Source organism: Candidatus Thalassolituus haligoni (assembly GCF_041222825.1).
Classification (GTDB): Bacteria; Pseudomonadota; Gammaproteobacteria; order Pseudomonadales; family Oceanobacteraceae; genus Oceanobacter; species Oceanobacter antarcticus.
The window spans coordinates 3,119,782-3,177,452 of sequence record NZ_CP139482.1 but is presented as its reverse complement, the minus strand read 5'-3'; the positions used below and the strand labels follow the sequence as shown (position 1 = coordinate 3,177,452).

At 48.6% G+C, this 57,671-nt stretch carries 51 protein-coding genes, 1 tRNA gene and 1 pseudogene (2 of these 53 only partly in view); 44 read left to right on the top strand and 9 right to left on the bottom strand.

Annotated elements, in window-relative coordinates; translation table 11 throughout:
- Window positions 1-182: the 5' portion of a ketopantoate reductase family protein gene (locus SOJ49_RS14185; RefSeq protein WP_369855149.1), read on the bottom strand. 769 nt of this gene lie to the left of the window's left edge; only the first 182 of its 951 coding nucleotides appear in the window; its start codon is at window positions 180-182; the stop codon falls past the left edge of the window.
- Window positions 183-491: 309 nt separating this feature from the next.
- Here SOJ49_RS14185 and SOJ49_RS14180 point away from each other — a divergent pair, with 309 nt between their 5' ends.
- The 4 genes from SOJ49_RS14180 to SOJ49_RS14165 all read left to right on the top strand — a co-directional run bounded on the left by SOJ49_RS14180 (window position 492) and on the right by SOJ49_RS14165 (window position 5,230).
- Complete coding sequence (locus SOJ49_RS14180) at window positions 492-977, top strand: YajQ family cyclic di-GMP-binding protein (protein ID WP_369855148.1); 486 nt, start codon at window positions 492-494, stop codon at window positions 975-977.
- Window positions 977-2,386, top strand: a complete 1,410-nt coding sequence (locus tag SOJ49_RS14175) for an MFS transporter (RefSeq protein WP_369855147.1) — start codon at window positions 977-979, stop codon at window positions 2,384-2,386. The genes SOJ49_RS14180 and SOJ49_RS14175 overlap by 1 nt, the downstream gene beginning before the upstream one ends.
- 196 nt (window positions 2,387-2,582) lie before the next feature.
- The gene (locus SOJ49_RS14170) at window positions 2,583-3,230 is read left to right on the top strand and encodes a transglutaminase-like cysteine peptidase (RefSeq protein ID WP_369855146.1); all 648 of its coding nucleotides are present in this window, start codon (window positions 2,583-2,585) and stop codon (window positions 3,228-3,230) included.
- Window positions 3,231-3,241: 11 nt separating this feature from the next.
- Window positions 3,242-5,230, top strand: a complete 1,989-nt coding sequence (locus SOJ49_RS14165) for an EAL domain-containing protein (protein WP_369855145.1) — start codon at window positions 3,242-3,244, stop codon at window positions 5,228-5,230.
- 148 nt (window positions 5,231-5,378) lie between these two features.
- On the opposite strand, the gene SOJ49_RS14160 is transcribed toward SOJ49_RS14165, so the two are convergent.
- The 4 genes from SOJ49_RS14160 to SOJ49_RS14145 form a co-directional block, all read right to left on the bottom strand.
- Complete coding sequence (locus SOJ49_RS14160; RefSeq protein ID WP_369855144.1) at window positions 5,379-6,038, bottom strand: metallophosphoesterase; 660 nt, start codon at window positions 6,036-6,038, stop codon at window positions 5,379-5,381.
- 2 nt (window positions 6,039-6,040) lie between these two features.
- On the bottom strand, window positions 6,041-7,414 hold the full coding sequence (locus SOJ49_RS14155; RefSeq protein ID WP_369855143.1) for an O-antigen ligase family protein: 1,374 nt from the start codon (window positions 7,412-7,414) through the stop codon (window positions 6,041-6,043).
- Between the two features lie 87 nt (window positions 7,415-7,501).
- On the bottom strand, window positions 7,502-8,134 hold the full coding sequence (locus SOJ49_RS14150; RefSeq protein WP_369855142.1) for a hypothetical protein: 633 nt from the start codon (window positions 8,132-8,134) through the stop codon (window positions 7,502-7,504).
- A gap of 219 nt (window positions 8,135-8,353) precedes the next feature.
- Window positions 8,354-8,992 carry a hypothetical protein gene (locus SOJ49_RS14145; protein ID WP_369855141.1) on the bottom strand — a complete coding sequence of 213 codons (639 nt, stop codon included), beginning with the start codon at window positions 8,990-8,992 and terminating at the stop codon, window positions 8,354-8,356.
- A gap of 588 nt (window positions 8,993-9,580) precedes the next feature.
- Between SOJ49_RS14145 and SOJ49_RS14140 the strand changes: the two genes are divergently transcribed.
- The 12 genes from SOJ49_RS14140 to SOJ49_RS14085 all read left to right on the top strand — a co-directional run bounded on the left by SOJ49_RS14140 (window position 9,581) and on the right by SOJ49_RS14085 (window position 21,459).
- Window positions 9,581-11,365 carry an SLC13 family permease gene (locus SOJ49_RS14140; RefSeq protein WP_369855140.1) on the top strand — a complete coding sequence of 595 codons (1,785 nt, stop codon included), beginning with the start codon at window positions 9,581-9,583 and terminating at the stop codon, window positions 11,363-11,365.
- Between the two features lie 88 nt (window positions 11,366-11,453).
- Window positions 11,454-12,026: an adenylyl-sulfate kinase gene (gene cysC / locus SOJ49_RS14135; RefSeq protein WP_369858074.1), complete on the top strand. Its 573-nt coding sequence runs from the start codon at window positions 11,454-11,456 to the stop codon at window positions 12,024-12,026.
- The gene (gene cysQ, locus SOJ49_RS14130) at window positions 12,010-12,831 is read left to right on the top strand and encodes a 3'(2'),5'-bisphosphate nucleotidase CysQ (protein ID WP_369855139.1); all 822 of its coding nucleotides are present in this window, start codon (window positions 12,010-12,012) and stop codon (window positions 12,829-12,831) included. The genes cysC and cysQ overlap by 17 nt, the downstream gene beginning before the upstream one ends.
- A gap of 35 nt (window positions 12,832-12,866) precedes the next feature.
- A complete protein-coding gene (gene cysD, locus SOJ49_RS14125; RefSeq protein WP_369855138.1) occupies window positions 12,867-13,781 on the top strand; it encodes a sulfate adenylyltransferase subunit CysD in 915 nt (304 codons plus the stop codon).
- A gap of 363 nt (window positions 13,782-14,144) precedes the next feature.
- On the top strand, window positions 14,145-15,548 hold the full coding sequence (gene cysN, locus SOJ49_RS14120; RefSeq protein ID WP_369855137.1) for a sulfate adenylyltransferase subunit CysN: 1,404 nt from the start codon (window positions 14,145-14,147) through the stop codon (window positions 15,546-15,548).
- Between the two features lie 27 nt (window positions 15,549-15,575).
- Window positions 15,576-16,169, top strand: coding sequence for an acyltransferase (locus SOJ49_RS14115; protein ID WP_369855136.1), 594 nt, complete (start codon window positions 15,576-15,578; stop codon window positions 16,167-16,169).
- A 209-nt stretch (window positions 16,170-16,378) separates the two neighbouring features.
- Window positions 16,379-17,260 carry a sulfotransferase domain-containing protein gene (locus SOJ49_RS14110; RefSeq protein ID WP_369855135.1) on the top strand — a complete coding sequence of 294 codons (882 nt, stop codon included), beginning with the start codon at window positions 16,379-16,381 and terminating at the stop codon, window positions 17,258-17,260.
- Window positions 17,261-17,285: 25 nt separating this feature from the next.
- Complete coding sequence (locus SOJ49_RS14105; RefSeq protein WP_369855134.1) at window positions 17,286-18,524, top strand: hypothetical protein; 1,239 nt, start codon at window positions 17,286-17,288, stop codon at window positions 18,522-18,524.
- 9 nt (window positions 18,525-18,533) lie between these two features.
- Window positions 18,534-18,956 carry a DapH/DapD/GlmU-related protein gene (locus tag SOJ49_RS14100; protein ID WP_369855133.1) on the top strand — a complete coding sequence of 141 codons (423 nt, stop codon included), beginning with the start codon at window positions 18,534-18,536 and terminating at the stop codon, window positions 18,954-18,956.
- A gap of 3 nt (window positions 18,957-18,959) precedes the next feature.
- Window positions 18,960-19,841 (top strand): sulfotransferase domain-containing protein, encoded by an 882-nt coding sequence (locus SOJ49_RS14095; RefSeq protein WP_369855132.1) that lies wholly within the window; start codon window positions 18,960-18,962, stop codon window positions 19,839-19,841.
- On the top strand, window positions 19,838-20,737 hold the full coding sequence (locus SOJ49_RS14090) for a glycosyltransferase (RefSeq protein WP_369855131.1): 900 nt from the start codon (window positions 19,838-19,840) through the stop codon (window positions 20,735-20,737). Before SOJ49_RS14095 ends, SOJ49_RS14090 begins: the two co-directional genes overlap by 4 nt.
- Complete coding sequence (locus SOJ49_RS14085) at window positions 20,728-21,459, top strand: WecB/TagA/CpsF family glycosyltransferase (RefSeq protein WP_369855130.1); 732 nt, start codon at window positions 20,728-20,730, stop codon at window positions 21,457-21,459. Before SOJ49_RS14090 ends, SOJ49_RS14085 begins: the two co-directional genes overlap by 10 nt.
- A 186-nt stretch (window positions 21,460-21,645) precedes the next feature.
- Here SOJ49_RS14085 and rfbB read toward each other — a convergent pair whose 3' ends face one another.
- Window positions 21,646-22,704 carry a dTDP-glucose 4,6-dehydratase gene (gene rfbB, locus SOJ49_RS14080; RefSeq protein WP_369855129.1) on the bottom strand — a complete coding sequence of 353 codons (1,059 nt, stop codon included), beginning with the start codon at window positions 22,702-22,704 and terminating at the stop codon, window positions 21,646-21,648.
- A 186-nt stretch (window positions 22,705-22,890) separates the two neighbouring features.
- Between rfbB and rfbA the strand changes: the two genes are divergently transcribed.
- The 13 genes and pseudogenes from rfbA to SOJ49_RS14015 all read left to right on the top strand — a co-directional run bounded on the left by rfbA (window position 22,891) and on the right by SOJ49_RS14015 (window position 38,855).
- Window positions 22,891-23,775, top strand: coding sequence for a glucose-1-phosphate thymidylyltransferase RfbA (rfbA, locus tag SOJ49_RS14075; protein ID WP_369855128.1), 885 nt, complete (start codon window positions 22,891-22,893; stop codon window positions 23,773-23,775).
- A complete protein-coding gene (gene rfbC / locus SOJ49_RS14070) occupies window positions 23,775-24,335 on the top strand; it encodes a dTDP-4-dehydrorhamnose 3,5-epimerase (protein ID WP_369855127.1) in 561 nt (186 codons plus the stop codon). Before rfbA ends, rfbC begins: the two co-directional genes overlap by 1 nt.
- A gap of 44 nt (window positions 24,336-24,379) precedes the next feature.
- Window positions 24,380-25,216 carry a dTDP-4-dehydrorhamnose reductase gene (gene rfbD / locus SOJ49_RS14065; RefSeq protein WP_369855126.1) on the top strand — a complete coding sequence of 279 codons (837 nt, stop codon included), beginning with the start codon at window positions 24,380-24,382 and terminating at the stop codon, window positions 25,214-25,216.
- A gap of 207 nt (window positions 25,217-25,423) precedes the next feature.
- A pseudogene (locus tag SOJ49_RS14060) lies at window positions 25,424-26,862 on the top strand (mannose-1-phosphate guanylyltransferase/mannose-6-phosphate isomerase).
- A gap of 96 nt (window positions 26,863-26,958) precedes the next feature.
- Window positions 26,959-28,230, top strand: coding sequence for an oligosaccharide flippase family protein (locus SOJ49_RS14055; RefSeq protein WP_369855125.1), 1,272 nt, complete (start codon window positions 26,959-26,961; stop codon window positions 28,228-28,230).
- Window positions 28,231-28,598: 368 nt separating this feature from the next.
- Entirely contained in the window at window positions 28,599-28,844 is a 246-nt protein-coding gene (locus SOJ49_RS14050) for a hypothetical protein (RefSeq protein ID WP_369855124.1), read from the top strand.
- 65 nt (window positions 28,845-28,909) lie between these two features.
- Window positions 28,910-30,079: a nucleotide sugar dehydrogenase gene (locus SOJ49_RS14045; protein WP_369855123.1), complete on the top strand. Its 1,170-nt coding sequence runs from the start codon at window positions 28,910-28,912 to the stop codon at window positions 30,077-30,079.
- Between the two features lie 233 nt (window positions 30,080-30,312).
- Entirely contained in the window at window positions 30,313-31,767 is a 1,455-nt protein-coding gene (locus SOJ49_RS14040) for an MBL fold metallo-hydrolase RNA specificity domain-containing protein (RefSeq protein WP_369855122.1), read from the top strand.
- Between the two features lie 299 nt (window positions 31,768-32,066).
- Window positions 32,067-33,470: an undecaprenyl-phosphate glucose phosphotransferase gene (locus SOJ49_RS14035; protein WP_369855121.1), complete on the top strand. Its 1,404-nt coding sequence runs from the start codon at window positions 32,067-32,069 to the stop codon at window positions 33,468-33,470.
- A 678-nt stretch (window positions 33,471-34,148) separates the two neighbouring features.
- Complete coding sequence (locus tag SOJ49_RS14030) at window positions 34,149-35,339, top strand: outer membrane beta-barrel protein (protein WP_369855120.1); 1,191 nt, start codon at window positions 34,149-34,151, stop codon at window positions 35,337-35,339.
- Between the two features lie 82 nt (window positions 35,340-35,421).
- Window positions 35,422-35,973 carry a polysaccharide biosynthesis/export family protein gene (locus SOJ49_RS14025; protein WP_369855119.1) on the top strand — a complete coding sequence of 184 codons (552 nt, stop codon included), beginning with the start codon at window positions 35,422-35,424 and terminating at the stop codon, window positions 35,971-35,973.
- A 7-nt stretch (window positions 35,974-35,980) separates the two neighbouring features.
- A complete protein-coding gene (locus SOJ49_RS14020; RefSeq protein WP_369855118.1) occupies window positions 35,981-38,203 on the top strand; it encodes a GumC family protein in 2,223 nt (740 codons plus the stop codon).
- Window positions 38,166-38,855 carry a hypothetical protein gene (locus SOJ49_RS14015; protein ID WP_369855117.1) on the top strand — a complete coding sequence of 230 codons (690 nt, stop codon included), beginning with the start codon at window positions 38,166-38,168 and terminating at the stop codon, window positions 38,853-38,855. The genes SOJ49_RS14020 and SOJ49_RS14015 overlap by 38 nt, the downstream gene beginning before the upstream one ends.
- Window positions 38,856-38,995: 140 nt before the next feature.
- Here SOJ49_RS14015 and fabA read toward each other — a convergent pair whose 3' ends face one another.
- Window positions 38,996-39,511 carry a 3-hydroxyacyl-[acyl-carrier-protein] dehydratase FabA gene (gene fabA, locus SOJ49_RS14010; RefSeq protein WP_369855116.1) on the bottom strand — a complete coding sequence of 172 codons (516 nt, stop codon included), beginning with the start codon at window positions 39,509-39,511 and terminating at the stop codon, window positions 38,996-38,998.
- A gap of 265 nt (window positions 39,512-39,776) precedes the next feature.
- Window positions 39,777-40,895 (bottom strand): beta-ketoacyl-ACP synthase III, encoded by a 1,119-nt coding sequence (locus tag SOJ49_RS14005; protein WP_369855115.1) that lies wholly within the window; start codon window positions 40,893-40,895, stop codon window positions 39,777-39,779.
- A 175-nt stretch (window positions 40,896-41,070) separates the two neighbouring features.
- Here SOJ49_RS14005 and SOJ49_RS14000 point away from each other — a divergent pair, with 175 nt between their 5' ends.
- Complete coding sequence (locus tag SOJ49_RS14000; RefSeq protein WP_369855114.1) at window positions 41,071-41,412, top strand: hypothetical protein; 342 nt, start codon at window positions 41,071-41,073, stop codon at window positions 41,410-41,412.
- 72 nt (window positions 41,413-41,484) lie between these two features.
- Here SOJ49_RS14000 and SOJ49_RS13995 read toward each other — a convergent pair whose 3' ends face one another.
- Window positions 41,485-41,802, bottom strand: coding sequence for a YhbY family RNA-binding protein (locus tag SOJ49_RS13995; protein ID WP_369855113.1), 318 nt, complete (start codon window positions 41,800-41,802; stop codon window positions 41,485-41,487).
- 95 nt (window positions 41,803-41,897) lie between these two features.
- On the opposite strand from SOJ49_RS13995, the gene rlmE reads away from it, so the two are divergent.
- From rlmE to SOJ49_RS13925, 14 genes are all read left to right on the top strand, one after another.
- Complete coding sequence (rlmE, locus tag SOJ49_RS13990) at window positions 41,898-42,518, top strand: 23S rRNA (uridine(2552)-2'-O)-methyltransferase RlmE (protein ID WP_369855112.1); 621 nt, start codon at window positions 41,898-41,900, stop codon at window positions 42,516-42,518.
- 67 nt (window positions 42,519-42,585) lie between these two features.
- A complete protein-coding gene (gene ftsH / locus SOJ49_RS13985; protein ID WP_369855111.1) occupies window positions 42,586-44,511 on the top strand; it encodes an ATP-dependent zinc metalloprotease FtsH in 1,926 nt (641 codons plus the stop codon).
- A 258-nt stretch (window positions 44,512-44,769) separates the two neighbouring features.
- Window positions 44,770-45,558, top strand: coding sequence for a dihydropteroate synthase (folP, locus tag SOJ49_RS13980; RefSeq protein WP_369858073.1), 789 nt, complete (start codon window positions 44,770-44,772; stop codon window positions 45,556-45,558).
- Window positions 45,551-46,888, top strand: a complete 1,338-nt coding sequence (gene glmM, locus SOJ49_RS13975) for a phosphoglucosamine mutase (RefSeq protein WP_369855110.1) — start codon at window positions 45,551-45,553, stop codon at window positions 46,886-46,888. The genes folP and glmM overlap by 8 nt, the downstream gene beginning before the upstream one ends.
- A gap of 127 nt (window positions 46,889-47,015) precedes the next feature.
- A complete protein-coding gene (tpiA, locus tag SOJ49_RS13970) occupies window positions 47,016-47,756 on the top strand; it encodes a triose-phosphate isomerase (protein WP_369855109.1) in 741 nt (246 codons plus the stop codon).
- A 6-nt stretch (window positions 47,757-47,762) separates the two neighbouring features.
- Window positions 47,763-48,152 (top strand): preprotein translocase subunit SecG, encoded by a 390-nt coding sequence (secG, locus tag SOJ49_RS13965; protein WP_369855108.1) that lies wholly within the window; start codon window positions 47,763-47,765, stop codon window positions 48,150-48,152.
- A 22-nt stretch (window positions 48,153-48,174) separates the two neighbouring features.
- Window positions 48,175-48,260 (top strand) — tRNA-Leu (locus tag SOJ49_RS13960).
- A 260-nt stretch (window positions 48,261-48,520) separates the two neighbouring features.
- Entirely contained in the window at window positions 48,521-48,982 is a 462-nt protein-coding gene (gene rimP / locus SOJ49_RS13955; RefSeq protein WP_369858072.1) for a ribosome maturation factor RimP, read from the top strand.
- A gap of 22 nt (window positions 48,983-49,004) precedes the next feature.
- Complete coding sequence (nusA, locus tag SOJ49_RS13950; RefSeq protein ID WP_369855107.1) at window positions 49,005-50,501, top strand: transcription termination factor NusA; 1,497 nt, start codon at window positions 49,005-49,007, stop codon at window positions 50,499-50,501.
- A gap of 27 nt (window positions 50,502-50,528) precedes the next feature.
- On the top strand, window positions 50,529-53,279 hold the full coding sequence (gene infB / locus SOJ49_RS13945) for a translation initiation factor IF-2 (protein ID WP_369855106.1): 2,751 nt from the start codon (window positions 50,529-50,531) through the stop codon (window positions 53,277-53,279).
- Window positions 53,280-53,387: 108 nt separating this feature from the next.
- Window positions 53,388-53,792, top strand: coding sequence for a 30S ribosome-binding factor RbfA (gene rbfA, locus SOJ49_RS13940; RefSeq protein ID WP_369855105.1), 405 nt, complete (start codon window positions 53,388-53,390; stop codon window positions 53,790-53,792).
- A 385-nt stretch (window positions 53,793-54,177) separates the two neighbouring features.
- The gene (gene rpsO, locus SOJ49_RS13935; protein ID WP_369855104.1) at window positions 54,178-54,447 is read left to right on the top strand and encodes a 30S ribosomal protein S15; all 270 of its coding nucleotides are present in this window, start codon (window positions 54,178-54,180) and stop codon (window positions 54,445-54,447) included.
- A gap of 273 nt (window positions 54,448-54,720) precedes the next feature.
- Window positions 54,721-56,829, top strand: coding sequence for a polyribonucleotide nucleotidyltransferase (pnp, locus tag SOJ49_RS13930; RefSeq protein WP_369855103.1), 2,109 nt, complete (start codon window positions 54,721-54,723; stop codon window positions 56,827-56,829).
- A 335-nt stretch (window positions 56,830-57,164) separates the two neighbouring features.
- Window positions 57,165-57,671, top strand: partial view of a hypothetical protein gene (locus SOJ49_RS13925; protein WP_369855102.1) — the 5' end (the start) only. It continues 1,512 nt past the right edge of the window; the window shows 507 of its 2,019 coding nt (coding positions 1-507); its start codon is at window positions 57,165-57,167; the stop codon falls past the right edge of the window.

Below are 57,671 nucleotides of genomic sequence, written 5' to 3'. Positions count from 1 at the left end.
TCCGGGTGTTGATTCAGAATGGCGGGCCCATAGGTCAACGAGCGCCTCAGCGGGCACTTGATGCCTGCTTGAGACGGGGATGAGGTGGAACGGCCAAGGACAAACACACGGTGCTTGCTCCAGTAACTGGCCATCACCGTACCGATGGCCCCCAGGCCCAGAAGACCGATTGATAATGACATGGCGTGATTATAGGCAGCTCAATAGCCGGACACCACACCTGCATCCGATTCGTCACCGCCTGAATTTTATGTAATCCAACGACTGAAGCGGTATGACAGACAAGAAGACAAACAAAAAGACAGATAAGAAGACAAACAAAAAATAGACAAAAAGACAGGCCGACAGGCCAGATAGGCAGAGGGAGACAATGGGAGGAACGAGAGGAACGTTACTCCGCCGGTTTTTGCTTTTCGGTGCTGACAGAGGTATACAGTCCGGCTTTATCACAAGACAGATGCCGTCCTCTATTTGTTGACAGGAGAAACTCGATGCCATCGTTTGATGTCGTTTCCGAAGTGGATAAACACGAAGCCCTGAATGCCGTCGACCAGGCAAACCGCGAGCTGACTACACGTTTTGACTTTAAAGGTGTGGATGCAAGCTTCGAATTGAAAGACTTCGCCGTCACCATGACCGCCAATGAAGAATTCCAGATTGAGCAAATGAAGCCGATGCTGGAAAGCGCGCTGATCAAACGCAAAATCAAGGTCAGCTGTTTGGAGTACGGCGATCTTGCCGGAGCCGGCAAACAGGTCAAGGTGATTGCGACCCTGCGTCAGGGTATCGACAAGGATTTGGCCCGCAAAATGGTCAAGATTGTCAAAGAAAGCAAGCTAAAAGTTCAGGCGTCGATTCAGGGCGAAATGGTTCGGGTGCAAGGCAAGGCGCGGGATGATTTGCAAACCGTGATGACGCTGTATCGCAACGACGACTCCATCACCATGCCGCTGGCGTTCAAGAATTTCAAAGACTGATGACCCACCGCAACGAAGCAGCCCATTCCTCTTGTGATGCTGACACTGCTTCGACGTCTTTGCTCGGCTGGTGGCAGGATGCCTGGCGTATTTATACCCGCAAGCCTGTGTTGGCGATCGCCTTGCTTGGCTTTGGGGCCGGGCTACCGTTTTTATTGGTGTTTTCGACATTAACCGCCTGGTTACGAGATGCGGAAGTTGAACGTACCACCATCGGTTTTTTTGCCTGGATCGGGATGACTTACTCGATCAAGGTTTTCTGGGCGCCGGTGGTGGATCGATTAAGCATACCCCTGTTGGGGCGTTGGCTGGGGCAACGGCGTAGCTGGATTCTGGCCGGACAACTGGGCATCGCCATCGGCTTGCTGTGGATGGGCATGCTCGATCCGCATACCGACTTGTGGTGGATTACGGTATCGGCGTTGCTGGTGGCGTTTGCATCGTCAACCCAGGATGTGGCGCTGGATGCCTATCGGATTGAAGTGGTAGACGACGAGTATCAGGGAGCCATGTCGGCCAGCTATATCTTCGGATATCGGGTTGCACTGCTGTTTTCCGGCGCCGGTGCCTTGTACCTGGCGGACTGGTACAGCTGGAGCTGGTCTTATATCGGCATGGCATCGCTGATGCTGATTGGTCTTGCCGCTACCCTCTGGTCTGACGAACCAAAACACCTGAACGCCGAGCAGCGTGGCCGCGTGGATGCCGAACTGATTGACCGCTTGATCGGGCGGCCTATGTATCTGATGCAGCGCCCGGCATGGCAGCGCTGGTTACTGGGCGCTGTGATATGTCCGCTGCTGGAGTTTTTTCAGCGTAACGGCTGGTTTGCCTTGTTGATTCTGTCGTTTGTCGCGGTATTCCGCCTGAGCGACATCACCATGGGAGTGATGGCCAACCCGTTTTATCTGGATCTCGGCTACAGCAAGTCGGATATCGCCCGCATCGCCAAAATGTTTGGCTTTATCATGACGGTGGTGGGGTCGGGTGTGTGTGGCGTGCTAGTGGTCAAGTGGGGCATGTATCGGCCTTTGTTACTGGGTGCTGTGTTGGTAGCGAGTACTAACTTGCTGTTTGCACTGATGGCCATGACCTGGGACGGCAGTCGTCCACCGTTGAGTTGGCTGGCACTGGTGATCAGCGCAGACAACCTGAGTGGTGGTATTGCCAGTACGGCCTTCATTGCTTACCTCTCCAGTCTCGCCAATAAGAGTTATACCGCCACCCAGTACGCCTTGTTTAGTTCGTTGATGACCTTGCCGGGCAAGTTTATCAGTGGTTTTTCCGGATGGGTGGTGGATGGCTGGGGCTACAGCGACTTCTTTGTGATTGCAGCCTTCCTCGGGCTTCCTGCCATTGTGCTGGTGCTGGTATTAATGAAACAGCAGCCGGAGAAACGTTCGGGCTGAGTCGTACTTGCAGGCGGTTTTGCCGTTCTGTGTCTATAGTTAAGTGCAATCTGTCCAGAACTCACCGTCGTGGGTTCATTTACGATGGGATGTGTCTTAACGAATGTATTTGCTGTGTCTGTTCCGGAATTCATTCCCATATCATTGGCTGCTATTGAGTCGCCGTTTGCTGCTCGGTGGCATCCGGAGTGTGGGCATGGTCGGGGTATTGGCGATGTTTGCTGCTCCAGTATATCTGGTGGCCGATCGGGAAGACTGGGTACCCGATGCTTTGATTCAGCAAGCACGAAATGAATACGGTCGACGTGCCATGTATCGGATGGAGCGTTGGCGCGACATGATGCACGATGCGGCAGATCTCAAGGATGAAAAGGATATTCTTGAAGAAGTGAACGATTTCTTTAACAGCGAAATTCCTTTTCGCGACGACCTCAAGCACTGGCAGCGAATCGACTATTGGGCAACGCCGTATGAGTCGCTGGTCACCGATGGTGGTGATTGTGAAGACTACGTGATTGCCAAATATTACAGTCTGCTACGGTTGGGAGTCAGTAGTAGCAAACTGCGTATCACCTATGTCAAGGCGCTGGACTACAACCAGGCCCATATGGTGCTGACCTATTTTTCCGCGCCGGGTGTTATTCCTGTTGTACTGGACAACCTGACCTCCAGAATCCGGCCAGCGACTGAGCGAAAAGATCTGAAGCCGGTTTACAGCTTTAATGGCGACGGCATGTGGCTGGCCAAAATGAAGGGCGAGGGCGTGCGCCTTGGCAGCTCTAACCAACTTGACCTCTGGACGGATTTGCGTATTCGCATGGCCCGTATCGGTATGGATCTGTAAGGAATTTAACCATGACGCTTCGACAACAGTTTTCCCTTCTCACCAGCGCCCTTGTGATCGTGCTGCTGGCAGGCAGCTTGCTGCTGACGGTCAAGAATGGCAGAGATGGCTTTCAACAACAGCTGAACGCCCGCGCCTACGATGCCGCCACCTCGCTGGCGCTGTCGATGTCTCGTGTCGATGGGCTGGATCCGGTGGAGCTGTCACGTCAGATCGACGCGCTTTTTGATCGAGGTTTTTTTGCCGACATTACCTTTACCGGTGTTGGTGGCAACGAACTCCATCGCCGCGCCCGTCAGGCGCTGTCCGAGTCACCAGCGCCGCAATGGTTTATGAGCGAAGTGACGTTTGACATGCTTCCCGCAGAAGCAGACGTCATGGTTGGTTGGCAGCAGCTGGGCACGGTACGGGTTAGCAGTCACACCGACTTTGCTTATCGGGATATGTGGGACATGGTAAAAGCCGAAGCCATCTGGTTTGCGCTGGTATTACTGGTCAGCCTGGCTTTGTTACACATCCTGCTGGGTTGGTTATTCAAGCCGGTAATGCGGGTTGAACAACAGGCGCTGGCCATTTGTGAGCGCGATTGGCAAATACAGGAAAATATTCCCAGAGCCAGAGAGCTGCGGCGCATGGTGTTGGCGATGAATAAAATGGTCAGCAAATTACATGCACTGTTTACCGAACAGTCAGCCACCACCGAGCGTTTACGGCAGGAGTCATTTCACGATGCCGCCACTGGGTTGCTTAATCGTCGCGGTTTTGATCAGCGGCTGGATCATGTATTACAAGGCACTGATGAGCACAGTGGCGTACTGATGCTGCTGCAAGTCGAACATTTTGCTGAATATAACCAGCGTGAAGGCCGACAGGCCGGAGACGATGTGATCCAGCTGGTGGCGCAATCGCTGCAACAATGGCATCTGGAATATCAGAACAGTGTCTGCGGACGCCATGCCGGTGCCGATTTCGCATTGTATGCGCCTTGTGCCAGCCGAGGCCACGCCGACGAACTGCTTCAAAGCGCCTTTGGTCAGCTGGCAACCACGGCGCTGAATCAGCGAACCGGGCTGAATTTTCACCTTGGAGGGGTATTTTTACAGGGTGATCAGGATGTACTGGGCAGTGCGCTGAGCCGTGCAGATGCCGCCTTGCGACAGGCACAACGTCATTCCCACGCCCGCGCAATTCTCTATCAGGAAGATCGCGCCAGCCAGCCGGAACTGACCGGTGGGCAGTGGTCGGCATTACTCAAATCCGTGTTGCAAAACAACCATCTCAGCTTGCAATTTATGCCAGTGATAAAGGCGCGTGGCGATGCTCGGGAACTGCTGCAACTGGAGGTGTACAGTCGTATTGAGCGGGATGGACAGAGCATGTCTGCAGCCCGGTTCTGGCCGATGGTAGAACAACACCAAATGGCTGCTGCATTTGATATATCGGTTATCCGCAAGGTCATGCTGATGCTGCAGAATGAACCTTTAAGGTCGAATGCCCGGATTTGCATCAATCTTTCACCAGCATCTGTGATTGATAATGCCTTTCATCAGGACCTGGTTCAGCTGATACGCCAATATCCTCAGCAGGCCCATTTTCTGGCGCTGGAAGTACCGGAATATTGTGTTCGTAATGCAGAAGCCGAGCTGGTGCGCTTAGCAGGTATCGTCCGTCCATTTGGTGTTGTACTGGGAATCGATCAGGTTGGTACCGGTACGGTGGCGTTCTCGTACATGAAGCGTCTGCCGCTGGAGTATGTCCGTATTGATGGCAGCCTTAACCGGGGTTTGCATTTGGCTCAGGATCAACGCTTTTTTATTCAGTCGATGATTCAAATCGGCCACAAGCTGGATTTACTGGTGTTGGGTGAAGGGGTTGAAGTTGAAGCCGATGTGGACGAACTCGGACAAAGCGGCATCGATGGCATCAGTGGTTATTATTATTCACGCCCATTTGGCAGCCTTGCCGGGGTAGAACAGTGGCTGGAAGAATCGGATTCCTGAGCAAAAATAACGGTAGTAGCGATTTAAAACGGCGAAAACCGGTTTGGGCGTTTGGGAATAGGTCTTTGATAGAAAGGGTCTTTGACAGGAGACCCCTTGGGGGAATGATGATTTCTGGTGCCTGCACGCAGAGAATACCGATCGAACGCTATAATTCCTTGATAATAAAATCTTTCCCCAGGTACACCCCCGGTTCAATATACATTCTGTTGCCAAGATGTAATTCGCCGTCACTGATATTGTGGCCGTGAATAACCACATCAATACCATCAATCACCTGTTCAGAGCGCTGCTGGAATTGCGCCCGCGACCAGATGGTACGCAGTGCCTCATCGGCATCCAGCTGCTCGATGTCTGCCCAGTCAGAAAACGGGTATTCAGCGTGAATAATGCCGTAGCGAGTGCCCGTCTTTCCTGTCACTTCAATGGCCAGCGGCAGTTGTTCTATCTTGTCGAACCAGCCGGGCCAGTCACTGGGTGAGGTGCTGGCAATCCAGTCACCGCCGTGGCTGAGCCAGGTCATGCGCTGTTCACTCTGTTTGTACTTCATGGCACAGACCATAAGATACTCGTGATTGCCCAGTACCGAATAGAACCAGGGCTGATCCAGCAGTGCCAGCGCCTGAGGTGATTCCGGGCCTCGGTCGATCAGATCTCCAACACAAATAACCCGGTCGTATTCCGGGTTGAACTGTCGCTGCTTGAGCTGATCCATCAGCTTGGAAACATGGCCATGGATATCACCGACAACAAAATCACGTCCTTGCGGATTGGCTTCAAGGCGTAATAGTCTGGCTTGTACTTTCATGATCAGGGTGTCTCTGTTGTTGTCGCGTGTGCTGCGTGTGTAACATGACGCTTGGAGCGCCGGGGAGTGCGGGGGGCGTTGGTATGAACTCGGGGATCGTGTTCAGCCCAGCGGGCAATATTCGCTAATGCCAGTAAAAACATAAACATATAGGCATTGGCAGGTATTTGCAGATTAAAATCTACCGTGGAATGTATCCCGATAGCGATGATGCCCATCGTAGCACCAAATCCCACTCCCTTGAGTAACTCGCTACGCCGCACCCGCATGGCGCGGATGGCACGCCAAAGACAGATCAGTACCACAATCAGCAGTATGACAAACGCCGGGGCACCGAATTCAGCCAAAAACTGAATGTAGTCGTTGTGGGTGTGGTTATAAACATTTACTGCTGTGACATCAGTGGATTTGTACTTCGGGAAAGTGGTTTGAAAGGTGCCAGCACCAATGCCAGCCAGTGGTTGTTGCTGCCACATAACAAAACTGTCGTGTGCGACTTCATCGCGGCTTTCACTATCGACAGATGTTTTTTGTAAACGTTCAGCAACCTTGTCGACACCAAAAAACGTCCCGACGATGGCGATATCAATAATCAGCAGGCTGGCTAACAGAATGGTGGTGGATCTGGATTTATGCCGCATCAGCAGCAAGGCCAATGCACCGGCAATCATCATACTGGCAAAAAACGCTGTGTTACCCATGCGTGAGCGGGTCATCACCAGAGCAATCACCATCATGGCCAGCAACAGCCGCAGGACTACCTTACTGCTTAGTAACATCTGTACGGCCTGGCGTACTCGCTGCCGCAGCGACCCTTTATAAACCGTTGACTGAGCCAGTAAAAAGCCTATTCCCAGCGCCAGTACCATTTCAAGATAACCCGCTATGTGGTTACGATTTACAAAAGTGCCGGTCGTGTTACCAATATAGGCGTGTTTGGCCGCAAAAAAACCATATTCCCAGCCGGTCAGTACCATTAGGGAGCCATAAAAGGCTTGAAAGGCGGCTGCCAATATCACCGTCCAAATCGCCTGTTGGATACGAAAATTGGTGTCTAAGAGCAGCAGCGTCAGCATAAAAAAGCAGACATAACCCAGACCCTTGAATAAATATACCCAGGTATCGTAGTGGTCAGGAGTTACCCACACGGCCTGTGCGCCAACCCATAACTGAATCAGCAGTAAGCTGACCCAGAGCCAGCGGCTGCGTACAAAAGCCGCCGGGAAGGTTGAGAGATCATTGACACGCAAGCGTAGCTCCAGCACTAACAACCCGCACGCCAGGGCGGTGTACAGCGGCCAGGCCCAGTCAGCATAACCACCAATAGGTAGCGGCAAAATAAACAGTAGAAACAGATAAGCGCGCCAGCGAGTCATATACTGCCAGTCCTTCTTGCAGCGGTATTAAAGCAACAAACGAAAAAAAGCCCGGAAAACCGGGCTTTTTAAAACCAACACTAACAATTACACAGTCGGGCTTGTCGCCGGAGGAGTGTTGTTGCTGTTGGTATTTGTGGTGGTAGTCGTTGTAGTCGTGGTAGTACCAGCACCGGTTGCTGTAGTAGAGGCCAATGCGGTACCTGCTGCAACAACAGAAGGAGCAAAACCGGCAGCAGAAGCGGCAGATGCAACAACGGCAGCGGACTGGCCACTGCTCACAACACCGGCAACCACAACCTCAGCCGGGATGTTGGCAGAAGTCGCTGCCTGCATAACAGCAGCAACGGAAACGTTATTGGCAACAGCTGCTTGAGTCACACCAGCAACCGCATCATTCGCGCTGACGCCGGGAATTTGTACAACAGCCGCCATGATGTCGTTCACGCTAACACCCGCTTCAATAGCAGCGGCAGATGCTGCTTCAATAACAGCCACTGGTGACACACCAGAAGCGATAACGGCAGCAATAATATCGCTGGCGCTGTAGCCGGCAGCCGCCAATTCAGCGGCGATGTCTGCATCACAAGCGCCGCCACAATCGGCAGAAGCCTGCAGGTAAGCATCAGCCAAAGACATGGTAGACAAGTAGTCGGTGATAGCAGCGGAAGCAGTCATGCTGCTCAGGCCGATAATGGCACCCAGTAGAATTTTGCGCATGGTCGTAATCCCTGTGAATTAAAAAGTCTGGGCAATTGTACCCTCAGGGTAAGGTGGCTGCAAAGCCTGGTTACCTAAAAGTGGTCAGGTTTTACACAATAAAAGCCATAAGTCGTGATTGTTCGGTGGCTATAAAATCGAGATCGTTGGCTTGTAGGACTAAAAACGCAGCATCCTTGCTGCAGTACCTCGTTACTCGGCACTCGTTTATACAGTTCTTTACACCGTCGGGCTGGTCGCAGGCGGTGTATTGTTGGTATTTGTCCCTGTGTTTGCGCCTCTAGTACTTGTACTCGTGTTGGTACCAGCTCCCGTTGCTGTGGTCGCTGCCAATGCCTGGCCTGCTGTAATAACAGAAGGAGCAAAACCAACACTGGTGGCGGCTGCCAGAACAACGGCCGTGGACTGACCGCTGCTGATAACACCAGCAACTACCACGGCAGCTGGAATACTGGCGGCAATGGCTGCCTGCATAACGGCAGCAACAGAGACATTATGAGACACCGCTGCTCTGGTGACACCGGCAATGGCATCCATCGCGCTGACGCCATCAATTTGTACCACCGCAGCCATAATATCATTGATGCTGAGCCCTGCTTCCAGCGCCGCCGCCGCTGCCGCTTCAATCGCCGCCGCCGGAGATATTCCGGACGCAATGACCGCTGCAATGATATCGCTGGCACTGTAACCCGCAGCTACCAATGCCGCTGCGATGTCTGCATCACAACTGCCACCGCAATCAGCGGATGCTTGCAAATACGCTTCAGACAAGGTCATGGTCGCCAGATAGTCAGTGATGGCGGCAGAAGCCGTCATGCTGCTCAGACCAATAGCGACGCCCAGTAGAATTTTGCGCATGATCGTAAACTCTGTGAAAGGAATGTTAAGGAACCGGATGATAGTAGTCCTGTGCTGGCATCGCTGAATAGCGAAATCGGCAGAAATACCGAAAATTTACACAAATAAAATCCGACGGTTTTCCAGGGCGGTTCTACCAACCTTTATGAGTCGTAAAATTTTAATTTAACCTACTGATTTTATTGAAAATTAATAAGTATTCTGGCTGGCTTTCGCGTTGGAACAAAAAAGTATCATTGGGCTCCGAGAGATCCCCTACGTTGTGCGACAGAGGCCACAACAGTCAATTTGGTCATTTCACCAAGCACTATCCATTTCATCCCATATGACCACCTTACAAATTGGGCAAACCAGCTAAAATATAACTGTGACAGAGTTGGCAGGCATTTTGGTTGTTACAAATTCTTACAGACCATGGAGATTTGTCTTGTGTTCGTGCAGAATGCGCCTTCGTTCAAGCAAAATCATTCCGCGTAAGGGCTGTTTCGCGGAAGATGCCAACGGAATACAGTGAGTGTCGATGCCTGCGTCGGCACCGGGTGAAGTAAAGGGCTTGTTAAAGCCCCGAATTAACGGACTACGATCACTATGGACTTGGGTCTCAGCAACAGTCTGATAGATGCTGTTTTTGTTGCCGGTTTGCTCGCCGTCGTACTGGTGGGCTTGGCGTTGAATCTGGCTTCGGCGGAAAAACTGTTTACCGCGGCACTGATGATGTTGCTGCTTGGTGGCGTACTGGCACCAGCGGATGCATTTGTCGGTTTTTCCAACCCTGGCATCTTTACCATTGCAGCGTTATACGTCGTGGTTGGTGGGTTAAAAGAATCCGGTGCTACCCAGGTGTTGCGGCGTTATATGGTCGGCAGCCCAAAAAATCAGACCTCAGCCAGTCTGCGTGTATTACCTGTCACTACGATTCTGAGCGCAGTGGTCAATAATACCCCAGTCGTTGCGATGTTCACCACGCTGCTGCAAAGCCAAAGCAAGCGCTTTTCCATTCGCCTGTCCAGTATTCTTATTCCCGTCAGTTACGCTTCCATTCTTGGTGGCACCTGCACATTGATCGGTACCAGCACCAATCTGGTGGTCGACGGCATGCTGCAACAAAGCGGATACGCTGGCTTTGGTCTGTTTGAAATTGCCTGGGTAGGGGTTCCGGTTGCTGTTCTGGGGTTGATTTATATTCTGGTTGCAGGACGCTACCTATTGCCAAACAGAGAAAGCTCGGTCGAGCAATTTGACCAGGTACGTGAATATTTGGTTGAAATGGTGATTCAACCCGGCAGCGAGCTGGTACGTAAAAATATTCAAGAGGCAGGCCTACGTAACTTGCCCGGATTGTACTTGGTCGAAATTGAACGGGAAGAACAGATTATTTCTGCGGTACGTCCACGAACTGTACTCGAGGCCGGTGACCGATTGGTGTTTGCCGGTAGTCCGGAATCTGTGCTCGAGCTGCGTAACATTCATGGCCTGGTATTATCCAATGATCAACGCTTTAAACTGAACGGTTCCAGTTCGGATCGACGCCTGTTCGAAGCCGTACTTTCACCCTCCAACCCAATGATTGGCCAGACAATTCGTGAAGCGCGCTTCCGTCATCGTTACAGCGCCGTCGTACTGAGCGTATCGCGCCACGGGCTGCGGTTACGTGGAAAGTTGGGCGATCTTGTCCTGTGTGAAGGTGATACTTTACTGGTAGAAGCCCAGAAAGGTTTTTTAATGCGTCATCGTAATAGCCGGGATTTTCTGCTGGTCAGCAAGCTCGGCACCCCTCCTCTGGCGGATGAGACCAAGGCTTTGCCCGCATTGGCGATATTTGCAGTCATGCTGATCGCCTCTGGAAGTGGAATGACCAGTATCCTTGTCAGCTCGATAGCGGCAGCAGGTGCCATGTTGGCGATGAAATGCATCACGTACGAAGACGCAGGCAAATCGATTGACTATTCAATACTACTGGTAGTCGCCTGTGCTTTCGGGTTAGGAGCCGCCGTTGAAAAAGTGGGGTTGGCCAAAGATATTGCCAGTGGATTACTGGCCGTCGCAGACTCGCCACTCAGTGCACTGATTGCCGTTTACCTGGCCACAGTGCTGCTGACTGAAATGATGACCAACAACGCTGCGGCCATCATTATGCTGCCGATATGTTTAAGTACTGCCGAAGTGTTGGGTGTCAATTACGAACCCTTTGCCATTGCGGTTATGGTCGCGGCTTCCGCCAGTTTTATGACGCCAACCGGTTACCAAACCAACTTGATGGTTATGGGGCCAGGTGGCTATCGTTTTATGGATTACGTTAAGTTCGGGACACCGCTGAGTATTATCGTCGCGGTCACTTCCATCAGTGTTATACCGGTTGTCTGGTCATTTTAGAGATGAGCCGTTTTTACAAGGAGCCAGAGTGAAAAACGAAAATATTGTGTGGCACAATCATGCGGTGGATAAGTCCATTCGCTCTTATATGAAAAAGCAGCGTCCCTGTCTGCTCTGGTTTACTGGCCTGAGCGGATCGGGCAAGTCGACTATCGCGGGTGCGGTTGAAAGTATGCTGGCTGAACGCCTGCAACACACCTACTTGATGGACGGTGATAACGTACGGCACCGTTTGTGTGGCGATTTGGGCTTCAGCGAAGAAGACCGCATCGAGAATATTCGTCGGGTGGGGGAAGTGGCCAATCTGATGGTTGATGCCGGATTAATTGTACTGACGGCGTTTATTTCCCCGTTCAAAAGCAATCGCGAGATGGTTCGCCAAATGCTGTCAGACGGTGAATTCATCGAAGTACATATCGACACACCGATAGAAGTGTGTGAAACCCGTGATCCCAAAGGTCTCTACAAAAAGGCACGAGCAGGGCAAATCAAGGACTTTACCGGTATTGACTCGCCTTACGAAGCACCGGATGCCGCTGAAATTTATATTAAAAACTACGATGTTAGTATTCCAGAAGCCGCGCAACAGGTCATTGACTACCTTGATCAGCACGGTTACCTCAAACCCGTTAAGGAAGGTTCCGATGCAGCCATTGGTTAATCAGGTTAGCGATATTGCCCGCACTGCGGGCGCTGCGATCCTGGAAATTTACAACACCGACTTTGCTCAGTATGAAAAAAGTGATTCCAGCCCGCTCACTGAGGCTGACCTCGCCGCACATCATATTATTTGCGATAGCCTGGCAAAAATCAGTGACTATCCGGTGCTGTCGGAAGAATCTCCAAAAGAAGACATAACCTGGGAAAAACGCCGTCAATGGCAAACCTATTGGCTGGTTGATCCGCTGGATGGCACCAAGGAATTCATCAAGAAAAATGATGAATTTACCGTCAATATCGCCTTGATACAGAATGGCCGCGCCGTACTGGGAGTCGTGTATTGCCCGCCATTGGATCGTATGTATTTTGCGGCCGATGAGATTGGTGCCTACCGCCAGGATGGCGCCGCAGAAGCCGTTAAGCTGAGTGTGGCCAGTGAGCCGCAAGCAGAACAGCCCTGGAATATAGTTGGCTCCCGCAGTCATGGTGCTGAAGCACTGGCTGCATTTTCCCAACAGCTGGGAAAGGTTAACCTGGTATCGATGGGCAGCTCTTTGAAGCTGTGCCTAGTGGCAGAAGGTGTTGCACATCTTTATCCGCGTTTGGCACCTACTTGCGAGTGGGATACGGCAGCAGCGCAAGCCGTTGTTGAACATGCCGGGGGTCAGGTATTAACCCCAAGACTGGAAAAATTACAGTACGGTCAAAAAGAAGACTTACTTAACCCGTATTTTATTGTATGTGCTAAGGCCGGTGAGCGCTGGAGCGCGGTATTCACCCAACTGGCCCAACCTGAACAAGCCTGAGCTAGCGCCAGCCCACATTCGAAGAAGTGACGATTATGACTATCAGCAAAAAACGCCTGACTCACCTCAAACAGCTTGAGGCCGAAAGTATCCATATCATCCGCGAAGTTGCGGCCGAGTTTGATAATCCGGTGATGCTGTATTCCGTTGGTAAAGATTCCGCCGTGATGCTGCATTTGGCCACCAAAGCCTTCTTTCCTGGCAAGCCACCGTTCCCTTTGATGCATGTGGATACCACCTGGAAGTTCAAGGAAATGATCAGCTTCCGCGACACCATGGCGGCCAAGGTTGGCATGGATCTGATTGTTCACGTCAACCAGGACGGCGTAGATCAGGGCATTGGCCCGTTTACCCATGGTTCTTCGGTGCACACCGACGTAATGAAAACCCAGGGGCTGAAGCAGGCGCTGGACAAATACGGCTTTGATGCCGCCTTTGGTGGCGCACGTCGTGACGAAGAAAAGTCACGAGCCAAAGAGCGGGTGTATTCCTTTCGCGACAAAAACCATCGCTGGGATCCGAAAAACCAGCGCCCCGAGTTGTGGAATATCTACAACGGCCGTATCAACAAAGGCGAAAGCATTCGTGTCTTCCCGCTCTCCAACTGGACTGAGTTGGACATCTGGCAATACATCTATCTCGAAAGCATCGAAATTGTACCCTTGTATTACGCCGCCATGCGTCCGGTTGTGGAACGTGATGGCATGCTGATTATGGTCGATGACGAGCGTATGCCGATCCATGACGGCGAAGAAATACAAGAAAAAATGGTACGTTTCCGCACGCTGGGCTGCTACCCACTGACCGGTGCGGTTGAGTCCGAAGCTGCCACCTTGCCAGAAATCATTCAGGAAATGTTGCTGACAACGACATCCGAGCGCCAAGGCCGTGCCATCGACCACGATTCATCCGGCTCGATGGAAAAGAAAAAAATGGAAGGTTACTTCTAAAACGATGAACACCGTTCAGATAAAAGAACCTACTTCCTACTTGTAGGTAAGGCATCGCCTACCAAAACACCACCAGTCGGAAGTGAGTGGTGAGTGATACAAAAGGGAGCGTTGCAAGAGGTGAGTGTTACAAGAGATGAATGTTGCAAGAGATGAATGTTGCAAAGCGCAACGTAGGATGGGCACTTTGCCCATCGCTATAAGAATTTATCTGAATGGTAAAACGCAGGCCTTTTATTCTGACACGTTACAAAACAGGCCAGCAGGAAAACAAATTCACGATTCGGCCACTGTGTGACCTGATCGAAACAAACTTACTCTATAGATACTCCAGTAAAGCTGGATGGATCAAAAGGCAACAATATGGCTCACGCATCAGACTTGATCGCTGCCGACATCCTCGGCTACTTGAAACAACACGAAGAAAAAGACATTCTGCGCTTCCTGACTTGCGGTAATGTCGACGATGGCAAATCCACCCTGATTGGCCGCATGCTGCACGACTCCAAATTAATTTTTGAAGATCAACTGGCCGCCATCAAAAATGACTCGCAAAAGTTCAATACCACCGACGGAGAATTCGACCTGGCCCTGCTGGTCGATGGTCTGCAGTCTGAACGGGAACAGGGTATTACCATTGATGTGGCCTATCGTTATTTCTCTACCGAAAAACGTAAATTCATCATTGCTGATTGCCCCGGGCACGAACAGTACACCCGCAACATGGCAACGGGTGCCTCCAGCTGCGACGTGGCAGTTATCCTGATTGACGCCCGCAAAGGCATACAGACGCAGACTCGCCGCCATAGCTATATCGTCAGCCTGCTCGGAATCAAAAACGTCATCGTTGCCATTAATAAAATGGATCTGGTCAATTTTGATCAAGCTGTTTTTGAACAAATCAGCAAAGATTACACTGAATTTGCACGTTCATTGGGCTTTAACAATATCCACCCAATTCCACTGTCTGCGCTCAAAGGCGACAACGTGGTAGACCGCAGCACCAGCACTGACTGGTACACCGGCCCAACCATGGTCGAGCTGCTGGAACTTATTGAAAGCAACAAGGCTGACGCATTCGAAGGCTTCCGTTTTCCCGTGCAGTACGTTAACCGCCCTAACCTGGATTTTCGAGGTTTTTGCGGCACCATTGCAGCGGGTGAAATTCGCCCGGGCGAAACAATCACCACCTTACCCTCTGGTAAAACCAGTAAAGTCAGCCGCATCGTCACCGCCGATGGAGATCTCGACCTGGCCATTGCTGGCGAAGCCATTACCCTGACACTGGAAGATGAAATCGACATCTCCCGTGGTGACTTGATTTACACAGGTAAAGCTCCATTATTTGGCGATAGCTACCAGGCCGAAGTGGTATGGATGCACGAAACCCCGATGAAAACAGGCAAAGAATACCTGTTCAAGGTGGGCACCAAGAGCGTTTATGGCACGGTAGACAGTGTTCAGCATCGTGTCGATGTCAATACGATGGAACATCTCGACGCGACTGAACTGAACCTCAACGAAGTTGGCCTGGTCACCATCTCCCTAAATGCACCTGTTGCGCTGGACGAATACAGACAGGTTCCAGGTAATGGCTCATTAGTTATTATCGATCGTATCTCCAATATCACTATTGCTGCGGGTATGGTACGTGAATTGGCAGAAGGCGGTGTTGCCAAATCGATTGCTGATATGAGTTATGAGAAACGACTAGAGATGTTTAATTGTGAGGTTGAAATTTTAGCTCGTAAATGGTTTTTTAAATAAAAATATATTGTGTGCTAAGGGGGGGGTATGAGTGCTAAGTGTGAGCGTTTGACAAGTAATTATAAATGGATTGTGAAGTTCTTTTCAGTTTTCAAAAAAATAACTAGCACCATTGTTTTTAGAATATGGAACTTCCCTCATGTCGATATGGAAATTGGTTCTCATGTTACCGGTCGAGTTGAAATAAGGCAGTTTACAAATAGACCTTTAAAGTTACTGGTGAAAATGAAGAAGAAATCTCGGTTTTCAGGAAATACACTGATTCAAGGAAGTGGTTATTTGGAACTCGGAGAAAATAGCTTTGCTGGAGAAGGTTTTATTGTGGGTTGTAATGAGAGTGTCATTATTGGTGATCACGTCATGATCGCACCTAATTGTACAATTAGGGATACAGATCATGTTATTGATGATGTGAATGCCCCTATGGCTGTTCAAGGTATTAAAACTGCGCCAGTAAAAATTGGAAATGATGTGTGGATTGGCCATGGAGTGGTTATTTTGAAAGGGGTAAATATTGGACATGGCGTTGTTGTTGCAGCAGGTGCAGTAGTGATAAAAGATATCCCAGAATATGCAATAGTTGGTGGTGTTCCGGCTAAAATTATAAAATATAGATGCTAAAAATGTAAAGTTCGAATTTTAAGTGACTGTAGTTTTTTGAAGTAGAAGTGAGGATGGAAATACGATTGCTGGTAGTGATATTTTTTGTTTTTAATGTATCCTTGATACTCAATGTATAGGGGATAATAATAAGCGAAGAATTCTCCGTTGGCGATTAAATGGTAGAGTGTTGTTATATATGAATATTCAGAGTTTTTTTTGGGGTATGTGTGAAAAAAAATAAACTAGATTTTGTGGTTATAGGTGCGCAAAAAGCAGGAACCACTGCTTTGCATATGTATCTTAGAGAAAATTCTAAAATCTTCTTGCCTCCCGAAAAGGAAGCAATTTTCTTCTCAGATGATGAACGTTACTTGAAAGGAGTTAATTGGTTTTTTCATGAGTTTTTTCAAGAGGCGAATGATGAATTAAAATGGGGTAAGTCTACTCCAGCGTATAGTTGCTACTCTAATATTAGTTCAGCTAGGCTGAAAGCACATAATAGAGATATTAAAATCATATATTTATTGAGAGACCCTGTTGATAGAGCTATATCTCAATACCGTATGAATAAAAAAAGAGGCGTCGAGAATAATGAAATCAATCAGCTTTTTCAACAATTGTTCATGTCTGATTCAATGATTTCTGCTCAAAATAGCCCAACAGAAACTAATTCATACCTAGTCTGGGGGGAATATCATCGAGTCGTCAATGATTATTCTTGGGTTGAAAATGGAAATTTTTTGATGATGAACGATAATTTTCTGTCTGAGAATACTATTGATGCTGTCAAGGTTATATCTGAATTTTTAGGGGTAGATTTTGTTGCGTCAGATGTGATGTCTGAGAGGTTTCATGTGGGTGGTGTACGCAAATTTAATGTTTTGGATGATATTAAGAAATTTAAAACTTTAAAGAGTATTTGGAGAGGGGTGATTCCATTTCGTTATAGAAGGAGGGTTATGTATTGGATGGATCAATGGAATACTAAAGTTGATGATAAGATGCCCGTTCTGGATGAGGAAATGATAAATAAGTTAAAGATTCATTATAATAAAGAGTACTCTCTTATTGATGAGCTGGAATATAATGGTGGTTATTTGATAAAATGAAATATTGATATCTGGGTCTTGTTTTATGTATATAAGAAAATCGGTCATTGAAAAAATAATTTTATTGTTTTTTTTTATGATGGTTAATGAGTTTTTCTTCTTGACGGATAATAAGCTTTCCGGGGTTCCATTTGCACGTGAATTTTTTCTTGTTATATTGGTTGCTGTGTTCCTTTGGCTAGCTGTTTTAAATAGGTGTTGGATTGGGGTCAAGGAGGAGTATTTTGTAGTTCTATATGTTATCGGATGGATAGTTGTATCTCCAATTCTTGCTTGGTTGTTTCATGGTCAGCCTTTTTATTTTGGGGTTTTAGAAGAACGTAGAGTGATATTATATTTGGTTTTTTTTCCGGTATTTTATATTCTTTTATATTCTAGAGTATCATTGAGTATATTGGGAAATTATATTGTCTTGGGTTTCTTTTTTTCATCATTGGTTGGTTGGTTTTATTATTTTGGCTTGATAAGTCCAAGAGTTGATCTTTCATTTAAAGTAGATGGTAAATCATATAATGATGTGTATGAGATGTATGAGGGGTTTAGAGGAGGGCGGTTCCGAATTGCAACTGCTTTTATTGTTTGGGTCTTTGTGTATTCTTTGCTGAATTTCAGGAAGAATGGTCGATATTTATGGGCTGCTATTATATTTTATTGTGCATTATATGTTTGGTTTGTTATTCAGACTAGGACGTTGATGGCAACAATGTTTATTTCGGCATTGTTTGTTTTTAGAAAGCGTATAGATCGTATATTCTCAGTGTTTATTGCTGTAGTTCCTTTGGTGTTTGTTGTTTTTTTAATATATCCGGATGTATTTCAGAGTGAGCTTGATAAACTTTTATTATTATACGAGGATGCGGTTGAACATTCTGGTCCAAGAACTAGAGAGATTACGATTGGTATTATAATTGATGAGATTTTGAAAAACCCTGTAGGCTATGGCGCGTTATCGTTGCAGTGGAAAGATGGGTTTTTACCGATTTATAATGATAATTTTTATTTGTCGGATGTCGGTATTTTTGGTGTTTTTTACAGGTTCGGATTTTTTTCTCTGGTGGTTATTGGTATATATTATTACGTATACCTTAGTAGGGCAGTAGCTCTCAGGAAAAGCGAAAATGCTTTGGTTTTGACGGCTTGTTATGTTGTTGTGATCGAGAGTTTTGATTTGATATTTTCATCGTCAATGGCTATGGGCGGGGGGGTGTTTGGTGTTGCTTTGGCGGTGATGGCGTTTAAATATTATGGTTTTGATAATAAATGAGGATAGGTTTTGATTAGAGTTATGTTTTATAAAGTGAGGAATGTGCTTCTTTTTTTAAGGATTGTTTTTTTGAGAATTCGAGGGTGTAATATAGATTATTCAGCACGTGTGTCTTTTAAAGCAAGGATAGATTTTACTAATTCAAAAGGAGTTGTGATAGAAAAAAATGCACATGTGACATTTGATGCGATTATATTAACGCATGATTTTACTCGGAAAATTTGGAAAACTACTACAGTGAAAGAAAATAGTTTTATCGGTGCGGGGTCTATTTTGTTGCCAGGTGTAACGGTTGGTCCTCAATCTATTGTTGCCGCAGGCTCCGTGGTTACAAAAGATGTTCCACCAAATAGTATTGTCGCTGGAAATCCGGCAAAAGTTATAAGGGAAGGGGTGGAACTTGGTAAACTTGGAAGGATTATCAATCGGTGAATTATGATTAAAGTGAAAGAGTTATATCCAAATCTTTATGTTGTTGGTACGCCAAAGGCGGGGACTACATCATTGCATGATAATTTATCTTTGATAAAAACAATACAATCGCCGATAGAGAAGGAACCTCACTATTTTTCCCAAATAGGTAATAATGTACCATCTGTGAGATCTCTCTCTAAGAATGAGTATTTATCAATGTATGATTTTGAATCCAATGGAGTAAAATATTGGTTGGATTCATCTGTTTCATATTTATATCAAGGTAGAGCATTGGATGGTATCGCTAAGCAAGCAATTTCACCTCGAGTTATTATTATGCTGCGTGAGCCTGTTTCTAGAATGTATTCTCATTGGTTGATGGATTATAGAGAAGGTGTTACAAAACTTGATTTTAGAAATGCAGTCTTGATGGATTATAAGAAAACGGATAAAGGCTTCGGTTTTAACCACATGTACGTTGAATGCAGTCTTTATTACGAGGCTGTGTTGAATTGCTATAGTTATTTTGGGAAAGATAACGTTTATGTAGGATTTTTTGAAGACTTTATTAAAGATGGAAATATATTTATGGATAATTTGTTGCAGTGGTTGGAAATTGATGAGAAATGGAATGATAAACCATTACTTGTGAGTAATCCTGCTGCTGTTCCAAAAAATATTTTATATTCAACATTGTTGCATAATTTCGCATTAAGGAAGTTCTTTAAGTCGATATTGCCTCCATCTACTAGACATAAAATAAGGGCTCAATTTCTAAAGCCTGCAGTAAAAATGAACATTGATGAGTCTGATCGCCATTATTTTGAGAGATGGTTTTCTGACGATATCGAGAAACTTTCAGGTTTGATTTCTTGGGATTATAGCCGGTGGGTGGGAAAATGAATGATATTCTATTTGTGTTGGTTAGCTATAATTCCGAACAATATATTGAAGATTGTGTTCGGAGTATAATGAAATTGAGTATGGATGGCGATGTAAAAATAGTACTTGTAGATAATGCTTCTACAGATCGATCGGTAGAAATTGCAAATGCAATAGAAGGTCTTGATGTGATAGAATTGCCTGAAAATTTAGGCTTCGGTGTGGCAAATAATATAGCCTGTAATCGATATTGTTCTGATTTTTATTTTATATTTAATATTGATGCATACTTTGATGGAGAATTTAATCTAGCAAGGGTTATTTCTGTATTTGATGCTTATGATGATGTCGCTATTGTTGGTACTAAACTGGTATATCCAGATGGAAGCCCTCAGACATCTTCCTTTACGTATTCAACTCCAAGCAAATGGATAAAGCAAATATTTCCTTTCTTTGGTGATCTGAAGGCTCTAATTATGAGGGTTCCATTTTTACTGAAATTGTTATGTTTGATGAGCTCTGATGTTCGATCTTATCTAGAAAATCAGAAAATGTACGCTCCTGATTATTCAATATCTGATGTGGAGTGGATTAGTGGAGCATCAATGATTGTTCGTGGTGATTATGTGAAAATGCATGGGCTCTTTGATGAGAATATATTTTTGTATGGAGAGGATGAAGACTTATGTCTAGTCGCGAAGTCAAAAGGCTTTAGGGTTGTTCAGCAAAATACTAACCCTGTTGTGCATGTTCATGGCTGGAATAGTTCTGGAAGGTATAATGCCAAGGTCGCAGCGTTGAAGTTTAATTCTTTAAAGTTTTTTATTAATAAACATTATGCTGGTAGTTATAAGGCAGTTATTATGCGTCTGATGTTGCCTGTGTATGTTAAGGGGTGGAAGAATATATGGCGTTAATTAGAGGGCTTTTAAGTAATATTTATATTGTGGAGTCAAGTGTTTTTGTTGATGAGTTGAAGAAAATAATTAATTGTCGTATTAGTACTCTTGCATTTCTTAATATGCATGCGGTGAATATTTGTGACAAAGATTCAGAATTTAAGGAAGCTTTGTTGGAGTCTGACTTCTTATTGAGAGATGGAGTCGGTATTGAAATATGTATGAAGCTTTATGGTATATCCCCAGGTGAAAACTTGAATGGAACAGATTTAATACCAAAAATTTTAAATTCTTTAGATTGTGAGCAGAATGTGGTTCTTCTGGGAAGTAAGGATGAAGTTCTTTGTGAAGCTCAGAAGGTTATTGATAAACGCTTCAATTGTAATGTCGTTGGTACTTTGAATGGATATGAATATACTTTCAATGAATACTTGGAATTTGTTTCTAAGGTTAAACCTAGTTTGATAATACTTGCTATGGGGATGCCAAAACAGGAGAAGCTTGCATTTTTTCTTAAAAAAAACTACGAAAATGAAAATGGATCTTTAATCATATCTGGAGGAGCTATCTTGAGTTTTATAACTGGTTATGAAAAAAGAGCCCCAGTATTTGTCAGGAAACTGAGGTGTGAATGGATTTGGCGTCTAGCTATGGATCCTTTTAGATTGTGGAAAAGATTTGTTGTTGGTGGTATGAAATTCTTTTTATTAATGGTTATACCTCTTTTGAAAAATAAATAATATCCTTAGGGTGTTAGATGATTTCGATATGGTATGTTCGTTTTTTCTTGACTTGCCAAGCGTTTAAAGCGGTAACAGTATTGTAATTCAAAATCATCCGTAATATTAAAGTTGCCACCAAATTAAAATTTTAATAAGCAACAAAAAAGTATTAAAAATAATTCTTAGATGTTGCATATGTTGTCACTAATTTCCGAGTCGTTCTAGTCTGTAGTCCCCATTTAGTACGGACAGCCACCAATCTTCATTTTCTAGGTACCATTGGACAGTTTTTCGGATTCCACTTTCAAAGGTTTCTGTCGGTTCCCAGTTAAGTTCTTTTTGGATTTTAGTGGCATCAATCGCATAGCGCTGATCATGTCCAGGCCGGTCTTTTACAAAAGTAATTAAATCTCGGTAGTATTGCACTCCTACTGGCTTTTTGGGTGATAGTTCTTCTAGTAGACTGCAGATTGTTTCCACTACTGTAAGATTGGATTTTTCGTTATGACCGCCAATATTATAGGTTTCATTAGCTTCCCCTTGGGTCGCAACTGTTATTAGAGCTCTTGCATGATCTTCTACATAAAGCCAATCCCGGATCTGAGAGCCTGTTCCATATACCGGCAGTGATTTTCCTTGCAGTGCATTTAAAATCACGTGTGGAATTAATTTTTCAGGAAAATGGAAGGGTCCATAATTATTAGAGCAATTAGTGACAACTATTGGCAGGTTGTAGGTTCGACCCCATGCTCTCACTAAATGATCAGATGATGCCTTACTAGCTGAGTATGGAGAGCTGGGAGAGTATGGTGTGTTTTCTGTGAATAACTCATCCGTACTTTCTAGATCACCGTATACTTCATCAGTGGAGATGTGATGGAATCGAAACTGTTGCTGCCGTTCCTTTGGGAGTGTTGAATGGAACTTTCGAGTCGCTTCAAGTAAGTTGAATGTGCCAATAATATTGGTTTGAATGAAATCGTCAGGGCCATCGATTGAGCGATCAACGTGACTTTCGGCAGCCAGGTGCATGATAATGTCCGGCCGGTACTTTTTGATGGCTTCTTCTATCGCGGCAGCATTTCGTAAATCTACTTTTGTGAATGTGTAGCGTTTATTCTGAGATATTGAATCTAGTGAATTTAGGTTGCCAGCATAAGTAAGGCAATCCAAGTTGATGACGGCGTGGTCTGTCTCATTGATCAGGTGTCGGATAACGGCACTTCCAATAAAGCCGGCCCCACCAGTGACTAAAAATTTCATTGTGCTTGACCCAAGTTAGGTATATATTTTGCTGTTTTTAAGCGCTATTTTTTAAGTTTTCTCTACTTTCTATTGTCCGAAGACAATCATACAAGCTAAGGGTACTGCATTGACTAGTCAATTTCATCTTGATTGGCTAGCCAATAAATGTAGCATACAAAATCATGGAATACATTTGGAGAGAATATGAGTTCATATAAAGGGATTGTTTTGGCTGGTGGCTCTGGGACGCGGTTGCACCCCATCACACGAGGTGTGTCCAAGCAATTGTTACCAATCTATGACAAGCCAATGATTTTTTACCCTATATCTGTGCTTATGTTGGCAGGTATCAGAGAAATTCTTATTATTTCCACTCCTGAAGATATGCCGTCTTTTCAGCGCATGTTAGGGTCTGGTAAGGTGTACGGTGTACGCTTTAGCTATGCGGTTCAGTCATCCCCTGATGGGCTGGCTCAAGCATTCCTGATTGGGGAGGAATTTTTAGCTGGGGCACCGGCTGCGCTGGTGTTGGGAGATAACATTTTCTATGGCCATCATTTTAGTACCAATCTTGTCAATGCTGTGGAGCGTAAAGATGGAGCCACTGTTTTTGGCTATCACGTAAGTGACCCCGAGCGATTTGGGGTTGTAGAGTTTGATGGTAGTGGCAAGGCACTTTCCATTGAAGAAAAACCAACCAATCCCAAGTCTAGCTATGCTGTTACCGGTTTGTATTTCTATGATGGCGATATTGTCGATGTCGCTAAAGCGGTGAAGCCTTCTCCTCGTGGTGAGCTTGAGATTACCGATATCAATAACATGTATCTAGAAGCAGGTAAACTGAATGTGGAGGTGTTGGGCCGAGGTTTTGCTTGGCTGGATACCGGTACTCATGACTCTTTGATCGAAGCAGGCATGTTCGTCAATACCATTGAGCAACGCCAAGGATTCAAAATAGCCTGTTTGGAAGAAATTGCATTTGACCGTGGATGGATTACTGCTGAACAGTTGGAGGTTGAGGCCAATGCTTTGAGAAAAACAGGTTATGGTCGATACTTGTTCAAGATATTGAAAGAGGCGGGTGTTTGATGAATGTGACTGAAACATCAATAAATGGCGTTGTTATCATTGAACCTAGAGTGTTTGGTGATGAAAGAGGCTTTTTCTTGGAGACATTCCAGGCAGAGCGTTACCGGGATATGGCTGGTATTAACGAAACCTTTGTACAAGACAATCATTCTCGCTCTCGAAAAGGGGTATTACGAGGACTTCATTTTCAGAAATCCAAGCCGCAAGGCAAGTTGGTCCGGGTTATTCGTGGCTCAGTTTTTGATGTTGCCGTTGATATTCGGCCCGGCTCCCCCACTTTTGGTCAGTGGGAAGGGGTTATTCTGAGTGAGGAAAATAAACGTCAGTTCTGGGTTCCGCCAGGTCTTGCCCATGGTTTTTTGGTTCTCTCGGATGTAGCCGACTTTGAGTATAAGTGTACTGACTATTATGATCCGTCGGATGAAGGCAGTCTTATCTGGAATGATTCAGATGTGGCCATTGAATGGCCATTGAATGAATTAGGTGATGTCGAAATCCAACTTTCCGATAAAGATGCAGTTGCCGCCTCGCTTGCACAGTTATCCTCAGGGGGAGTGTGATGCATTGGTTGATCACTGGAGCTAACGGCCAACTGGGGCGTAGTATGGCTCGATTGTTGGCTAGTTGTAAGGAGGAGTTTCAAGTACTGTCATCAGCGGATTTGGACATTACAGATGCGTCAGCTGTTAATAGTACCTTGGACTTGATTAAGCCAGATATTGTTATTAATGCAGCGGCTTATACGGCGGTAGACAAAGCAGAGTCAGAACCGGATGTCGCTCACAGAGTCAATGAGGTTGGTCCAGCTTTACTGGCTTCCTGGTGTGCTGAGAATACCGCCCGTTTTGTGCATGTGTCTACAGACTATGTATTCTCAGGAGAGGGGCGTGTTGCATGGAAAGAGACCGATGCTGTGGATCCTCAATCTGTTTATGGGGCATCCAAGTTAGCTGGTGAAAAAGCAGTACTCGCGGCTTGTCCAGAGGCTGTAATTCTCAGAACTTCCTGGGTTTTTAGTGAGTATGGCAATAATTTTGTTAAAACTATGGTCAAACTGGCCCGGCAAAGAGATCAGTTGTCGGTCGTATCCGATCAAATCGGGTGTCCTACTTATGCCGGTGATATAGCGAAGGCTATTTATTCGCTTCTGCATCGAGATGTGACTGAGAAACTGGTGGGTATTTATCATTTTTCTGGAGATGTGGCAGTGTCCTGGTGGGCATTTGCCCGAGAGGTTCATCAGCAGGCCTTAAGAGCAGGGTTGATTGAAAGATGTCCTGAATTGATTGCTATTCCTTCTTCGGAATACCCTACTCCAGCGGCTAGGCCTGCATTTTCGGTATTGGATTGCTCTCAAGCGGTCGCTGTAGGGGTTGTGCTTTCAGATTGGAAAATTGCTTTGGAGGCTGTAATTTGCAGTATTCAGTCTGAAGGGATGTAATGATTGCCATTGCTAATATGGCAAATTCTATCTGATCTGATGATTTTGAATTTAAGAATATCAATGGGATGGCTTTGAATGCTAAATAAAGGTGAATTGTAATTTTTTAGAATATTGATGGTATTTTTTAGGTGCAGAGTCTGTTTGCTTTGCTTCAAAGGAGTATTGGTACGATAAGTAGTATTTGGAGTCAAATAAGAGGTAATAATGATACCTGTCATCATGGCCGGTGGCTCCGGCACTCGTTTGTGGCCACTGTCTCGAACGGCCTACCCGAAGCAGTTTTTGAAGCTGAGTGGGCAATTAACTATGTTGCAGCAAACCGCGGCACGTCTGGATGGGATCTCAGGTCAAAATCCAATTGTTATTTGTAACGAGGCGCACCGTTTTCTGGTGGCAGAACAAATGCTGCTGGGTGGTAAAAAAATATCGATTATTCTTGAACCTGTTGGCCGTAATACGGCTCCGGCGATTGCATTGGCTGCGCTGCAGGTTATGACGGATCTGCCTGATGGTGAGGATGCTCCTGTACTACTGATTCTTGCTGCTGATCATGTTATCCAGGACATTGAGGCTTTTCAGTCTGCAGCAGAACAACTGTTACCAGCCGTAAAGGCAGGCCAGTTTGGTATTTTGGGCATTGTGCCAACTGAAGCCGCAACGGGGTATGGTTATATTCAGGCGGGAGCCGAGGTTGGCGATGGCTGCCTGGCGGTGCAGCAATTTGTGGAGAAGCCAGATGCAGCGACGGCGCAAGAATACTTGAATGCTGGAAATTATTTCTGGAACAGCGGCATGTTTATGGTACGGGCCGATCGGTATCTGGAAGAATTGGAACGGTTACGCCCGGATATTCATGCTGCTTGTGTTAAAGCGATGGCTGCCACTGTAGCGGATATGGACTTTGTTCGGGTCGATGGGGAATCCTTTGCAGAATGCCCGGATGAGTCCATTGATTACGCCATTATGGAACCACTGTCGGCTTTGGGTGGCGATCATGCTCAGGTTGTGGTTGCACCGTTGGACGCGGGTTGGAGTGATGTCGGCAGTTGGTCTGCGCTTTGGGATATTGCTGAAAAATGTGAGAACGGCAATGCCACTCTGGGTGGTGGTGACGTTATTCTGGAAGATACCACCAACAGTTTTGTCTATAGTGGTGCTCGCCTGGTGACGACATTGGGTCTGGACGGTGTCGTTGTGGTAGATACGCCGGATGCCTTGTTGGTTGCCAGTAAAGACAAGGTGCAAGAAGTCAAAAAAATTGTGGCTAAAATCAAGCAGCAAAGGCGTTCCGAGTTTGAATAGCACCGCGAAGTGTATCGCCCTTGGGGTAAATACGATTCCGTCGATAATGGTGAACGTTACCAAGTTAAGTGTATTACGGTTAAGCCAGGTGCAAAATTATCTGTACAAATGCATCATCATCGGGCTGAGCACTGGATTGGGTGTCGGGCACGGCAAAAGTAACCAATGGTGAAGAAACCTATCTGGTGACAGAAAACGAGTCTACTTATATTCCTATCGGTCAGGTGCATGCACTGGAAAATCCCGGTGTGATTGAGCTTGAAATGATAGAAGTTCAGTCTGGTTCGTATCTTGGAGAGGACGACATTGTACGCTTCAAAGACTTGTACGGTCGGGCTTGATATATTCAAAGAAGTGGCTCTGTTGGGTCGTTAATAAAGTGATTGTTGTTATATTACATTTATTACTAACTACCGTTAGTCTGGTCAGGATTTAAAATGTCTCATTTGTTATTAAAAACCGCTTTGGCAGCATTGGTGCGAGCAGCATCCGTTTTCATCGCTTTTCTATTGACTGCGGTAGTTACGCAGGTGTTGGGAGCAGAAGAGGCAGGTTTTTTTTTATTGGGTTTTACTTTATTGACAGTGCTATCCAGCTTTTTGCGTTTGGGGTTGGATAACGTTCTGATTAGGGCAATAGGCTCAGATGATCTAGCTGAGAGCGCTCAATATAAGGTGAACTTAGGATTGCGTTGGGTCCTGCTAGCAACAGTTTCGGTTGCAGTGCTTGGTGTAACTTTTGCGTCTATGATCGCCAATGATATTTTTGGTAAACCTGGCTTTACCTTGGTTTTAATCTGGGTGATGGCAGCGTTACCCGCAGTTACTTTATTTAATCTGCTTAGTTTTGCCTTTCAAGGGCAACAGCGAGTGGTGATGGCAACTCTTTTTCAGAATCTTGCTCAGGGGGCATTATTTGTTACGATTTTTGCCTTAATTGCGTGGCAATTGCCTAGATGGTTGACGGCATCTGGTGCCGCTTTTCTGTACTCTCTGGTGTCCATTTTTGTTCTGGGGCTAGCAGTGTGGTGCTGGTTTCGTCAGCCTGGGGTACAATTTTATCCCCCATCTCTAATGAAGATTGCTGATGCAGAACTATGGTTGTCCAGCTCTAATCTATGGATGGTGATTAGTATGGCATTGTTGGTGCAGTGGTCGGGTGTTTTGGTTGCAGGTATTTTTGTTGATGCTAGTGAGCTTGCTTATTTGTCTGCTGCCCAGCGTACAGCTGGTGTCACATCATTCATATTGGTTGTAGTTAATATGACTGTTGCTCCTCGTTATGCACGTTTATGGAAGGAAAGTAATCTTCAGGAAATGCGTCGTCTTGCCCGGGTGTCTACTCGCACCATGATCGTTCTTATGCTACCAATTATGGTTGTTATGCTGTGTTGGCCAGATTGGGTGATGAAGTTGTTTGGACCTGGGTTTGAGCAGGGTGCTGTGTTGCTGACTATTATGGCGATTGGACAGTTTGTTAATGTAGCAACTGGATCGGTTGGCTATCTTCTAAATATGAGTGGTCATGAGCGAGACTTGAAGCGCGTGACATTATTTTCCGGTCCTCTGACCATTGTCTGTGCCGTACTTTTTACTTACAAATTTGGTGTTTTAGGGGCTGCTTGGGCAACGGCGTTAGGGGCATCGGTACAAAGTTTGCTGGCTATGCTAATGGTGAAAAGGCGGTTGGGGTTTTGGCCGATTGGGTGAGTTTTTGAAGACAATATTTGCCATGGGAAGTTTTATTTTTACCCTGTTTTGAATCGGTAGAGTGGGATGTAGCGGAGAGGCATTGTTGATATTAATGCTAATACCAGTATTGGTGCTGCTGGGGTTAGGGGTGGCTACTTTTTTTGGGTAGTTGGTGCTTTTAAAGCCAACGGCGGATTTTTGCTGCACTATGCTATGGGTGACTCGGTTATTGCTCCGCTGCCTACGCGTGATGCGCTATTGCCTGCACTGATGTTGCTGGCTGGTAGTGCCTTGCAGGGTAAGCCTGTCAGTGCGTTATTATCTGAGTTGCCGGAACTAACCCCAGTGATCGAATCAAGGATGTACCGACCGACAAGAGCAAGGCATTGATTGTCAGTTGGGCTGAGAATCTTAACGCGATGCTTGAGTCGTTGCACTTGCCAGGTGAAGCTGTATCTGCAGACACAACTGATGGACTGCGGGTAACCTTGTCTTCTGGTGATATTGTGCACCTTCGGTCTTCCGGGAATGCGCCGGAATTACGCTGCTATGCCGAGGCTGGGAATTATCTGCAGGCGAAAGCACTGGTGAACCAGTGTCTGGAACGCGTCAATAAGGTTATTAATGCGTAAGTTGTGTTCGCGCTGCTGACGATGACAGGTTTGATGTTTTTATTTATTGTTTACGGATTAATGTTATGAAAATCGCCATTGCAGGCACGGGTTATGTCGGGTTGTCCAATGCCATGTTGCTGGCTCAGCACAATGAAGTTATCGCGCTGGATGTGATTCCAGCAAAGGTGGAGATGCTGAACAACAAGCAGTCTCCCATTGTCGATGTGGAGATCGAGCACTATTTGGCAGAAAAGTCGCTGAATTTTCGGGCGACGCTCGATAAGCAAGAGGCCTACGCTGATGCCTCTTATGTCGTTATTGCTACGCCGACCGATTACGATACCGCAACCAACTACTTTAATACCTCAACCGTGGAAAGTGTGGTTCGTGATGTGATGGCTATTAATCCTGATGCGGTGATGGTTATTAAATCTACGGTGCCAGTAGGTTTTACCGAGCGGCTGAAGCAGGATCTGAATTGTGCCAATGTGATTTTTTCTCCGGAGTTTTTGCGTGAAGGGAAGGCACTCCATGACAACCTCTACCCGTCACGAATCATTATTGGCGAACGTTCCGAGCGCGCGCAAGTGTTTGCCCGTCTGCTGTCTGATGCGGCGATTAAACAGGATATTGATATTCTGTTTACCGATTCGACCGAAGCGGAGGCGGTGAAGTTGTTCTCCAATACTTACCTGGCGATGCGCGTTGCGTACTTTAACGAACTGGATAGCTACGCAGAGACGCACGGCCTGAACACCCGTCAGATTATCGAAGGGGTGGGGCTTGACCCTCGTATTGGTTCTCACTACAACAATCCGTCGTTTGGCTATGGCGGTTATTGTTTACCGAAAGATACCAAGCAGTTGCTGGCAAACTTTCAGGAAGTACCAAGTACTTTGGTTCGCGCCATTGTTGATGCGAACGGAGCTCGCAAGGATCATATTGCGGATGCGATTTTGCGACGCACTCCCAGGCTGGTGGGGATTTATCGCCTGGTGATGAAGTCTGACTCTGACAATTTCAGGGCGTCGGCGATTCAGGGTATTATGAAGCGTATCAAGGCCAAGGGCGTTGAGGTTGTGGTATACGAACCTGTGCTTAAAGAAGACAGCTTTTTTAATTCTCGGATGGTTCAGGATCTGGATGCGTTTAAACAAGAGTGCGACGTGATTGTTGCGAACCGCATGTCGCCTGATCTTGTTGATGTCGAGGCCAAGGTCTACACGCGGGATTTATTTGGTGGTGATGCCTGATTGATCGATCAGGATTTGCAAGTGAGTACGCAATACCATTAGCTTAATTGGTGATTGCTAGGAAACCAGTAGGAGGGCGTTTGCGTCCAGTGTCCGGTGGGTGTCATTGATCATCCATCCGGTTCAAGTACGGGTAAGCCCGTTCCTGCATGAGAGAATCGAATTCAGTTTCGAAAGCAGTCATTTTTAAAAATAGCTAACGGAGTTAGTCGGCGTTATCTCAAGGAGGAGCTATGTACAACGACACCTATAACGACACCTATAACTACAACATTATTCATCACGGAGCCGTTACGGGAGTAACGGGTTCCTGTCATCGTCTAACGGTCGATAGTGGTGAGTCCCTTCTGGTTGATTGTGGTTTGTTCCAGGGGGCAGAGGCGACTTCGTCGGATGGGCCAGATACGGAGCTGGATCGCACCCGTATCGATTTTGACGTGAGTCATGTGCGAGCGCTACTGGTCACACATTGCCATATTGATCACGTTGGCCGTATTCCCTATCTGTTGGCTGCCGGATTTAACGGGCCGATTTATGCCACAGTGGCAACTTGTGAATTATTGCCAATGGTTATTGAGGATGCACTCAAGGTGGGAGTTACCCGCAATCGCTCTATTATCGCTCAGGTAATAAAAACCCTGAAAGCGTTACTGGTGCCGCTCCCCTACGATCAATGGTTTGATGTGTCCGGTTTCGACTTCTCCTCTGCGCCGGTGAGGGCACGTTTTCGGGTGGCTGGCCATATTTTGGGTTCTGCCTACATTGAACTGGATATTGGTAACGGACGTCGAGTGCGTGACCGTAAGCGGGTGATTTTTTCAGGAGATTTGGGGGCACCGTATTCGCCTTTATTGCCCGCACCCAAGCCGCCGTATCGTGCCGACACTCTTGTGATTGAAAGTACCTATGGTGACCGTCTTCACGATAGTCGCCGGATTCGGCAAAAACGCTTGCAGTCGCTACTCGAGCGCTGTTTGCGTGATGGCGGGACTATTTTGATTCCGGCGTTTTCGATTGGGCGCACGCAAGAGTTGTTGTACGAACTGGAAGATATTTTTTATCGGCTTGGCAAGTCTTCGCCGCAACAGTCGCCATTATCCGAATATATCGATGTGGTGGTCGATTCGCCGCTTGCGGCTGAGTTTACCCGCCAATACCGTCGTCTGAGTGAACTGTGGGATGCCGAGGCTCGTGGAAGGCTGGAGCGGGGCCGTCATCCGTTGTCGTTCGAGCAGTTACTGACCATCAACTCCCACGAAGAACATCTGCAAACGGTTGGTTATTTACGACGTACGGGCAGGCCGGCCATTGTGATCGCTGCCAGTGGCATGTGCGCTGGTGGCCGTATGGTTAACTACCTGAAAGCCTTATTGCCAGATGCGAGAACGGATGTGTTGTTTGTTGGCTATCAGGCCCGTGGTACACCAGGTCGCGATATTCAGCGCTGGGGGCCAGAAGGCGGGTATGTGGTGCTGGATGGTGAACGTGTAACGATTCAGGCCAATATTCACACGCTGTCTGGATACAGTGCCCATGCTGATCAAAAAGATTTAATAAATTTTGCCACCCGGATGCGCCATCCCCCAGGAGATATTCGGATTGTGCATGGCGATGCGGATGCCAAACAGGCGCTAAAAGCCAGACTGCAAGCAGTGTTGCCAACTGCAAGAGTAGAAATATCGGTTTGACACACACAGGACGATAAATTGGTCGTTATGATGAATGTGATCTGTAGATAACAAAAAAATACTCATTGGTGACAAAGTTGACTGCTTTGAAAGTCTGTGTATTATTTTTTTAAAATGATAGACAGTTCGCAGTGTAGGCTGGATAATTTTGCTGGTCTTGCGGTGATTGGACATAGGCCACAAACTTCTTTTTTATACCTGATCGTAGCCACGAATGTACTAATTGCAGGTGGCTACAAAAGACCAGTTCTGATAGATTTGCGCAAGTTGGGTTACGTGATGTTACAGAGAAAAGTGAAATGATTACTCAGGGAATGATTCGATCTCATCAAAATACCTACGGTGCCTTGTTTCGCTTGTTGGATATCGTGCTGATTCTGGGGTTGTTGCCATTGTGTTTGTGGGCCTACGGACAGCCAATGTCGTTTATTTATTTTTCTGCTGGTTTGTTGTCGTCTATTTCCTATCTGTTAATCGCCGAGTTGTTCGGAGTATACCGATCCTGGCGTGGTACCTCTGCTCTGCATATTCTCTCTGTGGCGGGGTCAGCTTGGGTGTTGGTGTGTGTTGGGCTGACGGCGTTGGCCTTTTTTGCCAAGGTAACATCGGATTTCTCCAGGGTAGTTACTGGGGGCTGGATGCTGTCGGTGGCGGTGTCGATGATGTTATGGCGTTTTGGCTTTGGCCGTTTACTGGGCTATTTGCGTGCCAAGGGGATCAATACTCGACGGACCGCAATTGTTGGGGTAAACGAATGCGCTTTGGCAATGCAGCACCAGCTGGAGTCGGCCCCGGAGTTGGGCTATGTGTTTGGCGGCTTTTTTGATGATCGTAACAATAATAGGGTGCTGGAAGAATACCCGGATATTGTTCTGGAAGGGCAAATTGCCGAGCTAATAAGTAGAACACAGAATGGTGAATTTGAAGTTATTTTTCTGGCGTTACCACTCAAAGCTCAAAAGCGTATTGATGAGATTTTGCAGCACTGTGGCGACACGACGGCATCGGTACATTTGATTCCAGATTTTTTCACATTTAATCTTATTCACGCCCGACTTAGCGAAGTGGGGAATATGCAAACCATTAGTGTTTACGATACACCGATATTTGGCTTTAATGACGTGCTTAAGCGTCTGTTTGATGTTGTTTTTTCGGTGGGGGTGCTAAGTGTGATTACCTTGCCGATGTTGGTGATTGCTGCGGCGATAAAGTTTACTTCCCCTGGGCCGGTTATCTTTAAACAGTACCGTTACGGGCTGGATGGGCGGAAAATTCAGGTGTGGAAGTTCAGAAGCATGAGTGTGATGGAAAACTCTGACAAAGTTGTTCAGGCGCGCAAGGGCGACGCCCGGATTACTCCAGTAGGAGCGTTTATTCGCAAAACCTCTCTGGATGAACTACCCCAGTTTATTAATGTGTTGCAAGGGCGTATGTCTGTGGTTGGCCCCAGACCGCACGCGGTTGCACACAATGAGGAATACCGCAAACTGATCCCCTACTACATGTTGCGGCACAAGGTCAAACCAGGAATCACCGGTTGGGCCCAGATTAATGGTTACCGAGGTGAGACGGATACCCTGGATAAAATGTCTGGCCGGGTGGATTATGACTTGGAATATATTCGTAATTGGTCGTTGTGGATGGACGTTAAAATTGTATTTTTAACCTTTTTCAAAGGTTTTACTGGAAGTCACGTTCACTAATATTTGTCTGAGTAGAGTGACCTTGGTTTGAATAAGTATGGTTTGAATAAGTATGGTTCGATGAAGTACTAGGCAGGGATAATAGGATGATTGTAGAGATAATCATTATCTAGATGGTCTCGAGGTAGTCAGTCTCAGTGTGAATATAGTGAAATGGCATGGTGCCGGTTCAAACTTCGTTTTTTTGGTTATTTTATAAATTTACGAATGATTATTACTTGTAATTTTAGCTGCTTGTAATTCATGTTTTATTCATATCCTGAGTGTAATCTTCCTCAGGTTGTACCGTGATTTGTAAAGGCTATGCCGCGAGGCTGATGTTTTGTCGGGATTGGGCACGCTTCTTACCTGATTGGTTCTGTTGTTGTGGCGCGGTAGCAGATTGCAAGGGTATGTTAGTCCCAGCTTGCCGATGCTGGCCTTGGAGTGTTCCTGGATCTTTGCGGTTAGCTGGATGCCTGCCGGTTTAGTCGGTAGCTTTGTAGGTCTCAGAGGGTGACTTTGCTTCCTGCAGGATGACTTGGTGAAAATTTCACCGCAATGATGCATTTTTGAGGCAATTAGAAAGTTGCCGTACTGTTAATTTCTGTAAGTAACGGTCATAATTGCCCAAATTTTGGACGCCAGAGACTCTGGCAGACGTAAAACTTTTACCAGCCAGTTATTGAGAGGATCGATATGAAAGCTTGGCAGCTACCTTTGTTTGCAATGGCGTCCGTGAGTACGGCCGCGTATGCAGTTCAGCCGGACGGGATCATGCTTGGAAGCGGGGTGACTTTGTTGCCAGGTGTTGAAGTATCCATCAGTGATAACAGTAATATTTATCTGCAAGAAAACGACGAAACCAGCTCTAGCATTACGGCGATACGCCCGAATGTGGCGTTGAAGGCAGATATGGGCGTCACTCAGTTAAACGCCTATTATGAGTTGACGAGCGCTTCCTACGATGCTGACTCTGACGACAACTACCTTGATCAGTTGCTGACTCTGGGGGGGGATGTTGAAATGACTTCCCGCCAGGCGATAGGGTTGGATTTCTCCTTGAAAAAAGGTCACGACCCTCGTGGTTCTGGTTCTCTGGAAGGTCAAACAACTGTCGACCCAAGCGAATATACGGATACAACCTTCGGTGGTGACTATACCTATGGTGCTGATTCTGCCTTTGCTAATGTCACGGTCTACGGTTCCCTCTATAACAAGGAATATTCCAATAATCCGACAGCTACCGATGACTTGAATTACGATAAAACCACCGTTGGGGCTGAACTGGGTCTGAAGGTCAGTTCTACAACGCGGGTGTTGTTTGAAGTGCGCAGCTCAGGTTTGGCTTACGATACGGATCAGGCCAAAGACGATAAGGATGGTAGTATCATGACCTTGCTGGCAGGTGCCAGCTGGGATATCGCGAGTAAAACAACCGGTGACTTCAAAATCGGTACCACCAAGCGTGATTTTGATCACTCGACCGTTGATAGTGATAGCCGCTTTGCCTGGGAAGCCGGCGTTACCTGGACACCGCGTTCTTACTCAGTACTGAATATCACTACCAGCGAGTCAGCCAACGAAACCACTGGTCCGGGTAGCTACAATGCAAACCAGTACACTGCTATTACTTGGGATCATACCTTCTCGCCACTGTGGGCGTTAAAAGCCAATCTGTCGTTAAACAAGGATAACTTTGTAGTTCTGGATAATAGCGGTAGCGATCGTCAAGACAAAACCACCACTATGGGGGTTACGGGTATTTACTCTCCTAATAAAATACTGGATGTAAAAGCGGGTCTGGAAAAGGCATCGCGTACTTCAAATAGCACGGGTCTTGACTATGAAAAGCAAGTTTTGTCGGTAGGTATAGATTTAGCGTTCTAGGCTGTTGTGCCTTGCGTTTATTGATCATCGGCCTGTTTTCAGGCCGATGATTTTTTTGGTTAGTTGTTTACAGGATGTCCTAATGCTGCGGTTGTTCGGCCTGTTTATTGTGTATTGTCTCTCTTTCGCTGCATTAGCGAACCCCAATCAGTACCGTTTGGGTGCTGGTGACCTCATACAGATCAGTGTATACGACGAACCTGACCTGAGTCTGGACGTGCGTATTGGCTTGTCTGGTGATATTTCTTTTCCTTTGTTGGGTGATGTCACCGTTGCTGGGTTAAGCCCGAAGGAACTGGAGGTGCGTCTTGTTGAGCGTCTGAAGGGGCCTTATTTACTCGATCCCAGTGTTACGGTATCCATCGTTGAATATCGCCCTTTTTATGTAACCGGAGAAGTAGTAAAACCTGGAAATTATGCGTTTCATCCGGGGCTGACTGTCGACAAGGCGATTTCTATTGCTGGTGGTTTTACTGAGCGGGCTTCGAAAGGCAAAATTTTTGTGATGCACGACCAGAGCCCCTATGAATCTATTGCTGAAGATGCGAAACGCAGTAAGGAGAAGAAGACGGTGAAGCTTTACGACGTAGTTCAGCCTGGTGATGTGATTACTGTGGAGCAGAGTTTCTTCTGATTGATTTATGAATATGAATGAGAGAACACCAGGGTTTGGCTCTTCAGCATCGCAGTCGGTCGAAGTGATCGACTTGATGCATTACTGGCATGTATTTCGCCGCCATTTGACCAAGATTATTGCTCTTAGCGCAGTGGCTACCCTGATTGCGGTTTTGGTGGTGATGTCGATGACACCTATTTACAGGGCCACAACCACTTTGTTGATTGAGGCGGAAGAGGCCAAGATTCTGTCTATCGAAGAAGTGTATGGTTTGGGTGGGCAGTCTTCGGAATACCTCCAGACTCAGTTTGAAATTCTGAAGTCCCGTGAATTAGCCAAGCGGGTCGCACTCAAACTGAACTTGATAAAAACCCCAGAATTTAATCCGTATCACCCGGCAAACAAAAAATCGTTTTCCATCAAGGAGTACATCTTTGGTGAAAGCGAACCGCCAACCGATGCCGATATTCTAGCTGCTACTGTTGATACATTTTGGCAAGCCGTTTCAATAGATCCGTTGCGTAAAACCCAGTTGGTGAAAATTTCTGTTGAGAGTCGTGATCCAGAATTGGCTCGGGTTGCATCCGATGCGATGGCGACTGCGTATATTCAATCGCAACTGGAAGCCCGTGTTGGGCTGACTCAGCAGGCGGCTGCCTGGTTGTCGGAACGTTTGGGTGGCCTGAAAGAGCGATTGGAAGACTCAGAACACAAGTTGCAGAATTATCGTGAGGCCAACGATATTATTGATGTTGCTGGTGTTGATACCCTGGTGTCCAAGCAACTGGATGAAATTACCGAGCGTCTGGTGGATGCCAGCTCCAAGCGCCTGGAAGCAGAAACGGTTTATCGGCAGCTTAACTCTTTGACCGATCGCAGCTACAACAGTTTGAGCAGTTTTCCTGTGATTCTCAGTAATCCGCTGGTGGTGCGGCTGCGTGAGAATGAAACCAATGCCGAATTAAAAGTATCCGAGCTTTCCAAACGTTACGGTGCCAAACACCCCAAGATGATTGCGGCGCAATCCGATCTGGATGCGGTACGAGATTCGGTCGCAACACAAATGAAACGTATCGCAACAGGTATCGAGAAAGAATATTCCTCGGCCAAAATCAAGGAAGCTGCGCTGGAAAAAGCACTGGCAGATAAAATCAAGGACGTGCGTAATTTGAACCGTACGGAATTCGCGCTAAACGAATACACGCGCGAAGTGAGTGCTAATCGTACCATGTACGAAACCTTTTTTAACCGTATTCGTGAAACCACCGAAACAGGTGATTTGCAAACAGCGAACGCACGTATTTCCGATCCCGCAGTTTTACCAAAAATTCCAGTTAAACCGAATAAAAAGCTGGTTGTGGCCTTGGCGTTGGTGGTCAGTTTGATGTTCGGTGTTGGCCTGGCGTTTTTGCTGGATGCATTGGATGCCACACTCAAAAATGCAGAAGACATCGATCGTAAGTTGGGAGTGCCGTTGCTGGGTATGCTACCGATGATTGAAGAATCGGTATTGGAAAAACTGGGTCTTGAAGAGGGGCGGTTGGTACGGGCGTTTTCAGATGATTCGTTACACGGGTTTTCTGAGTCGGTTCGAACCTTGCGTACCAGCTTGACCCTGGCTGGTTTGGAGCACTCGTCCAAGGTGGTGCTGTTGACGTCTTCCGTACCAGGAGAAGGTAAAACCACAACCTCTGCCAACCTGGCTGAAGCCTATGGGCAAATGGAAAAGACCCTGTTGATTGACGCGGATATGCGTCGACCGACCATGGCGAAGAAGCTGGGTTTGCCCCATAACAGTAAAGGCTTGTCGAATGCGGTGGCGTATCCGGATACTTTGGAAGAATGTATCCATCATATGGAAGAACTGAATATCGACGTTATTCCATCCGGGCCAATTCCACCGAATCCGCTGGAGCTGTTGAGTTCTCGGAATTTCGAACAGTTGCTGGATACATTACGTGGCCGGTATCAGCGTATTATTATCGACTCTGCACCTATGCGGTTGGTGAGTGATGCTTTGTATCTTTCAACATTGGTTGATGGCGTTGTGTATGTTGTTAAAGCGGATGCAACCAAGGATAAGTGGGTTAAAGGCAGTTTGACCAAGCTGGATGAGTCGAATGCACGGATATTTGGTGTGTTGCTGAACCAGCTGGATGTCAATAAAGAGGCTCGTTACAGTGGCTATGGCTACTATGCAGGTTATTACGATGCCTACGGTTATACCTCCAACGACAAACAGTCCTGATTCCAGGGCTGTTACTGTGCTGAACACGCCCGTCTGGTTGGTCGTGTTCGGTCGCTTCTTTTGGCTGCCTGCTGTGCCTGTTATTGCGATGTGTGTGTATCTGTCGTTTGTACATTCATTGGTGCTAATGGGGGAGCGCACAAACGTTTTTCCTTCTGGTAATAACGCTTGGCTGGATGTGGCTGAAAATCTGGATGTGTTGGGTATCCCGGATATCTACGAGGCACAGGGCCTATATTTTCATCAACAAGGGATGCTGCTGGAAGGTGCTGTCAGAACGGAAGTGCTGGAGCGCTCGGCGGCTTATTGGGATTCTGCGGCAAGGTTACGCCCGGATTGGCCTTATTATCCCTTGTCTGCTTTGGCTGCCGAGGTCGCCTACAATGCTCCTGCAAAGCGCATTCAGGATCGCTTGGATCAATTGATGCAAATAGCCCCTAATGAGCGCGGCTTGTACCTTAATTTGTTTCAGTATGCTTTTCTGGCGTGGGATAAGCTTCGTATTGATCAGCAGGGCTGGATTTTACAACAGGTCCAATTACCGGGTGGTAATACATTCAGCCGGGCTGTTCAGGCTGCCAAACATACTGACAAGCTGTATTTACTCTGTGCCAAGTTACCATGGAACAAGATTGGGAAATTTTGTCGTTAGCTGTTAACAAAGCGCCGCCAAGCGTAATACACCGCCGCAAATTTTAGCGCTGAAGAGCGCTACAATTGGTAGGAGGTTCTTGGTAGGGTGTATTAGCCTCAGGCGTAATACACCGCAATATTGCGCTGGATAAGGTTTTGTCAGAAATTTTCTGTTGACGTAAACAAGCCAACGCGAAGATCCTTGGCGGTGTAAATTTCACGACCATCAACTTCCATACTGGCGTCGGCAATGCCCATGACCAGTTTCTGTTCCATCACGCGTTTGATGCTAATGCGATAAGTTACTTTTTTAGCGGTCGGCAAGACTTGTCCGCGAAATTTGACTTCTCCGCTACCCAGTGCTCGGCCTCGGCCTGGGTTGCCGCGCCAGCCGAGGTAGAAGCCTACCAATTGCCACATGGCGTCGAGTCCGAGACAGCCTGGCATCACCGGGTCGCTTTCAAAGTGGCAATCAAAAAACCACAGTGCTGGATCTATATCCAGTTCGGCAACAATTTCACCTTTACCATAGTTTCCGCCTTCGTTGCTGATGTTGGTGACGCGATCCATCATCAGCATATTGGGCAATGGCAAACGGGCGTTCCCTTCACCAAAAAGTTGACCGTGACCGCAGGATAAAAGGGCTTCGCGATCGTAAGAATGTTGGCGAGTCATGCACGCTTCCTCGTTGTTATGGCATGTTCTTCAAAGTGCCGGGTAAGATGACACAGCGGTTTGTTTAACGCTAATGAAGGTTACTTGAAATAAAGGAAATAATAGCAATCGGCTGTTTTGGGTTATGAATTCGGCAGATTTCTATTGTTTTCGGGTTATTTGCGTTTTGTGTCTTGTTGGTGCATCGGCTTGTTGGTGTTCACGGTATGAAAATGAAAATTCCAACTCGGTGTTAACTGCTTGTCCGTGTAGTGGTTTTGGGTAGTCAGCATTTTTCTACCAGCAGGCTGCCAATGGAATAGCCCGCTCCGAATGAGCAGATCAGGCCCTTGTCGCCCGCTTCAAAATCATTCTGGTGGCGATGGAACGCAATGATGGAGCCGGAAGAGGCGGTGTTGGCAAATTCGTCCAGTACGACAGGGGCTTCGTTATTTTCCGGCAGCCGTCCAAGCAGTTTTTTTACGGCGAACAGGTTCATATTGATGTTGGCCTGATGCAGCCACATGCGCTTCAAATCGCTGGCGCTTAGCTGGTTCTGGCTCAGCTGGCGTTCTATAAAGTCGGTGACCAGCGGCAGCAATTCCTTGAATACCTTGCGTCCTTCTTGTTTGAAGTAGGGGCGGCTGTCGGGCAGGGCGTCCTGACAATGGTCGGTATAATTGCCGTCGCAACGGATATTATCGGAAAAACGGGTGAGCTGTTGGGTGTCCAGAATTCGGAAGCCGGATTGTTTGTCATTGTGGTGTTCCGGTTCCAGTACCGCTGCTGTGGCGACATCGCCAAAAATAAAATGGCTATCCCGCGAGGTCAGGTCGACCTGAGGGGTTACAAATTCTGGATTAACGAGCAGGGCGCGTTTGGCGGTTCCGGCTTTGAGGGCGTTGTAAGCACTGATCAACCCAAAGGTGGCGGATGAGCAGGCGATCCCCATATCGTAGGCATAGCCAGAACAGCCCAGCTTGTGCTGGATTTCAACTGCAATCGATGGGTAGGCACGTTGATGATTGGTGCAGGCGACGATCAGCAGGTCAATGTCGGCTGGTTGCAGGTTGGCCGCTGCCAGCGCGGCACGTGCTGCGGCCAGTCCCATGGTGACGGCTTCGGGTTCTTCGCCTTCCCTGGTTGGGTCAAAAGTCGGGCGCATGCGCTTGATGTCCAGCATGCCTTGTTTGTGCATGGTGTAGCGGTGTTTGATACCAGAGGCTTTTTCAATGAATTCGGCGCTTGAGAGTGGTGCGGCGCTGGTTTCTCCGGCGGCAATGGCGCTGGCGTTATCGCTGTTGTGTTGTTCTGCCCAGGTATTGTAGGCCGCTACCAGCTCTTCGTTGCTGATGCTTTCGCTGGGGGTATACAGGCCGGTGCCTGTTATCAGGATGTCTGTCATTCTTGGCTACCTTGTTTTTGCCTATTATCGACAGATTGCTGTCATATTCCAAATATTCATGGATGTTTTTCCCTGAGCTGTTTTTGTTTCTTGAAATCAAGGGCGACACATGCGGAAATTGGAGCTTGCCAGTCGGGTGCTTGGGTGAGGGTTTCTTGTGGTTCGGGATTATTTAATGGTGTTACGCACTCTCTGGCTGGGAGGAATTTGGGTGTGTGCCTGGCTGGTACGGCCGTTACTGGAGCAACAGGGCTATTTCCCCCATCATGGTTTGGTTGTTATGCACTGGATGGTTGCGCTGGGGGTGGCGGTCGCCGCCTTGATGGTAGTGCTGGCAGCGTTTGGTCGAATCCTTCAGTGGGACTCAAGAGCGGTTCAGTTGTTACTGGTCATGTTGCTGTTATCGCTGCTGTATTTTGGCCTGATGCCTTGGTGGAAGCTGCAGATGATGGTACTGCATGCGCTGTGTGTTCTCGGCGCGGTGTGGGTGATGCTGGCGCCCAGATTCGTGTTGTGAATTCGGGTAAATCTTTATTAATACAGGAAAAAGCAGGCCACGATATCTCGATGCATCGTGGCCAGAGCGGGGTCAGGGCTTGCTATCGCCACGCTGCAGGTTAGACAAGTTGATCTTGGCGCGTGGATTGCGGCGCAACAACAGTGCCGTATTGCCAATCTGCTGTACCAGCATGGCTTTGGTGATTCCGAGCAGCTCGGCAATGACGGCTTTTTTCAGATCTCTGTCGCCCACGGATACCTTGATTTTGATCAGCTCGTGGTCGTCGAGTGCGCGATTAAGTTCTTCGAGCACGCCTTCGCTCAGGCCATTGCTGGCAACGGTAACAACCGGGTTCAGGTTGTGGCCAATAGCGCGATACGCTTTCTTTTGTTCGTTGGTGAGCGGCATTTGTTTGTCCGGCCCTCGGGTGAGAGTGTTAAAATAATCTGCCCTGATGAACAGGGTATGACGCAAGAGTATATCTGACCGGAAGGCAAACCCCTATGGCACGATCCAAATCCAGCGCAGGCTGGTTAAAGGAACATGTGGACGATATGTATGTCCAGAAGGCACAGCAGGATGGTTATCGAACCCGTGCCAGCTACAAATTGATTGAACTGGATGAAAAAGATCAGCTGCTGCGCTCCGGCATGACCGTGATTGATCTGGGGTCGGCTCCTGGAGGCTGGTCGCAGGTGGTGGTGCAGCGGGTTGGGGAGCAGGGTACGGTGATTGCCTCTGATATTTTATCTATGGACACGATAGCAGGGGTTGACTTTATTCAGGGCGATTTTACCGAGGAATCAGTATTTAATGTACTGATGGAACGTATCGGTTCCAATCGGGTAGGCCTTGTAATTTCAGATATGGCCCCCAATATGAGTGGAGTGAGTTCGATTGATCAGCCCGGTGCGATGTATCTGGTTGAGCTGGCGCTGGATATGGCGCGACAAGTGTTAAGTCCTGGTGGCAATTTTGTCGCCAAGGTGTTTCAGGGAGAAGGGTATGATGATTACCTCAAGGATCTTCGTGCATCCTTTGATAAAGTGCTGATTCGCAAGCCCAAGGCGTCCAGGCCCAGGTCTCGAGAGGTCTATATTGTTGCGAAAGGTTTCCGTGGCTAGTGGATGCTTGCTAAGCTAAGACAGAATCAAGGCGTTATACGCCTGTAATAGAGAGGTAGTGCCACCCATGGCAAAGAATTTCGTACTGTGGGCAGTGATTGCTGCGGTCCTGATGATGGTGTTTAACAACTTCCAGAACGTCGGGCGTGGTAATGAACTGTCGTACTCAGAATTTATCACTGCTGTTGAAAGCGGCCAGGTTGAGCGCGTTACGATTGCGGGTCAGAACATTACCGGCACCAGCAGCAATGGTGAGTCGTTTGAAACTGTACTGCCAGCTTATGACGACAAGCTGATGGATACTCTGCTGAATAATCAGGTCAAGGTGGTTGGTGAAAAGCCTGAAAAGCAGGGCTTCTTTACCCAGTTACTGCTGGCGTCGCTGCCTATTTTGATCATTCTGGCGGTGTTTATGTTTTTCATGCGTCAGATGCAAGGGGGCGGTTCCGGTCGCGGAGGCCCGATGGCCTTTGGTAAAAGCAAGGCCAAGCTGCTGAGTGAAGACCAGATCAAAACCACCTTTGAAGATGTGGCTGGTTGCGATGAAGCGAAGGAAGACGTTAAAGAGCTGGTTGAATTTCTGCGTGACCCTGGCAAGTACCAGCGACTGGGAGGCAAGATTCCCCGTGGTGTCTTGATGGTGGGGCAGCCCGGTACGGGTAAAACCCTGCTGGCCAAAGCGATTGCCGGTGAAGCCAAGGTGCCGTTTTTCTCCATCTCTGGTTCTGACTTCGTCGAAATGTTTGTTGGCGTGGGTGCATCCCGTGTGCGGGATATGTTTGATCAGGCCAAGAAGCAGGCACCTTGTATTATCTTTATTGATGAAATCGATGCCGTTGGTCGTTCTCGTGGTGTTGGGATTGGCGGCGGTAACGATGAGCGCGAACAGACCCTGAACCAGTTGCTGGTTGAGATGGACGGCTTTGAGGTTAACGACGGCATTATTGTGATTGCTGCTACTAACCGCCCTGATGTACTCGACCCTGCGCTGTTGCGTCCTGGTCGCTTCGATCGCCAGGTGGTGGTCGGTTTGCCGGATATTCGTGGCCGTGAGCAAATCCTCAAGGTGCATATGCGTAAAGTACCTGTTGCAGACAATGTTAATGCTTCTGTGATTGCCCGTGGTACGCCAGGATTTTCCGGCGCAGATCTGGCGAATCTGGTGAATGAAGCAGCGTTGTTTGCGGCACGTGCAAACAGCAATCACGTTACCATGGAAGAGTTCGAGCAAGCCAAGGACAAGATCCTGATGGGTGCCGAACGCAAGACCATGGTGATGTCGGAGAAAGAAAAGACCAACACAGCCTATCATGAGGCAGGTCACGCCATTGTTGGGCGTCTGGTGCCGGAGCATGACCCTGTTTACAAGGTTTCGATTATTCCGCGTGGACGGGCACTAGGCGTCACTATGTTCTTGCCTGAAGAAGATCGTCATTCCATCAGCAAACGTGGTATCGAAAGCAATATCTGTTCGCTTTATGGCGGACGTATTGCTGAAGAGATGACTCTGGGTCGGGATGGTGTTACGACAGGTGCTTCCAACGACATTGAGCGTGCGACCAAGTATGCCCGCAACTATGTTACCAAGTGGGGGTTGTCCGAGAAACTGGGCGCACAGCTGTACACCGAAGAAGAGCAGCAAGGCTATTTGGGAGCGGCAGGTGGTGGCCAGTTGTCCCATCTTTCAGACGATACCGCGCGAGTGATTGATGCTGAAGTCAAAGGCCTGCTGGATCGTTGTTATCAGCGTGCAGCGACCATTCTGGAAGAAAATCGTGACAAGCTCGAGCTGATGAAAGACGCCTTGATGGAATATGAGACGATCGATGCAGATCAGATCAACGAGATCATGTCTGGACGTAAGCCGAGCCCGCCAAAGTCATGGGATGACCGCAATTCCTCAGGGCCTTCTGCACCTGCCAGCGAAGAAAGTCGCGATATGGCACGGGATCCGGATGATGATGCAGCCGGAGAAACTGCCAGCGATCGTTGACAGCTTCTGTTTGGTTTTTAAAGAGCGGCAGTCGCCGCTCTTTCTGTTTCTGATTGTTTCTGGCTGTTTCTGTTTTTGTGCGTTGCCAATACGGGTTCAGAGGTTTCCCTGAGTCAATTTGCCGTGGTCGGAGATGGACGAGCCGGTTTAGTTACACGTGTGTGGAAACAGGATGGTTCTCCGCTATCTGAATGGATAAAAAACGCAGTGATTCTTCAATGTGGTAAACGCCAGTTGTCCCTTGTTCGCCCGGTGGTGATGGGGATCGTGAATACAACTCCTGATTCTTTTTCTGATGGTGGCTGCTACAACAGTCTGGAGGCTGCTTTGCGTCAGGCTGCGCGTCTGGTTGCTGACGGTGCTGAAATAATCGACATTGGTGGTGAATCTACCCGGCCTGGTGCCGATCCGGTGTCGACATCGGCAGAGCTGGATCGGGTGGTGCCTGTTGTTGCGGCCATTGCCCGAGAGCTCGATGTGGTTATTTCTGTTGATACCAGTACGGCTGAGGTGATGGCTGAGTCTGCCGTGGCAGGCGCGCATTTGATTAACGACGTTCGTGCGCTGGGGCGGAATGGCGCGATCGAAGCTGCTGCGGCGTCTGGCTTGCCGATATGCCTGATGCATATGCAAGGGCAGCCGGATTCCATGCAGCAAGCCCCGCACTACGACTCTGTTGTTGACGAGGTCTACGGTTTTCTTGAGCAGCGAATTCAAGCCTGTCTGGCGGCCGGAATCGATAGCAGCCGGCTGTTGGTTGATCCCGGTTTTGGCTTTGGTAAAAGCTGCGAACACAACTTTGAATTGATGCGACGACTACAAGCGTTTGCCCGGCTGGGTCTGCCAATATTGGCGGGCTTGTCCCGCAAGCGCATGATTGCTGAAGTAACCGGTGTAATACAGCCGAATCAGCGGGTGACGGGCAGTGTTGCTGGCGCGGTGATTTGTGCTATGAATGGTGCCCGGATTCTACGGGTGCATGACGTTAAGGAAACAGTTGAAGCGATGAAAGTAGTGTCGGCGACGTTGGGAGTACTTCATGGCTAGGCAATATTTTGGTACCGATGGTATTCGTGGTCGGGTAGGTGAAGCCCCTATTACACCGGACTTTGTTATGCGGCTCGGCTGGGCGGCGGGCAAGGTGTTCTCTCAGCAGGGTAAAAGCAAAATCCTGATTGGCAAGGACACCCGTATCTCGGGTTATATGTTTGAATCGGCGCTTGAAGCCGGGTTGTCTGCAGCGGGGGTTGATATTGCCTTGCTGGGGCCAATCCCCACACCGGGTATAGCTTACTTGACCCGAACGTTTCGTGCTCAGGCCGGGATTGTCATCAGCGCTTCTCACAACCCTTATTATGATAATGGCATCAAGTTTTTCTCCGGGCTGGGACAAAAGTTGCCTGACGCGACCGAGGAAGCCATTGAGCACTATTTGCAGCAGCCCATGGTTTGTGTCGATTCGCAGCAATTGGGCAAGGCGGTACGGATCAATGATGCGGCCGGGCGTTATACCGAGTTCTGTAAGGGAACCGCCAGCTCGTTGAATTTACGTGGCCTGAAAATTGTGCTGGATTGCGCTCATGGTGCAACCTATGCGATAGCGCCGGCGGTATTTTCTGAGCTGGGGGCCGAAATTATTGTGCTGGCCAATCAGCCAGACGGATTTAACATTAATCGTGATGTGGGTTCGACCGAACCAGAATTGTTACGCCGCCGGGTATTGGAAGAAAGTGCAGACCTGGGCATCGCCTTTGATGGTGATGGTGACCGGGTGGTGATGGTGGATCATCGCGGTGAACTGGTTGATGGCGATCAGCTGTTGTATATCATGGCTGTCCATGCACAGCAAAGCGGTCGCTTGCGGGGTGGGGTGGTCGGAACACTGATGAGTAATATGGGCCTGGAGTTGGGCCTGCGCGAGCTGGATATCCCTTTTTTGCGAGCCAGGGTGGGTGACCGCTATGTGATGCAAAAACTGGATGAACAAGGCTGGCGTCTGGGTGGAGAGTCGTCTGGTCATTTGCTGGCACTGGATGTGCAGACCACTGGTGATGGTATTGTGGCTGCGTTGCAGGTGCTGACGGCCTTGATGGAAACCGGCACTTCGTTACATGACTGGCACACGCGCATGCGCAAAATGCCGCAGGTCATGATTAATGTACAGCGCAGTAAACAGATGGATATCAATACGTCGGTCGCTATTCGAGAAGCCGTTGTGGATATTGAATCGACTCTGGCTGGGCGCGGTCGAGTGTTATTACGACCGTCTGGTACTGAGCCGGTGGTGCGGGTGATGATTGAGGCAGAAACAGACACGCTGGCCAAAACGTTGGCACAGCAGCTGGCTGCTGTTGTTGAATCTGAATTGAGTGGGTAAAGCAGAACTGAATTGTTGAACGGACTGCTTATTGGGTGGCCGGGGTGAGCGGGTGAATGCGCGCTTCGGCTTGTTTCGCGGACGCTTCTTGGATAGTATCTGCGCTCTTTGAATTTGGGAGTATCCCGTGCGTCGCTTGATGATTGCCGGTAACTGGAAAATGAACGCTGCGAGCGACACAACGGCTGCATGGCTTGATGCCGTTGTCGCAGTGAATGCACCGGAGCGCGATCTGGTGGTGTGTCCGCCGTTTCCGTATCTGGGTCAGGTGGTTGCAGGGCTTGAACAAAGTCAGCTCCAGGTGGGTGCACAGAATTGTGCCAGCGAAGAGGCCGGTGCTTATACCGGTGAGGTGTCTGTTGCCATGCTCGCTGACGTAGGCTGCCAGTACGTTATTATCGGCCACTCCGAGCGTCGTGCACTGTATGCCGAAAGCAACGAGCTGGTACTGGCGAAAACGCGTCGTGTACTGACGGCTGGCCTGAAAGCGATTGTTTGCGTTGGTGAAACACTGTCAGAGCGTCAGGCGGGTAATGCTGAGCAAGTTGTTGGTCAGCAGTTGTCGCTACTGCTTTCGGAGCTGAGCACCTCGGAATGGCAAGCGGTGATTATTGCCTATGAGCCGGTCTGGGCTATCGGTACTGGCGAAACGGCAACGCCGGAGCAAGCTCAGGCGGTGCATCAATTTATTCGCAGTCAGCTGGCGGCTCGTGATGTTGGCTTGGCCGAAGCGACTCAAATTCTCTACGGCGGCAGCGTAAAAGCAGATAATGCCCGAGAATTGTTTTCTCAACCCGATATCGATGGCGGTCTGGTGGGCGGTGCTTCACTGGATGCTGACCAATTTCTGAAAATTTGCACGGCTTAGGAAAGTATGGAATCTATCATTCTCGTTGTTCATGTCCTGTTGGCACTTGGTATCGTTGGTTTTGTGATGTTGCAGCAAGGCAAGGGCGCTGATGCCGGCGCTTCGTTTGGTGCTGGCGCGTCGCAAACTGTCTTTGGCAGCAGCGGCTCAGGCAATTTTCTCAGTCATACGACGGCCTACCTGGCGGCGGCTTTTTTTGTTACCAGCCTGGGGTTGGGTATTTATGCCAAGCAAAAGGCCGAAAGTGTGGCAAATATTGGTATTCCTGCTCAGGAAGTGATTGAAAAGCTTGAGAAAGATACCCCACTTGTGGAAGAATACGCGCCTGCTTTGGATGCACCTGAATTAGATGCATCTTCGACCGATGAACCTGTGGTTGAACAAACCAACCAGTAGGCTCATTTGGCCAAGTCTTGATGCGGATGTGGTGGAATTGGTAGACACGCCATCTTGAGGGGGTGGTGAGCAATGCTCGTGCGAGTTCGAGTCTCGCTATCCGCACCAACCCAGCTTTAGTGAAAAAGCGATGCTGTTCGCTTTTTTGGTCTGAACGCCCTATAATGCGTCGGCCTTAAGCTGTCCCCAAGCCCCTCATGTCAGGGGCTTTTTAGTAGCTGTCGTCACCGTCAAACGCTGTCTGGTGACGAATGCCGGAAGATTGGTATCGTTCGGCGTAAAGATTTGGCAGATCTGTTGTCTGGTAGTCAGGCAGCAATATCGGGCTGGGCACTAGGTGCCCAGTTTTTGTTTCTGAGAGGTAAAAAATATTGGCACGTGACGCCCGCTTGCTGGAAATGTTGGCTCCCGTTGTTGAATCAATGGGCTTTGTCTTCTGGGGTCTTGAGCTTGTTGCTCAGGGACGCCATGCGTTGTTGCGGGTGTATATTGACCATGCAGACGGGATTACTGTCGACAATTGCGCGGACGTCAGTCGTCAGATTGGCAGTGTGCTGGATGTAGAAGACCCGATTTCCCAGGACTACACTCTGGAAGTGTCTTCCCCCGGCATGGATCGTCCCCTGTTTACCATGGATCAATACACGCAGTCGGTTGGTGAAATGATCGAATTACGTCTGCGTATGCCTTTTGATGGACGCCGCAAATTCAAGGGACGTCTTCAGGGCATAGAGGAGCAGGATCTTGTTTTGCTGGTCGATGACCACGAATACCTGCTGCCTGTCGAGCTGATTGAAAAAGCTCATATTGTTCCCAATTTTGATAACTAAGGTTGCATAGCGAGGCTGGAAGATGAGTAAAGAAATTCTCCTGGTCGCGGAAGCGGTTTCCAACGAAAAAGGCGTATCGCGAGACGTTATTTTTGAGGCCATCGAATCGGCATTGGCCGCCGCCGCGAAGAAACGCTACGAAGATGAAGAAGCGACAATTCGGGTTGATATTGATCGCAAGACGGGTGACTACGATACTTATCGTAGCTGGCTGGTCGTGAGCAACGATGTGGTGCCAGGCCTGGGGGACGAGTTGACCTTGCAGGAAGCGCATGACATCGACATCAATCTCCAGCCCGGTGACACCTACGAAGTTCAGGTTGATAATCCGGATTTTGGTCGTATTGCAGCTCAGGCTGCCAAACAGATTATTGTTCAGAAAGTACGTGAAGCTGAACGCGCCCAGATTGTTGAGCAATATCAGCACCGGGTGGGCGAGATTGTTAACGGCACCGTTAAAAAAGTGACCCGCGACAACGTCATTGTTGATCTTGGCAATAACGCTGAAGGCCTGCTACCGAAAGACCAGCTGATTGGCCGGGAAATCATGCGTATGGGGGATCGCGTACGCGCTATTCTGCATGCCGTTCGCCCTGAAAATCGTGGTCCCCAGCTGATGCTGAGTCGTACAATTTCAGAAATGCTGATCGAACTGTTCCGCATCGAAGTACCTGAAATTGCAGAAGAAGTGATCGAAATCAAGGGTGCTTCTCGTGATCCCGGTTCGCGCGCCAAAATTGCAGTAAAAACCAACGACAAGCGAATAGATCCAGTCGGGGCCTGTGTTGGCATGCGCGGAGCGCGTGTGCAGGCGGTGACCAACGAACTGGGTGGCAGTGAGCGTATTGATATCGTGCTCTGGGATGATAATCCGGCGCAACTGGTCATCAACGCTATGGCTCCTGCCGACGTTGCCTCCATCGTTATGGATGAAGAAACCAATACAATGGACGTGGCGGTAGAAAATGACAACCTGGCTCAGGCGATCGGTCGTGGTGGACAAAATGTCCGCCTGGCATCGGAGCTGACGGGCTGGACAATCAATGTCATGACGATCGAAGATGCTGCCGCCAAGCAGAATCAGGAAGCGTCGGCTTACATTGATAACTTCATTAACGCACTCGACATCGAAGAAGATTTTGCGGTGTTGCTGGTTGAAGAAGGCTTTACCACGCTGGAAGAGATTGCCTACATCCCGATTGACGAGATGCTGGAAATCGAAGAGCTGGATGAAGATATGGTAAATGAACTCCGTACTCGCGCCAAAGACGTGCTGCTGACCCGGGCAATTGCCTCGGAAGAGAAGCTCGAACAGTCGCAGCCAGCAGCAGACCTGCTGGAAATGGAGGGCATGGAAAAACACCTGGCACTGGTATTGGCCAGTAAAGGTATCTGTACGATGGAAGATCTTGCCGAGCAATCCATTGACGACCTGATGGACATTGAGGATATGACCGAGGAGAAAGCGGCGGACCTCATCATGACCGCACGCAAGCCCTGGTTTGAGGGCAATGATTAATCTACTCACTCGGCATAGGAGAAACGTATGGCAGAAGTAACAGTTAAAGAACTCGCCGACGTGGTGGGGACCAGCGTAGACCGCTTGTTGTCCCAAATGAAAGAAGCGGGCCTGCCACAGACCGCAGCAGAACAACGAGTGTCGGACGATGAAAAAGCAGGCTTGTTGGCCTTTTTGAAAAAAAGCCATGGCGATGCAACGGATTTGGCACCCCAGAAAATCACCTTGAAGCGCAAGGTGACAACTACCTTGAAAACCGGTCAGGGTGGCAAGAAAGCCGTTTCTATTGAAGTGCGCAAAAAACGTACTTACGTCAAGCGCGATGACATGGATAAGGACGTTGAAGCGGCACGTCAGGCAGAAACTGAACGTCTGGCTGCAGAAACCAAGGCGGCAGAAGATGCTGTTCGAGTTGCAGAACGACGTGTGATTGAAGAACGTACTGCTCGCGCAGCACGTGATGCCGCAGAAGCAGAGTCTCGTGCCCAGGCCGAAGCTGCCAGCAAGCCAATTACAGAAACCGCACGGGTCAGTATTGCACCGCGTGCGGATTCGAAGGCAGGTATTGCCAAAGCAGCCGCTGAAAAAGCCGCAAAAGAAGCCGCCGCCGCGAAAGCAGCTGCCGCCGCCAAGGCAGCGAGTATTGCTCGTGCCAAGCCAGCAGTGGCCAAGACAGAACCAGCACCTGCCCAGCAGCCCAAGCGCGATGACCGTGCCCCTCGTCCGAGTAAGCCGGTAGCGACTGCGAAAGCCAAAGCGAAGCCGCTGACGGCAGAAGAAGATGCAGCCCAGAAACGCGCTGAAGCGGAAGCGGCTCAGCAACGCCAGGAAGAGCATCGCAAGAAGAGCAAGGTTGTTGATAAAAAACGCTCGGATACCCGCGAAGACAGCCGTTATATGGATGCCGATGGTGGCCAGAATGCCGGACGTCGTCGCAGCAAGCCAAAAGGCAAGGGCAGTCGCAGCCGTCAACAGCAGCAAAACAACAATGAACACGCCTTTACACGTCCAACCGCTCCGGTTATCCGTGAAGTTGAATTGCCAGAAGCCATTACGGTGGGTGAACTGGCATCCCGGATGAGTGTAAAAGCCGGTGAAGTGATCAAGATTCTGATGGGTATGGGCGTGATGGCGACCATCAACCAGACCCTGGATCAGGACACGGCGACCCTGCTGGTCGAAGATATGGGTCACAAGGTGACCAAGCTGATCTCTGATAACCAGCTGGAAGAAGACGTTACTGACTCAGTATCCTACGAGGGTGAAGAAAAACCTCGTGCGCCAGTGGTTACCGTCATGGGTCACGTTGACCATGGTAAAACCTCGTTGCTCGACTATATCCGTCGCACACGGGTTGTTGCTGGTGAAGCCGGTGGTATTACCCAGCATATCGGTGCCTATCACGTCGAAACGGATCACGGCATGGTGTCGTTCCTGGATACACCGGGACACGCCGCCTTCACGGCTATGCGTGCTCGTGGTGCGCAGTCAACCGACGTGGTGATTCTGGTTGTCGCCGCCGATGATGGTGTTATGCCGCAAACAGAAGAAGCGGTACAGCACGCTCGTGCCGCTGGTGTTCCTCTGGTGGTTGCGATTAACAAAATGGACAAGGAAGGGGCGGACGTCGATCGCGTCAAGAACGAATTGTCGGCTCGCGGTGTTTTGCCAGAAGATTGGGGCGGTGATGTGCCGTTTATTCCTGTTTCTGCGCATACCGGCCTGGGTGTCGATGAGTTGCTCGAAGCGGTACTGTTACAGGCTGAAGTTCTTGAACTGAAAGCACACTTTGAGGGCCCTGGACGCGGTGTCATCGTCGAATCCCGTCTCGACAAGGGACGTGGTCCGGTAGCTACCATGCTGGTACAGAACGGTACGCTGAAGAAAGGCGATATCGTACTGGCAGGCACCTGTTATGGTCGTGCTCGTGCCTTGCTGGACGAAAACGGCAAACCGGTTGATGCCGCTGGCCCATCGATTCCGGTTGAAATTCTGGGTCTGAATGGCACACCAGATGCTGGTGACAGCTTCATGGTGGTTGAAAACGAGAAAAAAGCCCGTGAAGTGGCTGAATATCGTGAAAACAAGGCCAAGGAGCAGGTTCATCAACATCAGCAGGCAGCCAAACTGGATGCCTTGTTCAGTGGCATGGGCGAAGGTGCCCAGGCCGTGCTCAACATTGTGCTGAAGACTGATGTTCGCGGTTCGCTGGAAGCCATTGTGTCTTCCTTGCAGAAGCTGGCAACGGACGAAGTGAAGGTGAACGTTGTATCGTCCGGTGTTGGCGGTATTACCGAAACGGACGTGACCCTGGCGGTTGCTTCCAGCGCGGTTGTCTTCGGCTTTAACGTTCGTGCTGATAACGCCGCACGGCGTATCGTTGAAAACAGCGGACTGGACATGCGTTATTACAGCGTGATCTACGATCTGCTCGACGACGTGAAACAGGCGATGGCTGGCTTGCTGGCTCCCGAACTGCGTGAAGAAATCGTTGGTATTGCGGAAGTGCGTGATGTGTTCAACTCGCCAAAATTCGGCCAGATTGCTGGTTGTATGGTGATAGAAGGCACGGTTCACAGAAACAAGAAGATCCGCGTGCTGCGTGAAAACGTAGTGATTTACGAAGGTGACCTGGAATCGTTGCGTCGTTACAAGGACGACGTGGCTGATGTTCGCCAGGGCATGGAGTGTGGTATCGGCGTGAAGAACTATCAGGATGTTCGCCCAGGCGATCAGATTGAAGTATTTGACGTGCGTGAGGTTGCCCGTACTCTGTGATCCACAAGACGCATTGTGCGTCTCGGGTCTGAACCCTGACCAAAGCCCGGCCTTGCCGGGCTTTGGTGTCTGTAGCCTGCGCACCAGTCGCAGCAAGAGAGAGAAATCATGCCAAAAGATTACAGTCGAACCTCCCGTTTGTCGGAACAGATTCAGCGCGAACTGGCCTTGAAAATCCAATTTGAAATGAAAGACCCGCGCCTGGGTATGGTGACTCTGAATCACGTCAAGGTGGCAAAGGATCTTGGTTACGCCGATATCTATTTCACTGTGATGGGTGCCCGTGGAGAAACCGATCAGGAAATTCAGGCGCAAACCGTAGCTATTCTTAACGATGCAGCCGGTTATTTACGCTCGGAACTGGCTCGAATCCTGACGACGCGTATAACGCCGATGTTGCGTTTCCATTACGACGAAAGCATGGATCGTGGCCACCATCTGACAGGGCTGATTCGGCAGGCTCGCGACAAGGATAAGGCGAACCAGGCGTCGGACGAGCAGGAAGACGTATAGCGCAATTTGTCCTGGCCGCAAGTGAATGATCCTGATTCGACATTCATCGGCATTCATTGATATGAAAAGTCCTGCGGTGGCCGAAACATAGTACTAGCCTCGAAGAGGCACCTTCAGTACAATTATGGGCCGCTGATTCGGGGTTTGTCAGTTTTTCGGAATTGGCAGTATCTGCGACGGGCGTGTTCGACCGCCAGGGTTATTCAACCCGAAGCTGTCCCGGATGCCAGAATAACCTGCTGAAACGGCTGTTAGATTTGATCGCGGTGCCTGACTTTCTCGTGGTTAGTCAGGTCTGCAAACAACATCCTACTGTTAATGTGCACGGTAGCGATGTCTTTACTAACGTCAGGTTTTCCTGATGCACATTATGTTGGAGTTATATATGGCATTGTCTGCTGAGAAAAAAGCTGAGATCGTTACAGCGTATCAAACTGCCGAAGGCGATACCGGTTCTCCGGAAGTCCAGGTTGCTTTGCTGACCCACAACATTCTGGGTCTGCAGGGTCACTTCAAGGAGCATGGTAAAGATCACCACTCCCGTCGCGGTCTGATTCGTATGGTTAACCAGCGTCGCAAGTTGCTGGACTATCTGAAGCGTAAAGATGCTAACCGTTACCTGGATCTGATCCAGCGTCTGGGTCTGCGTCGCTAATCTCGCTTGCAGCAAAAGCCCTCCGGGGCTTTTGTTGTATCTGTAGCTCGCTTGTGCGGCTGTCTATACTCCCTCTAAATTCTGCTATCACTGTGGTGCCAGCCCCGCAAGAACGCGGTGGTGCTTCTAACCATTTGTCGTTGGTTCCCGCCGGGGAACCCGATATTCCAACCCTGTCAGCAGGGCTGGAAAGCTGGCTCGTTGTTCAACGGCCAATGCTTAGAAGCACCGGCGGTGATGCAGCTTCGTTTGATTTACAGGAATAATGAATACATGAGCAACAAACCTGTCGCTAATACCAAAACATTCCAGCTCGGTAACGACACCATCACCCTTGAAACTGGCCGAATCGCCCGTCAAGCAGATGGTGCGGTACTGGTTACCATGGGCAAGACCCAGGTGCTGGCTACTGTTGTCGCTGCCAAAAAAACCAAGCCGGGTCAGGATTTTTTCCCGCTGTCGGTTCATTACCAGGAAAAAATGTATGCCGCAGGCCGTATTCCTGGCGGTTACCTGAAGCGCGAAGGCCGCCCTTCGGAAAAAGAAACCCTGACTTCCCGTCTGATTGACCGTCCAATCCGTCCGCTGTTTGCCGATGGTTTTATGAACGAAGTTCAGGTCATCGTCACGGTCATGTCTTCTGAAAAAGACGTTGATCCAGATATGTGCGGCATGATCGCAACGTCTGCGGCATTGGCTGTATCGGGTGTACCATTTAATGGTCCTATCGGTGGTGCCCGTGTTGCTTTTGTTGAAGACCAGGGCTACATCCTCAATCCGAGCCAGACCCAGCTACAGGATTCACTGCTGGACATGATTGTCGCCGGTACCAAAGACGCCGTGTTGATGGTGGAATCCGAAGCCGACGAACTGACCGAAGATGAAATGCTGGGTGCGGTACTGTTTGCCCACAAAGGTTTCCAGCCGGTGATCACTGCGATCAGCGAGTGGGTTGAAGAGCTGGCAGTCAGCAAGTGGGATTGGGCTGCTGAAGCCAAGAACGTTGCTTTGTACGAAGCGGTAAAAGCGGAAACAGCGACTGCGATTGGCGAAGCCTATACCACGTCTGACAAGATGGAGCGTTACGGCAAGCTGGACGCTATCAAGGCCAGTGCTGTTGCGAAACTGGCTGCAGCAGAAGGCGAAGAAGGCTTCTCCGCTGACGACATCGCCGACATGATGGGCGAGCTGAAGTACGAAGTGGTACGTAAACGTATTATCGATGGTGAGCCTCGTATTGACGGTCGTGATAACGATACCGTTCGCCCGCTGACTATCGAGACCGGTGTATTAAACACCACTCACGGTTCTGCCTTGTTCACCCGTGGTGAAACCCAGGCGATTGTTGTGACCACTTTGGGTTCTGCCCGTGATGCACAGATGATCGACTTCCTGCACGGCACCAAGGACGATCCGTTCTTGTTCCATTACAACTTTCCTCCGTATTCTGTAGGTGAAGCAGGCCGTCTGGGTACACCAGGTCGTCGCGAAATTGGTCATGGTCGTCTTGCCCGTCGTGGTATCCAGGCGATGATGCCTGCAGCAGACGAATTCCCTTACACCATTCGTATTGTGTCTGAAATCACCGAATCCAACGGTTCTTCTTCCATGGCGTCTGTGTGTGGTGCATCGCTGGCACTGATGGACGCGGGTGTACCGATCAAGGCACCGGTTGCCGGTATTGCCATGGGTCTGATCAAGGAGGGCGAACAGTTTGCCGTCCTGACTGACATTCTGGGTGACGAAGATCACCTGGGTGATATGGACTTCAAGGTAGCCGGTACTGACGAAGGTATCACTGCCTTGCAGATGGATATCAAGATCGAAGGCATCACCGAGCAGATCATGGAGATTGCTCTGGAGAAAGCCAAGGCGGCACGTCTGAATATTCTGGGTCAGATGAATGCCGTGATCGCTGAGCCGCGTGCGACGTTGGCAGAAAATGCGCCGACCATGAGCACCATGAAGATCCCTTCCGACAAAATTCGTGAAGTGATTGGCAAGGGTGGTGCGACCATCCGTGACATTACCGAGAAATCTGGTGCCTCTATCGACATCAATGATGACGGTGAAATCAAGATCTTCGCAGCGGGTAAAGAAGCTTCTGATCTGGCTCGCAGCATGATCGAAGCCATCACTGCCGATATCGAAGTGGGCACTACCTACACAGGTAAGGTCAGCAAAATCGTCGACTTTGGTGCTTTCATCACCGTTCTGCCAGGCAAAGACGGTCTGTTGCACATCTCTCAGATCAGTGAAGAGCGTGTTGAAAACGTCACCGACTACCTGAAAGAAGGTCAGATGGTGAACGTGCACGTCATGGACGTTGATCCAAAAGGTCGCGTCAAGCTGACCATGAAGGGTGTTGAGCAGCCAGCCTGATTGCTGCTGTTGTAAAACTCCCGGTTCAGCCTGGACATCCGTCTGACTGAACCCTGAAACCGCCTTCGGGCGGTTTTTTTATGTCTGCGGTATCCCGATTATTGATACAACGGCCGTTGATTCATGGCAATACGCCGGATCGTCGCTGCTCCTAGACTAGCGTAAGCATCTGATACTTGTTGCCCCTGAAACGACAGCGTTAAAAATCGATTCACATCACAGTATGTAGTGATTACATAAAAACTGCATTTTCACCATTTTTGCCCCGTCTTTTCTGTGTCTACAACAGGTTGATATGCCCCTAACGGCTACCAATGATTGGTCTGGAGAGCGTGATGGCGCATGAGCGAGTGGTACACAGAGAGGCGGCTGGCAATCTGAATGTCAGCCCGGATGTCGACCGGTTATCCCGTGCACTGGTTCGAGTGGGGTGCTCAATCCCAACGCCGCGTGTGGCTGAGGCCCTGTTGATGACTGAACGGCTGTCGGATAGCCTGGATGGCCGTGTTCCCGGTTTGCAGCGGCAAGCGGAGTTTTTGGCTGCGCCCGGTTCGTCGGCCCAGTGGCAGGTATTGATGCGGCTGGTGGCTGCGGGCATGTTGTTAAATCATCTGACCGGTATGCGCCGTGACTGGTTATCGGCACTGCCTGGAATGGGCGCTGCTCTGGAAATCTGGCAATTACTCACTGGCGCTGCCAATCGTTCCCGACAACAGCGCTATCCGTTAACGGCGGCTGGTTGGGCACGGTTTGCTCAGGAATTTGCCGGTGATAGCGAACAACAGATTTTGCCCGGCCCCTGGATCTCACCCGAGTTGGTCGGTGCCAGGACTCCGCTGGAT

What these genes read in the sequence shown, in the direction of transcription:
- SOJ49_RS14090 (WP_369855131.1), top strand. Translation starts at nt 19,838, where the DNA reads ATGAATGATATTCTATTTGTGTTGGTTAGCTATAATTCCGAACAATAT.
- SOJ49_RS14165 (WP_369855145.1), top strand. Translation starts at nt 3,242, where the DNA reads ATGACGCTTCGACAACAGTTTTCCCTTCTCACCAGCGCCCTTGTGATC.
- SOJ49_RS14045 (WP_369855123.1), top strand. Translation starts at nt 28,910, where the DNA reads ATGAAAATCGCCATTGCAGGCACGGGTTATGTCGGGTTGTCCAATGCC.
- SOJ49_RS14150 (WP_369855142.1), bottom strand. Translation starts at nt 8,134, where the DNA reads ATGCGCAAAATTCTACTGGGTGCCATTATCGGCCTGAGCAGCATGACT.
- SOJ49_RS14020 (WP_369855118.1), top strand. Translation starts at nt 35,981, where the DNA reads ATGAATATGAATGAGAGAACACCAGGGTTTGGCTCTTCAGCATCGCAG.
- SOJ49_RS14140 (WP_369855140.1), top strand. Translation starts at nt 9,581, where the DNA reads ATGGACTTGGGTCTCAGCAACAGTCTGATAGATGCTGTTTTTGTTGCC.
- SOJ49_RS14160 (WP_369855144.1), bottom strand. Translation starts at nt 6,038, where the DNA reads ATGAAAGTACAAGCCAGACTATTACGCCTTGAAGCCAATCCGCAAGGA.
- SOJ49_RS14040 (WP_369855122.1), top strand. Translation starts at nt 30,313, where the DNA reads ATGTACAACGACACCTATAACGACACCTATAACTACAACATTATTCAT.
- infB (WP_369855106.1), top strand. Translation starts at nt 50,529, where the DNA reads ATGGCAGAAGTAACAGTTAAAGAACTCGCCGACGTGGTGGGGACCAGC.
- cysD (WP_369855138.1), top strand. Translation starts at nt 12,867, where the DNA reads ATGACTATCAGCAAAAAACGCCTGACTCACCTCAAACAGCTTGAGGCC.
- SOJ49_RS14055 (WP_369855125.1), top strand. Translation starts at nt 26,959, where the DNA reads ATGTCTCATTTGTTATTAAAAACCGCTTTGGCAGCATTGGTGCGAGCA.
- SOJ49_RS14005 (WP_369855115.1), bottom strand. Translation starts at nt 40,895, where the DNA reads ATGACAGACATCCTGATAACAGGCACCGGCCTGTATACCCCCAGCGAA.
- rbfA (WP_369855105.1), top strand. Translation starts at nt 53,388, where the DNA reads ATGCCAAAAGATTACAGTCGAACCTCCCGTTTGTCGGAACAGATTCAG.
- rlmE (WP_369855112.1), top strand. Translation starts at nt 41,898, where the DNA reads ATGGCACGATCCAAATCCAGCGCAGGCTGGTTAAAGGAACATGTGGAC.
- SOJ49_RS14145 (WP_369855141.1), bottom strand. Translation starts at nt 8,992, where the DNA reads ATGCGCAAAATTCTACTGGGCGTCGCTATTGGTCTGAGCAGCATGACG.
- SOJ49_RS14035 (WP_369855121.1), top strand. Translation starts at nt 32,067, where the DNA reads ATGATTACTCAGGGAATGATTCGATCTCATCAAAATACCTACGGTGCC.
- SOJ49_RS14170 (WP_369855146.1), top strand. Translation starts at nt 2,583, where the DNA reads ATGGTCGGGGTATTGGCGATGTTTGCTGCTCCAGTATATCTGGTGGCC.
- SOJ49_RS14155 (WP_369855143.1), bottom strand. Translation starts at nt 7,414, where the DNA reads ATGACTCGCTGGCGCGCTTATCTGTTTCTACTGTTTATTTTGCCGCTA.
- fabA (WP_369855116.1), bottom strand. Translation starts at nt 39,511, where the DNA reads ATGACTCGCCAACATTCTTACGATCGCGAAGCCCTTTTATCCTGCGGT.
- folP (WP_369858073.1), top strand. Translation starts at nt 44,770, where the DNA reads ATGGGGATCGTGAATACAACTCCTGATTCTTTTTCTGATGGTGGCTGC.
- SOJ49_RS14025 (WP_369855119.1), top strand. Translation starts at nt 35,422, where the DNA reads ATGCTGCGGTTGTTCGGCCTGTTTATTGTGTATTGTCTCTCTTTCGCT.
- cysQ (WP_369855139.1), top strand. Translation starts at nt 12,010, where the DNA reads ATGCAGCCATTGGTTAATCAGGTTAGCGATATTGCCCGCACTGCGGGC.
- pnp (WP_369855103.1), top strand. Translation starts at nt 54,721, where the DNA reads ATGAGCAACAAACCTGTCGCTAATACCAAAACATTCCAGCTCGGTAAC.
- ftsH (WP_369855111.1), top strand. Translation starts at nt 42,586, where the DNA reads ATGGCAAAGAATTTCGTACTGTGGGCAGTGATTGCTGCGGTCCTGATG.
- secG (WP_369855108.1), top strand. Translation starts at nt 47,763, where the DNA reads ATGGAATCTATCATTCTCGTTGTTCATGTCCTGTTGGCACTTGGTATC.
- SOJ49_RS13995 (WP_369855113.1), bottom strand. Translation starts at nt 41,802, where the DNA reads ATGCCGCTCACCAACGAACAAAAGAAAGCGTATCGCGCTATTGGCCAC.
- SOJ49_RS14085 (WP_369855130.1), top strand. Translation starts at nt 20,728, where the DNA reads ATGGCGTTAATTAGAGGGCTTTTAAGTAATATTTATATTGTGGAGTCA.
- SOJ49_RS14115 (WP_369855136.1), top strand. Translation starts at nt 15,576, where the DNA reads ATGAGTGCTAAGTGTGAGCGTTTGACAAGTAATTATAAATGGATTGTG.
- cysN (WP_369855137.1), top strand. Translation starts at nt 14,145, where the DNA reads ATGGCTCACGCATCAGACTTGATCGCTGCCGACATCCTCGGCTACTTG.
- glmM (WP_369855110.1), top strand. Translation starts at nt 45,551, where the DNA reads ATGGCTAGGCAATATTTTGGTACCGATGGTATTCGTGGTCGGGTAGGT.
- SOJ49_RS14175 (WP_369855147.1), top strand. Translation starts at nt 977, where the DNA reads ATGACCCACCGCAACGAAGCAGCCCATTCCTCTTGTGATGCTGACACT.
- SOJ49_RS14015 (WP_369855117.1), top strand. Translation starts at nt 38,166, where the DNA reads ATGCCTACGGTTATACCTCCAACGACAAACAGTCCTGATTCCAGGGCT.
- rpsO (WP_369855104.1), top strand. Translation starts at nt 54,178, where the DNA reads ATGGCATTGTCTGCTGAGAAAAAAGCTGAGATCGTTACAGCGTATCAA.
- SOJ49_RS14105 (WP_369855134.1), top strand. Translation starts at nt 17,286, where the DNA reads ATGTATATAAGAAAATCGGTCATTGAAAAAATAATTTTATTGTTTTTT.
- SOJ49_RS14000 (WP_369855114.1), top strand. Translation starts at nt 41,071, where the DNA reads ATGGTGTTACGCACTCTCTGGCTGGGAGGAATTTGGGTGTGTGCCTGG.
- nusA (WP_369855107.1), top strand. Translation starts at nt 49,005, where the DNA reads ATGAGTAAAGAAATTCTCCTGGTCGCGGAAGCGGTTTCCAACGAAAAA.
- SOJ49_RS14030 (WP_369855120.1), top strand. Translation starts at nt 34,149, where the DNA reads ATGAAAGCTTGGCAGCTACCTTTGTTTGCAATGGCGTCCGTGAGTACG.
- rfbC (WP_369855127.1), top strand. Translation starts at nt 23,775, where the DNA reads ATGAATGTGACTGAAACATCAATAAATGGCGTTGTTATCATTGAACCT.
- SOJ49_RS14095 (WP_369855132.1), top strand. Translation starts at nt 18,960, where the DNA reads ATGATTAAAGTGAAAGAGTTATATCCAAATCTTTATGTTGTTGGTACG.
- cysC (WP_369858074.1), top strand. Translation starts at nt 11,454, where the DNA reads ATGAAAAAGCAGCGTCCCTGTCTGCTCTGGTTTACTGGCCTGAGCGGA.
- rfbB (WP_369855129.1), bottom strand. Translation starts at nt 22,704, where the DNA reads ATGAAATTTTTAGTCACTGGTGGGGCCGGCTTTATTGGAAGTGCCGTT.
- SOJ49_RS14180 (WP_369855148.1), top strand. Translation starts at nt 492, where the DNA reads ATGCCATCGTTTGATGTCGTTTCCGAAGTGGATAAACACGAAGCCCTG.
- rfbA (WP_369855128.1), top strand. Translation starts at nt 22,891, where the DNA reads ATGAGTTCATATAAAGGGATTGTTTTGGCTGGTGGCTCTGGGACGCGG.
- rfbD (WP_369855126.1), top strand. Translation starts at nt 24,380, where the DNA reads ATGGCTCGATTGTTGGCTAGTTGTAAGGAGGAGTTTCAAGTACTGTCA.